The 57,287-nt window shown below is 68.4% G+C and carries 52 protein-coding genes (2 of these 52 cut by a window edge); 21 read left to right on the forward strand and 31 right to left on the reverse strand.

The features are described 5' to 3' along the window. Positions 1-622, forward strand: partial view of an MFS transporter gene (locus AB0L70_RS05755; protein WP_363680420.1) — the end only. The gene continues 752 nt to the left of window position 1, outside the view; 622 of the gene's 1,374 nt are visible here — the last part of the coding sequence; its start codon lies off the left edge, out of view; its stop codon occupies positions 620-622. Here AB0L70_RS05755 and AB0L70_RS05760 read toward each other — a convergent pair. Further along, positions 619-1,197, reverse strand: coding sequence for a TetR family transcriptional regulator (locus AB0L70_RS05760; RefSeq protein ID WP_363680421.1), 579 nt, complete (start codon positions 1,195-1,197; stop codon positions 619-621). The two genes, AB0L70_RS05755 and AB0L70_RS05760, sit on opposite strands and share 4 nt — an antisense overlap. Before the next feature lie 51 nt (positions 1,198-1,248). Here AB0L70_RS05760 and AB0L70_RS05765 point away from each other — a divergent pair, with 51 nt between their 5' ends. After that, entirely contained in the window at positions 1,249-2,043 is a 795-nt protein-coding gene (locus AB0L70_RS05765) for a class I SAM-dependent methyltransferase (protein ID WP_363680423.1), read from the forward strand. A gap of 44 nt (positions 2,044-2,087) precedes the next feature. On the opposite strand, the gene AB0L70_RS05770 is transcribed toward AB0L70_RS05765, so the two are convergent. The 4 genes from AB0L70_RS05770 to AB0L70_RS05785 are packed head-to-tail and all read right to left on the reverse strand — an operon-like array spanning position 2,088 to position 5,952. Continuing rightward, positions 2,088-2,666, reverse strand: a complete 579-nt coding sequence (locus AB0L70_RS05770; RefSeq protein WP_363680425.1) for a hypothetical protein — start codon at positions 2,664-2,666, stop codon at positions 2,088-2,090. 13 nt (positions 2,667-2,679) lie between these two features. Further along, a complete protein-coding gene (locus tag AB0L70_RS05775) occupies positions 2,680-3,909 on the reverse strand; it encodes an ABC transporter permease (protein WP_363680427.1) in 1,230 nt (409 codons plus the stop codon). Continuing rightward, positions 3,909-4,601, reverse strand: coding sequence for an ABC transporter ATP-binding protein (locus AB0L70_RS05780; RefSeq protein WP_363680429.1), 693 nt, complete (start codon positions 4,599-4,601; stop codon positions 3,909-3,911). The genes AB0L70_RS05775 and AB0L70_RS05780 overlap by 1 nt, the downstream gene beginning before the upstream one ends. After that, positions 4,591-5,952, reverse strand: coding sequence for an HlyD family efflux transporter periplasmic adaptor subunit (locus tag AB0L70_RS05785; protein WP_363680431.1), 1,362 nt, complete (start codon positions 5,950-5,952; stop codon positions 4,591-4,593). The genes AB0L70_RS05780 and AB0L70_RS05785 overlap by 11 nt, the downstream gene beginning before the upstream one ends. A 235-nt stretch (positions 5,953-6,187) precedes the next feature. Between AB0L70_RS05785 and AB0L70_RS05790 the strand changes: the two genes are divergently transcribed. From AB0L70_RS05790 to AB0L70_RS05800, 3 genes are all read left to right on the forward strand, one after another. Then, positions 6,188-6,559, forward strand: coding sequence for an RNA polymerase-binding protein RbpA (locus AB0L70_RS05790; RefSeq protein ID WP_130385606.1), 372 nt, complete (start codon positions 6,188-6,190; stop codon positions 6,557-6,559). Between the two features lie 90 nt (positions 6,560-6,649). After that, the gene (locus AB0L70_RS05795) at positions 6,650-7,222 is read left to right on the forward strand and encodes a WHG domain-containing protein (protein ID WP_363680434.1); all 573 of its coding nucleotides are present in this window, start codon (positions 6,650-6,652) and stop codon (positions 7,220-7,222) included. Continuing rightward, on the forward strand, positions 7,219-8,373 hold the full coding sequence (locus tag AB0L70_RS05800; protein WP_363680436.1) for an SGNH/GDSL hydrolase family protein: 1,155 nt from the start codon (positions 7,219-7,221) through the stop codon (positions 8,371-8,373). The genes AB0L70_RS05795 and AB0L70_RS05800 overlap by 4 nt, the downstream gene beginning before the upstream one ends. Here the strand turns inward: AB0L70_RS05800 and AB0L70_RS05805 are convergent. The 4 genes from AB0L70_RS05805 to AB0L70_RS05820 all read right to left on the reverse strand — a co-directional run bounded on the left by AB0L70_RS05805 (position 8,363) and on the right by AB0L70_RS05820 (position 14,028). Then, positions 8,363-10,561 (reverse strand): FUSC family protein, encoded by a 2,199-nt coding sequence (locus AB0L70_RS05805; RefSeq protein WP_363680438.1) that lies wholly within the window; start codon positions 10,559-10,561, stop codon positions 8,363-8,365. The genes AB0L70_RS05800 and AB0L70_RS05805 overlap by 11 nt on opposite strands. A 100-nt stretch (positions 10,562-10,661) precedes the next feature. Beyond that, positions 10,662-11,309: a response regulator transcription factor gene (locus AB0L70_RS05810; RefSeq protein WP_363680440.1), complete on the reverse strand. Its 648-nt coding sequence runs from the start codon at positions 11,307-11,309 to the stop codon at positions 10,662-10,664. Further along, positions 11,306-12,493 carry a histidine kinase gene (locus tag AB0L70_RS05815; protein WP_363680442.1) on the reverse strand — a complete coding sequence of 396 codons (1,188 nt, stop codon included), beginning with the start codon at positions 12,491-12,493 and terminating at the stop codon, positions 11,306-11,308. The genes AB0L70_RS05810 and AB0L70_RS05815 overlap by 4 nt, the downstream gene beginning before the upstream one ends. Positions 12,494-12,531: 38 nt before the next feature. Next, complete coding sequence (locus AB0L70_RS05820; RefSeq protein ID WP_363680444.1) at positions 12,532-14,028, reverse strand: alpha/beta hydrolase; 1,497 nt, start codon at positions 14,026-14,028, stop codon at positions 12,532-12,534. A 184-nt stretch (positions 14,029-14,212) separates the two neighbouring features. Here AB0L70_RS05820 and AB0L70_RS05825 point away from each other — a divergent pair, with 184 nt between their 5' ends. Next, positions 14,213-16,309: a hypothetical protein gene (locus tag AB0L70_RS05825; RefSeq protein WP_363680446.1), complete on the forward strand. Its 2,097-nt coding sequence runs from the start codon at positions 14,213-14,215 to the stop codon at positions 16,307-16,309. An 8-nt stretch (positions 16,310-16,317) separates the two neighbouring features. Here the strand turns inward: AB0L70_RS05825 and AB0L70_RS05830 are convergent, their stop codons facing one another. Together AB0L70_RS05830 and AB0L70_RS05835 are read right to left on the reverse strand one after the other, a co-directional pair. Further along, positions 16,318-16,929 carry a hypothetical protein gene (locus tag AB0L70_RS05830; protein WP_363680448.1) on the reverse strand — a complete coding sequence of 204 codons (612 nt, stop codon included), beginning with the start codon at positions 16,927-16,929 and terminating at the stop codon, positions 16,318-16,320. A gap of 3 nt (positions 16,930-16,932) precedes the next feature. Next, complete coding sequence (locus tag AB0L70_RS05835; protein ID WP_363680450.1) at positions 16,933-17,853, reverse strand: PASTA domain-containing protein; 921 nt, start codon at positions 17,851-17,853, stop codon at positions 16,933-16,935. A gap of 226 nt (positions 17,854-18,079) precedes the next feature. Between AB0L70_RS05835 and AB0L70_RS05840 the strand changes: the two genes are divergently transcribed. Next, positions 18,080-19,564, forward strand: a complete 1,485-nt coding sequence (locus AB0L70_RS05840; protein ID WP_363680452.1) for an alkaline phosphatase family protein — start codon at positions 18,080-18,082, stop codon at positions 19,562-19,564. 20 nt (positions 19,565-19,584) lie between these two features. Here the strand turns inward: AB0L70_RS05840 and AB0L70_RS05845 are convergent, their stop codons facing one another. From AB0L70_RS05845 to AB0L70_RS05875, 7 genes are all read right to left on the reverse strand, one after another. Then, complete coding sequence (locus tag AB0L70_RS05845) at positions 19,585-20,784, reverse strand: FAD-dependent monooxygenase (RefSeq protein WP_363680454.1); 1,200 nt, start codon at positions 20,782-20,784, stop codon at positions 19,585-19,587. 16 nt (positions 20,785-20,800) lie between these two features. Then, entirely contained in the window at positions 20,801-21,433 is a 633-nt protein-coding gene (locus AB0L70_RS05850) for a GNAT family protein (protein ID WP_363680455.1), read from the reverse strand. Continuing rightward, a complete protein-coding gene (locus AB0L70_RS05855) occupies positions 21,434-22,123 on the reverse strand; it encodes an SDR family oxidoreductase (RefSeq protein WP_363680456.1) in 690 nt (229 codons plus the stop codon). Continuing rightward, positions 22,120-22,971: an SDR family oxidoreductase gene (locus AB0L70_RS05860; RefSeq protein WP_363680457.1), complete on the reverse strand. Its 852-nt coding sequence runs from the start codon at positions 22,969-22,971 to the stop codon at positions 22,120-22,122. Before AB0L70_RS05860 ends, AB0L70_RS05855 begins: the two co-directional genes overlap by 4 nt. Before the next feature lie 13 nt (positions 22,972-22,984). Continuing rightward, complete coding sequence (locus AB0L70_RS05865; RefSeq protein WP_363680458.1) at positions 22,985-24,538, reverse strand: AMP-binding protein; 1,554 nt, start codon at positions 24,536-24,538, stop codon at positions 22,985-22,987. Between the two features lie 3 nt (positions 24,539-24,541). Continuing rightward, positions 24,542-25,771, reverse strand: coding sequence for a thiolase family protein (locus tag AB0L70_RS05870; RefSeq protein WP_363680460.1), 1,230 nt, complete (start codon positions 25,769-25,771; stop codon positions 24,542-24,544). A gap of 193 nt (positions 25,772-25,964) precedes the next feature. Beyond that, a complete protein-coding gene (locus AB0L70_RS05875; protein WP_363680462.1) occupies positions 25,965-29,927 on the reverse strand; it encodes a S8 family serine peptidase in 3,963 nt (1,320 codons plus the stop codon). Positions 29,928-30,062: 135 nt separating this feature from the next. Between AB0L70_RS05875 and AB0L70_RS05880 the strand changes: the two genes are divergently transcribed. The 6 genes from AB0L70_RS05880 to AB0L70_RS05905 all read left to right on the forward strand — a co-directional run bounded on the left by AB0L70_RS05880 (position 30,063) and on the right by AB0L70_RS05905 (position 37,207). Further along, positions 30,063-30,881 carry a LuxR C-terminal-related transcriptional regulator gene (locus tag AB0L70_RS05880; protein ID WP_363680464.1) on the forward strand — a complete coding sequence of 273 codons (819 nt, stop codon included), beginning with the start codon at positions 30,063-30,065 and terminating at the stop codon, positions 30,879-30,881. After that, positions 30,868-31,818: a helix-turn-helix transcriptional regulator gene (locus AB0L70_RS05885; RefSeq protein ID WP_363680466.1), complete on the forward strand. Its 951-nt coding sequence runs from the start codon at positions 30,868-30,870 to the stop codon at positions 31,816-31,818. The genes AB0L70_RS05880 and AB0L70_RS05885 overlap by 14 nt, the downstream gene beginning before the upstream one ends. Positions 31,819-31,865: 47 nt before the next feature. After that, positions 31,866-32,996, forward strand: coding sequence for a helix-turn-helix domain-containing protein (locus tag AB0L70_RS05890; protein ID WP_363680468.1), 1,131 nt, complete (start codon positions 31,866-31,868; stop codon positions 32,994-32,996). Between the two features lie 106 nt (positions 32,997-33,102). Then, positions 33,103-34,077 (forward strand): alpha/beta hydrolase, encoded by a 975-nt coding sequence (locus AB0L70_RS05895; protein ID WP_363680470.1) that lies wholly within the window; start codon positions 33,103-33,105, stop codon positions 34,075-34,077. A gap of 39 nt (positions 34,078-34,116) precedes the next feature. Then, positions 34,117-35,283 carry an ROK family transcriptional regulator gene (locus AB0L70_RS05900; RefSeq protein WP_363680472.1) on the forward strand — a complete coding sequence of 389 codons (1,167 nt, stop codon included), beginning with the start codon at positions 34,117-34,119 and terminating at the stop codon, positions 35,281-35,283. A 130-nt stretch (positions 35,284-35,413) separates the two neighbouring features. Beyond that, entirely contained in the window at positions 35,414-37,207 is a 1,794-nt protein-coding gene (locus tag AB0L70_RS05905; protein ID WP_363680474.1) for a bifunctional metallophosphatase/5'-nucleotidase, read from the forward strand. On the opposite strand, the gene AB0L70_RS05910 is transcribed toward AB0L70_RS05905, so the two are convergent. Next, positions 37,204-37,860 (reverse strand): hypothetical protein, encoded by a 657-nt coding sequence (locus AB0L70_RS05910; RefSeq protein WP_363680476.1) that lies wholly within the window; start codon positions 37,858-37,860, stop codon positions 37,204-37,206. The two genes, AB0L70_RS05905 and AB0L70_RS05910, sit on opposite strands and share 4 nt — an antisense overlap. A gap of 80 nt (positions 37,861-37,940) precedes the next feature. Between AB0L70_RS05910 and AB0L70_RS05915 the strand changes: the two genes are divergently transcribed. Further along, entirely contained in the window at positions 37,941-38,393 is a 453-nt protein-coding gene (locus AB0L70_RS05915) for a MarR family winged helix-turn-helix transcriptional regulator (RefSeq protein WP_363680478.1), read from the forward strand. On the opposite strand, the gene AB0L70_RS05920 is transcribed toward AB0L70_RS05915, so the two are convergent. Beyond that, on the reverse strand, positions 38,359-39,096 hold the full coding sequence (locus tag AB0L70_RS05920) for a DUF4386 domain-containing protein (protein WP_363680480.1): 738 nt from the start codon (positions 39,094-39,096) through the stop codon (positions 38,359-38,361). The two genes, AB0L70_RS05915 and AB0L70_RS05920, sit on opposite strands and share 35 nt — an antisense overlap. A 96-nt stretch (positions 39,097-39,192) precedes the next feature. On the opposite strand from AB0L70_RS05920, the gene AB0L70_RS05925 reads away from it, so the two are divergent. Then, positions 39,193-39,861, forward strand: a complete 669-nt coding sequence (locus AB0L70_RS05925; protein WP_363680482.1) for a TetR/AcrR family transcriptional regulator — start codon at positions 39,193-39,195, stop codon at positions 39,859-39,861. Between the two features lie 5 nt (positions 39,862-39,866). Here the strand turns inward: AB0L70_RS05925 and AB0L70_RS05930 are convergent, their stop codons facing one another. The 7 genes from AB0L70_RS05930 to AB0L70_RS05960 form a co-directional block, all read right to left on the reverse strand. Next, complete coding sequence (locus AB0L70_RS05930; RefSeq protein WP_363680484.1) at positions 39,867-40,355, reverse strand: FxsA family protein; 489 nt, start codon at positions 40,353-40,355, stop codon at positions 39,867-39,869. A 73-nt stretch (positions 40,356-40,428) separates the two neighbouring features. Next, on the reverse strand, positions 40,429-41,988 hold the full coding sequence (gene lnt / locus AB0L70_RS05935) for an apolipoprotein N-acyltransferase (RefSeq protein WP_363680486.1): 1,560 nt from the start codon (positions 41,986-41,988) through the stop codon (positions 40,429-40,431). A 583-nt stretch (positions 41,989-42,571) separates the two neighbouring features. After that, positions 42,572-42,961 (reverse strand): hotdog domain-containing protein, encoded by a 390-nt coding sequence (locus AB0L70_RS05940; RefSeq protein ID WP_363680488.1) that lies wholly within the window; start codon positions 42,959-42,961, stop codon positions 42,572-42,574. Beyond that, the gene (locus tag AB0L70_RS05945) at positions 42,962-43,714 is read right to left on the reverse strand and encodes an OAM dimerization domain-containing protein (RefSeq protein WP_363680490.1); all 753 of its coding nucleotides are present in this window, start codon (positions 43,712-43,714) and stop codon (positions 42,962-42,964) included. It abuts the gene before it with no gap. Next, positions 43,711-45,267, reverse strand: a complete 1,557-nt coding sequence (locus AB0L70_RS05950; RefSeq protein ID WP_363680492.1) for a lysine 5,6-aminomutase subunit alpha — start codon at positions 45,265-45,267, stop codon at positions 43,711-43,713. The genes AB0L70_RS05945 and AB0L70_RS05950 overlap by 4 nt, the downstream gene beginning before the upstream one ends. Before the next feature lie 32 nt (positions 45,268-45,299). Next, positions 45,300-46,883 (reverse strand): amidohydrolase, encoded by a 1,584-nt coding sequence (locus tag AB0L70_RS05955; RefSeq protein WP_363680493.1) that lies wholly within the window; start codon positions 46,881-46,883, stop codon positions 45,300-45,302. A gap of 3 nt (positions 46,884-46,886) precedes the next feature. After that, a complete protein-coding gene (locus AB0L70_RS05960) occupies positions 46,887-47,930 on the reverse strand; it encodes an L-erythro-3,5-diaminohexanoate dehydrogenase (RefSeq protein ID WP_363680495.1) in 1,044 nt (347 codons plus the stop codon). A 155-nt stretch (positions 47,931-48,085) separates the two neighbouring features. Here AB0L70_RS05960 and AB0L70_RS05965 point away from each other — a divergent pair, with 155 nt between their 5' ends. Together AB0L70_RS05965 and AB0L70_RS05970 are read left to right on the forward strand one after the other, a co-directional pair. Beyond that, positions 48,086-49,549: a lysine 2,3-aminomutase gene (locus AB0L70_RS05965; protein ID WP_363680497.1), complete on the forward strand. Its 1,464-nt coding sequence runs from the start codon at positions 48,086-48,088 to the stop codon at positions 49,547-49,549. A 178-nt stretch (positions 49,550-49,727) separates the two neighbouring features. Then, complete coding sequence (locus AB0L70_RS05970; RefSeq protein ID WP_363680499.1) at positions 49,728-50,270, forward strand: MOSC domain-containing protein; 543 nt, start codon at positions 49,728-49,730, stop codon at positions 50,268-50,270. Positions 50,271-50,335: 65 nt separating this feature from the next. Here the strand turns inward: AB0L70_RS05970 and AB0L70_RS05975 are convergent, their stop codons facing one another. After that, complete coding sequence (locus tag AB0L70_RS05975) at positions 50,336-50,818, reverse strand: HAD family hydrolase (protein ID WP_363680501.1); 483 nt, start codon at positions 50,816-50,818, stop codon at positions 50,336-50,338. A 626-nt stretch (positions 50,819-51,444) separates the two neighbouring features. Beyond that, positions 51,445-51,885, reverse strand: coding sequence for an Lrp/AsnC family transcriptional regulator (locus AB0L70_RS05980; RefSeq protein WP_363680503.1), 441 nt, complete (start codon positions 51,883-51,885; stop codon positions 51,445-51,447). A gap of 71 nt (positions 51,886-51,956) precedes the next feature. On the opposite strand from AB0L70_RS05980, the gene AB0L70_RS05985 reads away from it, so the two are divergent. From AB0L70_RS05985 to AB0L70_RS05995, 3 genes are read left to right on the forward strand one after another with little or no spacing between them, the layout of a single operon-like run. Further along, a complete protein-coding gene (locus AB0L70_RS05985; protein WP_363680910.1) occupies positions 51,957-52,877 on the forward strand; it encodes a 5'-3' exonuclease H3TH domain-containing protein in 921 nt (306 codons plus the stop codon). Beyond that, positions 52,874-54,079 (forward strand): M20 family metallopeptidase, encoded by a 1,206-nt coding sequence (locus tag AB0L70_RS05990; protein ID WP_363680505.1) that lies wholly within the window; start codon positions 52,874-52,876, stop codon positions 54,077-54,079. Before AB0L70_RS05985 ends, AB0L70_RS05990 begins: the two co-directional genes overlap by 4 nt. 49 nt (positions 54,080-54,128) lie before the next feature. Then, a complete protein-coding gene (locus AB0L70_RS05995) occupies positions 54,129-54,941 on the forward strand; it encodes an alpha/beta hydrolase (protein WP_363680507.1) in 813 nt (270 codons plus the stop codon). Here the strand turns inward: AB0L70_RS05995 and AB0L70_RS06000 are convergent. After that, positions 54,919-56,073 carry an MFS transporter gene (locus tag AB0L70_RS06000; RefSeq protein WP_363680510.1) on the reverse strand — a complete coding sequence of 385 codons (1,155 nt, stop codon included), beginning with the start codon at positions 56,071-56,073 and terminating at the stop codon, positions 54,919-54,921. The genes AB0L70_RS05995 and AB0L70_RS06000 overlap by 23 nt on opposite strands. 85 nt (positions 56,074-56,158) lie before the next feature. Between AB0L70_RS06000 and AB0L70_RS06005 the strand changes: the two genes are divergently transcribed. Then, a complete protein-coding gene (locus AB0L70_RS06005; RefSeq protein WP_363680512.1) occupies positions 56,159-56,752 on the forward strand; it encodes an ABATE domain-containing protein in 594 nt (197 codons plus the stop codon). Here the strand turns inward: AB0L70_RS06005 and AB0L70_RS06010 are convergent, their stop codons facing one another. Beyond that, positions 56,753-57,287, reverse strand: the 3' portion of a protein-coding gene (locus tag AB0L70_RS06010; RefSeq protein ID WP_363680514.1) for a response regulator transcription factor. It continues 113 nt past the right edge of the window; the window shows 535 of its 648 coding nt (coding positions 114-648); its start codon lies off the right edge, out of view; it ends in the stop codon at positions 56,753-56,755.

A 57,287-nucleotide genomic window follows, 5' to 3' on the forward strand; every position in this document is an offset into this window, starting at 1 on the left:
GGGAGCGACGCTCAAGCACCTGCGGAGCTACCGGATGACGCTGCTGTTCCTGGTCGCGTACCTGTTCTTCAACGACGGGATCCAGACGGTGATCTCGGTGTCGTCGACGTACGGCGAGAAGCAGCTCGGGTTCGAGACCCAGGTGCTGATCGCAACGATCCTGCTCGTGCAGTTCGTGGCGTTCTTCGGTGCGCTCGGGTTCGGCCGGTTCGCCCAGCGGTACGGCGCGCACCGGACGATCACCGGTGGCCTGGTGGTCTGGATGCTGATCGTGATCGCCGGGTTCCTGCTGCCCGCCCACCAGATCGTCCCGTTCCTGGCGATGGGTACGGCGATCGGCATCGTCCTCGGCGGCACCCAGGCATTGTCCCGCTCGGCCTTCAGTCAACTGATCCCGAAGGGCCGTGAGGCCGAGTACTTCTCGCTCTACCAGGCCGGCGAGCGCGGCACCTCCTGGCTCGGCACCTTGGTCTTCGGCCTGGTCCACCAGATCACCGGCTCCTACCGCCCCGCGATCGTTGCCCTCGGCCTGTTCTTCGTCATCGGCCTGATCCTGCTCTCCCGGGTAGACATGCGCCGAGGCATCACCGAAGCCGGCAACGCCCAACCCACGATCGTCTAACTCGGTACGACGGAGTCGACCACCTTCCGCACTTCGGCCGGACTCGGCTGGTGGCCGGTGCGGTCGGCGAAGAGCATGTGGGTGGTGCCGATGAGCGTGAGCGCTAGCGTGCCGATGTCCGTGCCGGCCGGGATGCGGCCATGGTCGCGCTCGGCCGACAGGTAGTCGATCACCAGGTGGCCCGCGTCGGTGAGGATCGGCACTCCGGTCGGGACTGCCTCTCGCAGACGGGCGCGCAGTCCGTCGCGCGAGATCGTCAGGCTGACGACCGCCACCGCCACCGAGCTGAACAAGTCCGTGAGCATGTCCGTCAGGTTGTCGACGACACTCCCCTGTCCGACCGACTCACGCAGTACGGCGCCCTGCGCGTCGAGCCGGCGGATCCGGTCCAGCACGAGCTCGGCCAGGAACGCGTCGAAGTCCGCGAAGTGCCGGTGCAGTACGCCCTTCGCGCAGTCGGCCTCGGTGGTGACAGCCCGGCTGGTCAGGGCGGCCGGCCCGTCCCGCAGCAGGACCCGCTCGGCCGCGTCGAACAGCTGCTCTCGCGCGTCTCGCATCGCCACGCCTGTCGGCATCTACAACCCTTCCCTTGACCCAAGTGGGCATGTGCCCATTATGGTGGGCACATGCCCACTCTACCGCCGGAACCACCTCGCGAGATTCATCAGCACCGGGAAATGGCCGAGTCGTTCGGATCGGGCGCGGAGCTCTACGACCGAGCCCGTCCGCGCTATCCGGACGCGCTGATCCAGGCGGTCGTCGCCGCCGCGCCCAGCAAGGACTTCCTCGACGTCGGCTGCGGCACCGGGATCACCTCCCGCCAGTTCCAGGCGGCCGGGTGCAAGGTGCTGGGCGTCGACGTCGACGAGCGGATGGCGGCGTACGCGCGCGGCACGGGTGTCGAGGTCGAGGTGTCGCCGTTCGAGTCCTGGGAGGCACGTGGCCGGACTTTCGATGCGGTCGTGGCCGGGATGACGTGGCACTGGATCGACCCTGCACTGGGAACCGCGAAGGCGGCCGAGGTACTACGGTCAGGCGGTGTGCTGGCCGTGTTCTGGTACGTCCTCCAGCCGCCACCCGAACTCAGCGAAGCCTTCGCCGCCGTCTACCGCGAAGTCCTCCCCGACAGCCCGGTGTCGCAGACCTCCGCGCTGAGGGCGTACGACGCATTCCTGGACCGGGCCGCCGATGGGCTGACGGGTGCCTTCGGCAACGTTCAGCGGCTGCACTTCCCGTGGAGTCGCCCGTACACGCGGGACGAGTGGCTCGATCAGATCCGGACCGGTGGCAACGCCAAGCAACTCGCGGACGCCGGCAAACTCGACGCCATCCTCGACGGGCTCGGCGCTGCGATCGACGCGGTCGGTGGCAGCTTCACCCTCGAGTCCACTGTCGCCACGCTCACCGCCACGCGGGAGTAGACGTGCGCCCGGCCGGGGTGCTGGCCGGGCGCACGGATCAAGGGTTACTTCGACGGCGTGGCGGTCGGGTTGCGGAAACCGCCGGGGAAGGCCGTGCCGCCCTGGCGGACCGTGTTGGCGGTGATGGTGCCGTTGGCGTTCTGGCCCGCGACGACGACCTGCTCGCCGGCCTTCAGGTCGGCGGCCGTGCCCTTCGAGGTGATCTCGTACGTCGTGTCGCCGGTCAGCTTGACCGTGACGTTGCCGTTCTGCGTCTTCACCACGAGCTCCTTGCCCGTCGCCGACACCACCGTCCCGATCGCGGCGCCACCGCCCGGACCACCCGGCGCCTGCCGGCCCTGACCCTGACCTTGGCCTTGCCCCTGACCGTAGCCACCGCGGAAGCCGCCGTACCCGCCGGCGCCGGTACCGCGGCCACCCTGCGCTTGCGGCGACGTGTTGTCCGAGGCGAAGGCCGCGTGCAGCCCGGCGCCGCCGGCCAGGCCGATCGCCAGTACGACGATGCCGGCCAGGATCGCCGTCGCCAGCGGCAGGTTGAGGCTCTTCTTCGGCGTCAGCGCCGCGTCGACCTCCTCGTCGGACCCGATCTGGGCGAACTCGTCGTCGGGCGTCTGGTTGCTCATACGGAAGGGCCTCTCACTCGTGTCGTAGTGCGTCGATGGGACGAAGACCGGCAGCCCGATGGGCCGGCATGCTGCCGAAGAACAGGCCGACCGCCGCGGACACGCCGAGCGCGAGTCCGATCGACGACGGCACCAGGACCGGCTGGACGCCGGCCAACTGGAAGCGGGTGACGATCAGCGCGGCCGCCACCCCGACCGCACCACCGATCAGGCTGAGCAGGGTCGCCTCGATCAGGAACTGCCCGAGGATCGTCCGCCGCCGCGCACCGAGCGCCTTGCGGATACCGATCTCGCGCGTCCGCTCGGTGACGGTGACCAGCATGATGTTGGTGACCCCGATCCCGCCGACGACCAGGCTGATCGCGGCGACCGTGGCCAGCAGCGCGGTGAAGGTCTTGGCCGTGTCCTGGCTGGTTTGCAGGATCTGCGCCGAGTTCGTGATCCGGAACGGCGATGTCTGATCGGTCGGCACCTGGTGCCGCGCCGTCAGCAACTGCGTGACCTCGGCCTGCGCGGTGTCGACCCGATCCGTGTCAGACGCCTGTACGACGATCTGATTCAGCGCGCCGTACCCGGCCTGGGTCGCGCGCAGCGTGCTGATCGGCACGATCGCGGTCGCGTTCGGATCCGAGAACCCTGTGCTGTCCTTGCTCGCCAGCACCCCACGGACGACGAAGTCGACGGCCCCGAGCTTGATCGTCTGGCCGACCGCGCTCGCGGGCCGGGTGAACAGCTCGGTCGCGGTCGTCTGGCCGAGGAGGATGACCCGCTGCGAGGTGTCGACGTCCGCCTGGGTGAACGAGTCTCCGGTCCCGACCGGTGTGTTGGTGGCCGGCAGGTACGCCGGCGTCGTACCGATCACCTGGTTGACGGTGTAGCTGGTGTCGCCGTTGGTCGCCGTACCGCTGCTCGTCATCACCGGGGCGACCGCGGCCACGTCCGGCGCGAGCCGAGCGTCGGCCAGTGCGGTGGCGTCGTCGAGGGTCAGGCTGTACTGCTGCGCCGCCGGCCCGGCCTGGCCGCGCTGGAAGCCACCGCCACCGCCGGTCGTCGAGACAGTCAGGAGGTTCGTGCCCATCGCCTCCAGCCGAGCCTGTACCGCCTTGCCCGAGCCGTTGCCGACCGCAACCAGCACGATGACCGCACCGACTCCGATCGAGACGCCGAGGACGGTCAGCAGGGAACGGAGCTTGTTCGCACTGAGGCCGCGCAGGGCGGCACCCATCAGATCGCGAGGTGACATCAGCGGGTCACCTCGTCCGCGACGATCCGGCCGTCCGCGACCTGGATCAGCCGCCGGGCCCGGGCAGCCACATCATGCTCGTGGGTGATCACCACGACCGTGCGGCCCTCGGCGTTGAGGTGGTCGAACATGCCGAGCACCTCGTCGGTCGAGTGCGCGTCGAGGTTGCCGGTCGGCTCGTCGGCGAGCAGGATCCGCGGGCCGGTCGCCAGTGCCCGGGCGATCGCGACCCGCTGTTGCTGACCGCCGGACAGCTGGTTCGGCCGATGGTTGGAGCGATCGGACAGGCCGACCAGGTCGAGCGCGCGGCCGGCCCGTTCGCGTCGTTCGGCCCGGCGAAGGTGGGCGTAGGTGAGCGGGAGTTCGACGTTCGCGAGCGCGGTGGTCCGCGGGATCAGGTTGAACGACTGGAAGATGAACCCGATCTTGCGGCCACGGACGAGCGCCTGCTGATCCTCGGTCAGCCGGGCCACGTTGCTGCCGTCCAGCCAGTACTCGCCGCGGCTCGGGACGTCCAGGCACCCCAGGATGTTCATCAGCGTCGACTTGCCGGATCCGGATGAGCCCATCACCGCGACGTACTCGCCGGCCTCGACCCGCAGGGACACACCGCGCAGCGCGTGCACCGCGGTCTCGCCGCTGCCATAGGTCTTGGTGACGCCCCGGATGTCGATCAGTGCGTCAGCGGCCACGGTTGGCCCCGCCCGGGAACTGTCCACCGCCGGTCGGGAACTGCCCCTGCCCGATCTGACCCTGACCGAACTGACCCTGCCGGCCCTGGCCGGTCTGGCCCGTGGTGCCGCCGATTGTGCCCTGGAGCAGCTCGATCTGCTCGCCCTCGGTCAGGCCGGAGGTGATCTGCGTGAAGCTGCCACCGCGAACGCCGACCTTCACCTCGCGCGTCCCGCCGCCGTCGGCCATCGTCACGGTGTACGTCGTACCGCTGGTGGCGATCGCGGTACTCGGGACGTACAGGACGTTGGCGGCCTTCGCGGTCTGGACGGTGACGTTCGCGGTCTGGCCGATGCGGGCGTTGGCCGGGAGCTTGGCCAGCGAGAAGGTGGCCGAGTACGAGACGACGCCGTTGGTGGTGGTCGGGGTCGGCGAGACGGACGCCAGTGATGCGGTGAGCGTCGTACCTGGTTCGGCGTTGAGGGTGACGGTGGCGGACTGGCCGGCCTTGATCTTGATCGCGTCGGCCTCCGCGAACGCGGCTACGACCTGGAGCGACTTGAGGTCCGAGATGTCGACGAAGCCGGAGCCTGAGGTTGTCGTCGTACTCGAGGTCGTTGACCCTGAACCTTGACCTGAGGTCGAGCCTGAACCGGTGCTCGAGTTCGACCCTGAACCTGTACTGGATCCGCCGGCGACCGAGCCGACCGTGCCGTTGACGGCGGTGATCGTGCCGGCGATCGGCGCCTTCAGAGTGGTCGCGTCGACTGCGGCCTGGGCCCCGTCGACGTCCTGGTCGGCCTGTTCCTTGTCCGCCTTCGCCCGGGCCAGACTCGCCTCAGCGTTGCTGACGGCAACTTCCGGGCTCTGGCTCTGACCTTGGTTCTGGGTCTGGGTCTGCTGCTGACCGTTCGTCGGAGTGGGTGTCGGCGAGGCGGCGGCCTCCTCGGCTGCGTCGGCCGCGTCCTCGGCGTCGCTGAGCGACTCCTCCGCCGCGGTCACCGAGTTGGCGGCGGCGATCTGGTTCTGGTCGGCGATCCGGAGCTGGCGCTCGGCCGCGGCCGGATCGACCTTCGCGATCGCGGCGCCCTTGGCCACGACCTGCCCGACCTTCACCAGGATCTGGGTGACCGTGCCGGACGTCTCGAACTGCGGTGAAGCGGTCTGGGAACTCTGCAAAGTGCCGCTCGAGCTCACGCTCGCCGTGACGTCGCCCCGGGCCACCGCCACGGTCGGGCGGGTCGCACTCGCGGCCGGCTGGTCCTTGCGGAAGAAGAGGAAGTACGCCGTGATGGCGATGGCCAGGACGATGGCCACCAAGGCCACGTTGAGCACGCTGAGGCCACGGAGCTTGTGGCGGGGTAGCACCATGGACGCAGACGCTAGGGCCGCTTGCTGAGGAACTGATCCTGGCTTCCTGGCAACTGGCTGTGAAGTTCGTACGTCGTATGTCGGACGGTTGGCGACACACCGTGATGTGTGAACGCTTGATGACAGGGCGTCACGACGGTGCTGTCAGGTGCGTACATACGGCTCGGGCATGCCAAAATGGGAATGATCCGGGCCGGCCGACCGTTGGCACGGATGACGATCTCGGAGGTTTGACATGTCTAATCGCGTACTGCGTGGTTCGGGGCTGGGTGGGGTCAGCTTCGAGGATGACCGTGGTGTTGAGTTCGCTCCCCGCCAGATGATCACGTACGACTGCCCCCGCGGCCATGTGGTCGAGGTCACGATGGCGCATGACGCCGAGGTGCCCGCAATCTGGGAGTGCCCGCACTGCGGCAGCGAGGCCGCCCGTTCGACCGGTGAGAAGCCGGAGCCGAAGCAGGAGAAGCCGGCTCGTACGCACTGGGACATGCTGCGCGAGCGCCGGAGCATCTCGGAGCTCGAGGAGCTGCTGGCCGAGCGGGTCGATCTGCTCCGCAAGGGCGAAATCGGCCCGGCGCACCTGCACCGGACCAAGCGCACGGCCTGACGTACTGGAGTGCCCTCACCGCAATGGCGCGGTGGGGGCTCTTTCATGGCCCGGCTTGCCTAAAGACTTTAGGTTTGCACATAATGAGTTATGGCAAGAGCGGGACTGACGACCGAGCGGCTGGCGCAGGCAGGCGCCGAGCTGGCCGATGAGGTCGGCTTCGACCAGGTCACCGTGTCCGCGCTGGCCCGGCGGTTCGACGTACAGGTCGCGAGTCTGTATTCGCATGTGAAGAGCTCGGCGGATCTGAAGGCCCGGATCGCGGTGGTCGCGCTGCAGGAACTGGCCGAGTTGGGGGCCGAGGCGCTCGCCGGCCGGGCTCGTCGCGATGCCCTCATCGCTCTGGCGAACGTATACCGCGACTACGCCCACGAGCATCCCGGCCGCTATGCGGCGGCCCGGTTCAACCCTGCCTCCGCGTCAGCCGACTTCCTTGCGGCCGGGGGCCGGCACGCCGAGATGACCCGGGCGATCCTGCGCGGGTACGACCTCGGTGAGCCCGCTCAGACGGATGCGATTCGGCTCCTCGGCAGCGTCTTCCACGGCTACGTCAGCCTGGAGCTCGCCGGCTCCTTCAGCCACAGCAAACCCGACAGCTCCGAGAGCTGGCCGCGCATCCTCGACGCCCTCGACACCCTCCTCAGCGACTGGACCTCATCGTGATCACCATCCCCATCACCCTCGACCTCCTGCGCGGCGCGCTCTCGATCGAGCCCACCGAGCGCGGCCTGCGACCGCACCGGCTACCCGACTGGGCGCGGCAGCAGTACGACGACGGACAGCTCGAGATGGCCGAGTCCCAGCCGTCCGGGGTACGGCTGGTCTTCCGGACCCCGGCGACGGTGATCGAGCTGGAGACCCTGCCGACCAAGCGGGATTACGTCGGCGCTCCCCCACGGCCGGAAGGCGTGTACGACGTACTCGTCGACGGCGAGCTGGTTGCGCAGGCGAGTGCACCGGGCGGCGACGTGATCACGATCGACCTGGCCACAGGCAGCTCGACAACCCAGCCCGGTGACCCGTCCACGCTCCGGTTCGCCGATCTCCCCGCCGTACCGAAAACCGTCGAGATCTGGCTGCCGCACGACGAGACCACCGAACTCGTTGCCTTGCGCACCGATGCCCCGGTCGAGGCGGTCCGCAGCGGGAAGCGGGTATGGGTCCACCACGGCAGCTCGATCAGCCATGGCTCCAACGCGTCCCACCCGACCGGCACCTGGACCGCCCTCGCCGCCGCTCAGGCCGGCGTGGAACTCGTCAACCTGGCCTTCGCCGGCAGCGCGTTCCTCCAGCCCTTCTTCGCGCGGACCATCCGCGACACGCCCGCGGATCTGATCAGCGTGAAGCTCGGCATCAACATCATCAACACCGACTCTCTCCGGCTGCGCTCCTTCACTCCGGCTGTCCACGGGTTCCTCGACACCATCCGCGACGGTCACCCGGACACGCCGCTCCTGGTCATCTCCCCCATCCTCTGCCCGATCCACGAGAACACGCCCGGCCCCACCGGCTGGGACCTCACCGCCCTGGCCGAGGGCAAGCTCGCCTTCGCCGCCACCGGCGATCCCGAAGAGGTTGCCGCCGGCAAGCTCACGCTCTCGGTGATCCGCACGGAGCTGGCCTGCATCGTCGCCCAGCGCGCCACGGACGACCCGAATCTCCACTACCTGGACGGCCGCACCTTGTACGGCGAGGCCGACAACGCCGCCCATCCCCTCCCCGACGACCTGCACCCGGCCGCGGAAACCCACGAGACGATGGCCACCCGCTTCACCGATCACGCCTTCGCGCAGAAGGGTCCGTTCAGCCAGTAGCGCCGACTGCGGCCGGGGCCAGGCTGGTTTGGAGGCGGCGTACGACCTCCAGGTGATCGATCGTCCAGAGGATCCGGATCGCGGTCGGCGATGCCTTGCCGTCGGCGTCGTACAGGTCACGGCGGACTGTCTCGATCAGGCGGGCCTTGGTCTCGTGGTCGGGCTTCAGCGGCTCGGGGACCTCGCCTTGGCCTTCGAGCGCGGTGGCGAGGGTGGTGTACCAGTCGAGCAGGCGGTCGGCCATCGTGAGCAGCGCGGACTGGGCGGCGGCCCGGTCGTCGGACGGTGGCCGGCCATCGGCGTACCGGTCCCACAGCTCGAGTACGGCGTCCGCCCCCAAGCGGACCGCGACGACGCCGGTGACGAGTGCGGTCATTTCACTCAGCGGGATCGGCTTGGGTCCGCGCTCGGCGAGGTACGTGCGGAAGGCGTCATCGAGCCGGCGGGCCGCGGCCGCTGCCCGGCGACCGTCCTGCGGGGTGGTCGGGCGGGAGCCGGGTGCGCAACAGGAGACGGCGTACCCGACCGCTCCGACGAGGTAGTTGGCGCTGTCGACGTACGCCTCCGACAGCGCCTTGCCGACGGCGGCGGACGCGCCGCGCGGCCAGAACAGCAGGCCGACGAGCACGCTCACGGCGCAGCCGATGGCGATGTCCTCGATCCGGAACAGGATGAGCGACCAACCTTCCGGCTGGGCGATGTTGAACAGGATCACCAGCGTGACGGTGAAGGCCGCCTGGCCGGTCGCGAACGAGACGGCGGCCGGGACGATGCCCGCGCCCAGCACCGCGATCGGGAGCAGGATCCACAGGACCTTGGTGTTCTCACCGATGAGGGCCAGCAGGCCGGCGCCCACGAGCGAGCCGACGACCGTGCCGCCGATCGCGCGGTAGGCGTTCTGCCCGGTGTTGAGTGCGTTGGAGCGCAGCACCGACAACGCGCCGAGGATGACCCAGAAGCCATGTTGTACGCCGGTTAGGTTCGCCACCGCGACGGCGATTGCGAGCCCGGCCGCGCCGCGAATGCTGTTGTGCAGCCAGACCGAGTGCGGCTCGAGGTGCGCGGCGGCGCGTTCCGCGGCGGTGGCGAGCGGGCGCGTGAGCGAGCCCGGCTCCCGGCCGAGCAGCCGATCCGTCCAGCCGCGCTGATCGGCGACGCGGGCGGCCTCGACGTTCTGCGCAATCAGCATGACGCCGAACGCGAGCTCCTGCGCGCGGAAGGAGACGCTGAGGCTGCCGAGGAACCCGGGCTCGCTCGACGGCAGCCGGGACACCGCGCCCTTTTCGAGCGTGCTGACCGCGTCCCGCAGTGACTCGGCCGCGATAGCCAACTGGTCCGGCGTACGCGTCGGATCCTCCAAGAGGTCCGCACAGAGATCGAGTACGGTCGCAGCCGCGAAGTGAACCGTGGACGAGTCCGGATCGCTCGCTGCGCCCCGAGCGCTGACGGGAGCCGACTCGCCGAGGATCGTGCTCAGCCAGGTGAGCTCGTCGACCAGGCGGATGAATGCCCTCGACCCGGTGGACAAGCCCGTCGGCCGATACGGCGTCGCGGTGAAGGTACGCCGCAACGCATCGGTGAGCGTCGCTGTCTCTTCGGTCCGGCGGGTGCAGACCTCGAGGGCGTCGCTCGCCTCGGCGCGGAGCTGCATCGCAGCGGCTCGGCAGACCCGAGCCGCAGGTGCCCCGAGCGGGTCGACCGCCGCTCTCGGCCACAGGAACCAGACGGCGAGAACCGCTGCGACTCCCGCAATCGCGACCCCGGCGAGCCGGTCCGGCAGCATCGACAACGGCGCGGGCGTGGCCACCGAGAGGATGAATGCCAGCAGCAACGACGTACTGGCACCCGCCAGCACCGAGCTGACCACTCCGGCGAACAGTACGGCGAAGCCGACAACAACCGTGCCCGCGATCGCCGTCCACACGGACTGACCTGCGAGCGTGCCCAGCGACACGAGTAGCAGCCACGCCAGCGCGAGCTGAACCTGAGCCCGGATCCGCTGAACCGTGCGCCCCGAGAAGTCGACGAGCAGCAGCATCGCAAACGCCCCGAACGCAGCAAACGTCCCCACCACCGGCGAACGCAGTACCTCGGCACAGAACGCGAACAACACCGGCATCACCAACGCGGTCCGGGCAGCCCGCCGGGTCGCAGCCAACCCAGGATCCCGGCCTCGCAACCACGTCACGATCCGACTGCCGAGGCTCCGCACAAACGAAGCATGCCGACAAGGTCAGCTGGATCGCAACGGATCCGGCGCTCGAGATCGCCGGCCGCGTGCTGACCGGCTAGCGCATCAGGCCGGACTCCCAGGCCCAGACGGCGATCTCGGTGCGGTTGCGGGCGGCGATCTTGCGTTGGACCGAGCCGAGGTGGGATTTCACGGTGGACAAGGAGATCATCATCTCGGTGGCCAGCTCGGCGTTCGTGCGGCCGCGGGCGACGGCCTTGATGATGTCGAGTTCGCGGTCGGTCAGCGCGGGTTCGGGGCGGCGGGGGCGGCGGCTCGGGGTGGTGAAATGGGCCAGCAGCCGGGTGGTGATCGACGGCGAGACGAGCGACTCACCGTTGGCCGCGGCGTGCACTGCCTCGACCAGCAGCCTCGGGCCGGCATCCTTCAGCAGGAACCCACAGGCGCCGGACCGGAGTGCCTCATGAACGAGCTCGTCGAGATCGAACGTCGTGACGACGAGCACCCGCAGCGGATCGGCAACACCGGGACCCGCCAGCAGCCGCGTCGCGGCCAGCCCGTCCATCAGCGGCATCCGGATGTCCATCAGCGTGACGTCCGGTCGCAGCTCCTGAGCGAGCGACACCGCACGCTTGCCGTCCTCGGCCTCCGCCACCACCTCGATGCCGGACTCCCGTTCCAGGATCAGCCGGAACCCGGTCCGCACCAGCGCCTGGTCGTCGGCGAGCAATACTCGCAGCGTCATTCCACTCGTCCCTCCTCCAGCGGCAGCGCCGCCACGACACCACCCGGCAGCGGCAGCTCAGCGCGAACCCGCCACCCGTTCTCACCGTCCTCGCCGACGGTCAGCCTTCCGTCCAACGCGGCGATCCGTTCGCTCATGCCGACCAGTCCGTAGCCGTCCGCAATGCGACGATGCCGGCCCTGTCGCAGTCCGTCGTTCCACACCTCGACCAGCAGGCAGTCGCCGGTCGGCTCCACGGCGACCGTCACGCGGCGCGCCTCCGGCGCATGCTTGCGCACGTTGGTCAGCGACTCGAGTACGACGCGGTGCACGGTCGACACCGTCTCCGGGGCAACCGCGAGGTCCGCCAGTTCGGGAGCCAATCGCAACGTGACGCCCTGATCTCCTTCCACCGCGGCCTCGATCGTCTCGACCAGGTCGCCGGCCGTCGGCGGCAGCTGCTCCTCGGGGCTCCGCAGCATCATCACCAACCGCCGTACCGCACCGAGGGCCTCGGCGCCGGCGCGTTCGATCTCTTCGAGCAACTCCCGCTCCGTGCCGTCGGCAAGCATCAACTGCGCGGCCTGGGTCCGGACGACGACGCCGGTGATGTGATGCGCCACCAGGTCGTGCAGCTCTCTGGCCAGCATCTGTCGTTCCCGGGCGCGGGCAGCGGCCAGCGCGGCTTCGCGGCGAGCAACGCCGTCGCGCAACATCAGTCCGACCGAGACGCTGCCCGCCCACAGGAACGCCCAGAGGACCGCGACGCTGAGGCTGACCGAGTCGATGCCGTACCGCAGCAGCGGAGCGACCACGACGGCCAGCCCGCCGAACACCGCGACGAGGACGGCCGGGCGCGATCGTAACCGGTGGCAGCTCGCTCCGATCAGCAGGATTAACCCAAGGGTCTCGATGTCACCGGCCAGCTTCGCGCCGGGCTTCAGCAGGAAACCGGCGAGCGTGCACAGCAAGGACAGGGTGATCGCGGCCGTTGCGAGCTGGCCGAGCCGCTGGGGGTAACGGCGCCGGAGCAGCGCGAGCGCCCCGATCACCGCGCCGACGACGAAGTACGGGATCTCGCCGGCCGGACGCGATTCGTTCAGCAGAATCCGTCGTACGAGTTGGTCGGCGTTGAGGCCGACCAGGAGGACGACCTCGGTGCTGACCAGGCCGAGGCGCAGTAGCCGGTTGGTGGCGAGGGGCACCGGGTCGTCGTCCTTTCGCTGGTCATGGATGTGCGCTGTCAGTGCGGTTCGGCGTCGGCGGAGCAGTTGTAGTCGCGCTCCGGGCGTTCGCCGGTGGTCAGGAAGGCTGTCACCGCATGGCTCGCACAGCGGTTCTTGCCCAGCGGGTAGACGCCGTGGCCGCCCTGGTCGGCCGTGACCATCGTGGCACGCCCACCGAACGCCTGCCGCAACTGCCGGGCTCCGGCCAGCGGTGTCGCCGGGTCGCGGAGATTCTGCACCATCAGGACGTTCGACGGGCCGTCGTCGGTGACGCGGACCGGCGGCTCGGTCGGGTCCGGCCAGAACGCACAGGGCTGGATGTTGGCCCCGGCCGCCCCGAACATCGGGTAGCGGATCCGGTCGACGGCGACGCCGCGCTGGTAGGTCCCGACCGACGTCGGCCAGCGCGAGTCGTTGCAGATCATGTAGTAGCGAGCCGAGATCAGGTTGTTCGGGTCCATGTCGCCGCCCACGGGCAGCGGTGGCGGCGGCTGGTTCGCGTCCAGCGCCTTCCATCCCTCGGCGAGGACCGGCAGCTGCGTCGGACCGTACAACATCCCGAAGGTGGTCAGCCGGAACACGGTGCCGTCGATCTTCGTACCGTCGGGCGCTGTCACCGGTTTCTTGTCCAGCCGTGCTGCGAGCTCGTGGTACTTCACGGTCACCTGAGCCGGCGTGCGGCCCAGGCCGTACTCGCGGTGGTTGGCCGCGGCGAACTCCGCGAAGTCCGGGAAGCGGTCCGCGAAACCCCGTCCGAACAGCCGGTCGCTCGGGTAGTCCCACCCGCCCGGCCCCATGTTGCTGTCCAGCACGATCCGGTCGCTGCGCTCCGGGAACAGGGTGGTGTAGACCGCACCGAGGTACGTCCCCCAGGAAGCACCGTCGTACGAGATCTTCGACTCGCCCAGCGCGACCCGGATCCGGTCCATGTCGCGGGCGGTGTTCGCGGCGCTGACGTGCGGGAGCATCCAGGCGGTCTTCGACGCCGCGCACTGCTTGGCGATCTGCTTCACCTCGGCCGCCCGCTTGGTCACGTCGGCGGCGTTGCGCGCGTACGGCGGGATGTTGCCGAGCAGCTGTTGTGCCGGGGTGAGGTCACACGACACCGGCGTACTCTTGCCCATTCCGCGCGGGTCCATCCCGATCACGTCATAGCTGTTGAGGACGCTTTGCGGAAGACCGGTCGCGACGAGGAAGGCCGGGTAGTTCTGGCCGGGGCTCGGGCCGCCGGGGTTGGTGAGCAGGATCCCCCGCCGCTTCTCCGGCTTCTTGCTCGGGAGCCGCGAGACGGCGATATCGATCATCCGGCCGTTCGGGGCGCGGTAGTCGAGCGGAACCTTCAGCGTGCCGCACTGCATCCCGTCCGGGATCGGCACCGGCGAGATCTCCGGCGGGCACTTGTCCCACTGGATGGAACTCGACGGTTCTTGCGACTCGGCTTGCGAGGCTGCCGGAACCAGTGCGGCCGCCAACGCGGCGACAGCAATGGTCAAGGCAGCGGCTTGACGTTTCATGGTTCCCTCCGGGAGGCGCTGTGGACGTGACGAGTCTTCGCGAACCCGCACGCCCCCACATCAACCCGGCGACCATCCCCGTATCGACCGAAAGTACGAGACCGGTTGCGGTTGCTCGCAGCAACTGGCCGGATCCTGACGCCGGACTGGCGCCCGCGCGCCGGAGCGGTCAGGGTTGATGGCTATGACGGACGACAAGCAGCGCGAGGCGACCGGATTCCAGGAGCAGGCGGCATACGACGAGACGATCGATCTACGGACCGACTTCGTCATGGTCTACGGGCTCAACGACAGCACACCGGAGCGGATCGCCCGGTGGCGGGAAGCCGGGTATCGGGTCCACCTGATGACCGGCATCTCCTGGGGCACCTATCAGGACTATCTGGACGGGCGGTGGGACGGCTCGGACCACTGGGCGGACGCGCAGGCCGCGGGTGACGGGTCGCCGATCCTGCATGGCAAGAGCACGGACATTCCGTACATGGTCCCGACGTTCAGCTTCACCGAGTACCTGGTGCAGAAGCTCCGCCCGATCATCGAACTCGGGGTCGAAGGTATCCACCTCGAGGAGCCGGAGTTCTGGGCCCGCGCGGGCTATTCAGAGTCGTTCAAGCGCGAATGGCAGGCGTTCTTCGGCGAGGAGTGGCAGCCGCCCCACAGCACCCCCGAAGCGCACTTCCGCGCCGGGCAGCTCAAGCAGCACCTGCTGTCCAGGAGTCTCGACCGGGTGACGTCCGTACTGCGCGACGAGGCCCTGAAGCTGGGCCGTCAGGTCCGCTTCTACGTCCCGACCCACAGCCTGCTGAACTACACCCAATGGCAGATCATCAGCCCCGAATCACGCCTGCGGACCCTGCCCTCGATCGACGGCGCCATCGCGCAGGTCTGGACCGGCACCTCCCGGACGCCCAACGTGTACGCCGGGAAGGTTGCCGAGCGCACCTTTGAGACGGCGTACCTGGAGTACGGGATCGCCCAGGACCTCACCCGCGGCACCGACCGGCGGATGTGGTTCCTGCACGACCCGATCGAGGATCACCCGGACCGCACCTGGGAGGACTACCTGGCCAACTACCAGCGCACGCTCGTCGCGTCCTTGCTGCACCCGGGCGTCTCGCGGTACGAGGTGGCGCCGTGGCCGAACCGGATCTTCAACCGGCCCTACCTGCGCGAGGGATCCACCGAACGGCAGCCGATCCCGCCGGACACCGCCACCAGCTACCTGATCGCGATGAACAGCCTCCGTGATCTGGACCAGCCGGAGGTCCGCTGGGCCAACGAAGGACCGCGGATCGGGGTCGTGCTCTCGGACACCGCCATGTTCCAGCGCTGGTCGCCGGGTGGCGACAGTGGACATTACGACGGTCTGCAGGATGCGCTGGCGCTCGAAGGGCGCGAGCAGCTGCACTTCTCCGATTTCTACGGTCTCGCCCTGCCACCGCTGTACGAGGGCCAGAAGGTCTGGCCGGTCCAGCTCGAGAACGTGCTCGACACTCCCGATGCACTGGACGATGTCGACGTACTCGTCCTGAGCTACGAGTTCCAGAAGCCGCTGGCCCCCGGTATCCATTACGCGCTGGCCGGCTGGGTCAACCGTGGCGGCAGTCTCCTGTACGTCGGCGACGGCGCCGACCCGTATCACGAGATCCGCTCCTGGTGGACGGGTCGCTACGACACCTGCGTCGATCACTTGGCCGAGGCACTCGGCGCCGACCCCAAGCACGACGGCATCCAGCCGATCGGCGCAGGCCGGGTCCGCTTCCTCCCGACCCGCCCTGCTGACTTCACCGAATCACCCGAGCGCGCCGCCGAACTGGTTGCGGCAATCCGCGAGCTGGCCGAGGCAGGTGGCCACAGCTGGACGCCGACCAACTGGCTCTCCGTCCAACGCGGCCCGTACCTGATCGGTGCCGTACTCGAGGAAGCCGGCGGCACACATGTTGTCGAAGGCAACTACCTCGACCTCCTCGACCCACAACTCGGCCTCGTCACGAAGCGCGAGCTGGGCCCCGGCGAGCTCACCTGGCTCCGCGACCTCAGCTACGACGACGAACCCCTCCTGGCCTCCGCCAGCCGCATCGTCGACTGGCAACAAACCGACTCCACCCTCCAGTTCACCTCCGAGGCCCCACGCGGCGTCCAGGTAACCACCGCCCTCCGCACCCCCACCGAACCCAAAGCCATCCGCCCCACCACCGTCGTCCCCCACTACAACGCCGGCATCCTCTGGCTCCACCACCCCGGCGACCCCACCGGCACCCACATCGAACTCGACTTCTGATGCGGTGGTCAGGCGGCGGCGGTCAGTGGGTGGGGTGACTGGAGATGGACGGCTAGGTTCAGGCTGATGGATTGGCGCGCTCCGACCAGGCGTACGCCGGCGAGGGTCAGGGTGGCTGTGGTGACGCATTCGCCGCCTTGGACCATCGTCAGGGTTCCGGCCTGGACCACGGCGTCGAGGGAGGCGACCTCTACGACGATTCCCAGGACGAACTTGAACGAGTGGATCAGCTCGCCGTTCACGACCAGGTCGACGCGTGGTGAGTAGGTCGACTTGATGCTGTGAGCGGTCAGGCTGACGATCTCCTCGCTGCCGTCGGCGAGCGTGCGTTCGGCGGCCTCGGTCAGCTTGGAGTGCTTCTGCCAGGCGGCGAGCAGGACATCGGCGAGATCCATCTCCAGCAGACCGTCCGCTGCGGCGGCGACCTCACGGTCGACCATGCCGGCGGCCGAACGGGACAGCCGGCGGACCCGCCGCAGAGCTGTGCGGCTGGCGTCGTGCTGGCTGATCGCCCGGACCAGCGCGTCCTCGGCTGTCTGGGACCCGGCCCCGAACAAGAGCGCCTTGGCAGTCAGCGGAGTGTGCACGGGTCGATCGTCGACAAGCGTCGTAGTGGTCATCAGTCAGCCCCCTTGAAGAATGTGGATACCTGCGTCTTTGTGCGGCTGGATCCGCACGACCAGCATCGGCGGCGCCGCGTCGGACTCCGTCAGCTGTGGATCGAGCGCCGGAGCGGGTGGGACGACGACCCGGAGGTTGTTGCGAACCCATCGCTTGTCCAGCCGCCACCGGACGACGCGATAGGTGATAGTGCCAGCCATCAGTACGCCGAGCACTACCAGAACTGCGCTCCACGGGAATGACTCGGCTGACGAGGCAGTCCCCACCGGCTGCTCGTCAGTCGGGCTGGGAGTCGGCTGCGGAGCCACGGCCGCCTGCTCGGTCGTGACCCGTACGACGTGACCGACGCCCACCATCGAACCGGCCTTCGGAGACTGGCCGTCGACAACGTCTCCGACGTCGACCGGCACCCGCAGCACCAGCCCGACCGCGGACACCTTGGCCTCGGCGTCGGTGATCTTCAACCCGACCACCCGCGGAACCCGCACCAACTGCGGCGCCACAGTCTCCGGCTTCACCGTTCCGGGAGTAACAGTTCCCGCGGTCACCACGAACAGATCGTCGTCGGTCAGCTCCGGGTTGGTCTTGCACACCGACGTGATCGAGTACTTCTGCGCCGTAGCCTCGGCCGGAACGGAGAACAGCACGTCAACCGCCCCACTCGCAGGCACGACGGCCGATCCGACCGCCGCCTCGACGCCCTCCCAGAAGATCTCGACCGCGCCACAATCGACGTACCCCTGAATGCTCGCGAACACGACGGTGCCCGGTGGCCCCTCGGACCGGTCCAGCCGAAGCCTCGCCGTACTGTCGCCAGCGGCGTGCGCGATCCCCGTCGTGGTCAGAGCAAACAGGACCACGAGCGCACACGCCACCGCCCCCACGTACCACCGGCCGCCCCCGACCGCGCGCAACCCAGCCATCGCAGTACCTTCTTCGCGCCCGCAACCGTTCTGCGGAACGGTTCCACCCGAGGTGCGGACTCATTGGTTCGGAGTCCACAGCCCTGCGCCGTGATACGTCCAACAAGCAATTGCTCGACAACCGTTCTCCCGGCGGTCATCGCAGCATCCGCGGCGAGCTACATCACGGTCCGACGGTGGCACAGCGCCGAGCGTTCGGCGCATCAGCTTCCAGAAGTGAGGACCCATGAACGACTCCTCCGACGCGCCGACCGGGATCAGCCGCCGCCGGCTGCTCGGCACCAGCGCGGCGGCCGGCCTGGCCGCCGCCTCCTCGCTCGCGCTGCCGCCCAACGTTCGTACGGCGCTGGCCTCGCCGCCCCCGAAACACGGTGGGCTGAGGGACATCAAGCACGTCGTCATGCTCATGCAGGAGAACCGCAGCTTCGACCACTACTACGGCACCCTGTCCGGCGTCCGCGGGTTCAGCGACCCGCACGCCGTCCGGCTGCCCAACGGCCGGAACGTCTTCTACCAGCCGGATCCGTCCAACCCCGACGGCTACCTGCTGCCCTACCGGCTGAACACCAAGATCACCGCCGCCCAGGCGATCCCGTCGATGAGCCACGAGTGGACGGTTCAGCACGAGGCGCTGAACGGCGGGAAGATGGACAACTGGGTGCCGGCCCATATGGCCTCCGACGGTGCCATCGACGGCCAGTACACGATGGGGTACTTCACCCGCGAGGACATCCCGTTCCAGTTCGCCCTGGCCGAGAACTTCACCATCCTGGACGGGTACCACTGCTCGGTCCTCGGCCCGACCGGCCCGAACCGGCACATGTGGATGTCGGGCACGCTCGACCCGAACGGCCTGGCCGGCGGACCCTCGCTGACCACCGGCGGACCCACGAACCAGTTCAGCTGGACCACGTACCCCGAGCGGCTGCAGCAGGCCGGCGTCAGCTGGAAGATCTACCGCCAGCCCGGCGGTCTCACCGGCTCCGCGGCGATCAGCAAGTGGAAGCAGTTCGGCAGCGCCCAGCCGGGCGACCCGATCTACGACAACGGCGTCGCCACGCAACCGCTGGGCCAGTTCGAGTACGACGCGATGAACGATCAACTGCCCACGGTCAGCTGGATCCTGCCGCCGTCCGGCTTCGACGAGCACCCGTCCGCGCTCCCGGCCGCCGGCGCCACCTTCGTCGCCGGCAAGATTGACGCGATCGCCGCCAACCCCGAGGTGTGGGCCAAGACCGTCTTCATCCTGTCGTACGACGAGAACGACGGCATGTTCGACCACGTCCTGCCGCCGACCCCGAAGCCTGGCACCCCCGACGAGTTCGTCTTCAAGACCTCCAACACCGGCGAGGTCGGCGGCGGCCTCCCCGTCGGCCTGGGTTTCCGTGTGCCATGCATCATCGTGTCGCCCTGGACCACCGGCGGCTATGTCTTCTCCGAGACCTCCGACCACACGTCACAGCTGCGCTTCCTGGAACGCATCACCGGCGTCAAGGAAACCAACATCAGCGCCTGGCGCCGCAAGACCGTCGGCGACCTGACCGGCGCGTTCCGCTTCAACGACACTCACCACGCGCCGGTCCTGCCCGACACCACCGGCCAATACAACCTGGCCCAGTACCAAGCGGCCCAACTTCCCCTGCCGACCATTCCCAGCACTCACCAGACCCCGCCCCGCCAGGAGCCCGGTCACCGTCCCCATCCCCACTGACCTCACGACCTGGGCCGGGTCTACGACTCGTAGTTCGCTACGGACATCGAGTTGTAGACCCGCGCGCTCTTCGTGGTCAGCTGGAGGAACGCGCGGCTGAGTGCGGTCGGCAGCGCGGAGACCAGGCGGGCGCCGTGGGCCAGCCCTGACACACCGAGACGGGAGGTGGGGACCAACGTCTTGGCCGCGCTCAGGGCGACCTCACGGCTCCCCCGCACGTTCTCCGCCATCGCGCGCTCATAGGCAGGGAACGCCCGCTCGTGGTCACCGTCGACCCGCGCCAATTCACCGGCGAGCACGTACGCACCGATCACAGCCAGGCTCGTACTGCCGCCGACGGCTGGTCCCGGACAATAGCCCGCGTCTCCGACCAGCGTCACCCGGCCGCGGGACCAGCTGTCCATGTGCAGCTGGGTGATCGAGTCGAAATAGAAGGCCGGCGTACGGTCGAGTTCCTCCAGCCAGCGATCCACCTCGGCATGCATCCCGGTGAATGCTGCCCGCAGCAACTCCTTCTGCCGGGGTACGTCGCGATAGTGGTACTCCAGCTCGCGCTCACTCCGGAACAGGAACAGCGCCCGCGCCTCGCCGGCGTTACGCGCCGCATAGATACCGGCTGTGCGTCCGACGCCGGTGTGGATCCGGAGCTCGCGATCCAAGCCGTACAAGTTGGGCACCGTCACGACCCCGAAGTACGGGCCGATGTGCTTGCTGAACTGTGCCTCGTCGCCGAAGACGAGCCGGCGTACGTTCGAGTGCAGCCCGTCGGCGCCGACCACCAGGTCGAAGCGGCGCGGCGGGGCGTGCTCGAACCGCACCTCGCCGTCGGGCGAGATGTCGGTGATCGAGTCGCCGAAGATGTACTCGACATCGTTCGGCGTGGCGTCGCGGTAGATCTCGCTCAGATCGTCGCGCATGATCTCGACGTGCCGGTCCGACGTACCGCTGAAGACCTTGGCCAGGTCGACGTTGACGGGCCGGGCGACGCCCTCCCGGCACAGCGTCATCCGGTCGGTGTCGGTCGCCAGCGCCTCGATCCGTGGGAGCACGCCCATCCGCTCCGAGATCTCCACGGCCGGCCGGAACAGGTCGACCGAGTGGCCGCCGGTCTTCCGCGCCGTCGGCGCACGCTCGACCACAGTCACCGCGAACCCGTGCTGAGTCAGCCAGTACGCCAGGACCGGACCGGCGACGCTGGCGCCGGAGATGAGAATCCGCATGATGATTACACCTTCTTCAAACAGTCATGAGTCGTGCGGTGAGCGCTGCCCGTCGGTCCGGCCACTCCGTGTTGAGGACGGAATACACGGCCGTGTCCCGCAGCAGTGCGTCCTCGCCCGGCATCCACGATCTCGACCAGCTGCGCAGTACGCCTTCGAAGGTTGCGCCCACCTTCTCGATCGCCGCGCGGCAACGCAGGTTGCGGGCGTCGGTCATCAGGTCGACCCGGTTCACGCCGAGCGTGCTGAAGGCGAACTCGAACAGCTGCAACTTCGCGTCGGTGTTGAACCCACGGCCCTGCGCCGACGCGGCCATCCAGGTGAACCCGATCTCCACCGCGCTATGACCACGACCGTCGGGCCACGTCCGCGGATCGCAGTACGCCGTCACCCCGACCGCGCGCCCGGATTCCCGGTCGACCACGGCGTACGGCGCCAGCTTCCCGGCAGCCGCCTTCCCGAGCTGACCATCGACGTACGCCGGAACGTCCGCAGCCACCGGCACCCGGGTGAACAGGTAGGACCGCCGGTCCTCTTCACACGCGACCGCGAGATCCCCCGCGTGCCGATGTCCGAGCGGCTCGAGCCGCACCAGCTGCCCCTCGAGCACGGGCCAGACGAACCCGGCCGAAAACGGTGCCGCGGACATTCAGTCGCCTCCCGCGCAGAGGGTCGCGCCGGCGTCGACGACCAGTTCGACACCGGTCACGAAAGCCGACGCGTCGCCCGCGAAGAACAAGGCAGCGTTCGCGACATCCTCAGGTGCGGCCCATCTGTCCGGCAGCACCGCGTTCACCCGGATCTGCTGCGGCGCGTACTCGGCCGCCGTCACTCGGGTCAGGTGGTTCAGCGCCGCCTTCGAGGCCGCGCCTGCGACGTCCGGGCCGTCGTACCGGATGGATCCGACCGACGAGACGTTGACGATCGATCCACCGGCCCGGCACATCAGCGGCACCGCGTGCTTCATGGCGAGGAAGGCACTCGTGACGTTCACCGCCATCGCGAGATCCCACTCGTCCTCCGACGTCGCGACGACATCGCCGCCACCGGTCGAGCAGAGTGCATTGCCGAGTACGTCAAGCCGGCCATGATCGACCGCGATCTGGCTGAACACGTCGGCCAGCTCCTCGTCGTACGTCGCATCCGCGGACAGCGCGATCCCAGCGCTGCCCGCTCCGATGATCAGGTCAGCCGTCTCCTCGGCCGCAGTCCGGTCGGCGTCGACGCAGACGACGTACGCCCCCTCCCGTCCGAACGTGACGGCCAGTTGCCGGCCCCAGCCCGCCGTACCTGACCCTGCTCCGGTCACCACGGCGATCTTTCCGTCGAGTCGCTTCATGCGACGTCCTCCCCAGCGGTCTGCTTCGGTTCCGACCAGCACAGCGTCATACCACCGTCGACCACGAGCTCGACGCCGGTGATGCGGCGGGACTCGGGACCGGCCAGGAACAAGGCGGCGTTCGCGACGTCCCAGGCGTCACCCATCCGGCCCATCGGTACCTGGCGCGCCCGGCGACGCCACATCTCCTCCACATCTCCGGACGCGTACGCGTCGACGACTCCTGTGTGCGCCGAGATCATCGGCGTCTTCATCAGCCCGGGTACGACGGCATTCACGCGAATCCCGTCCTCGGCGTACCGGGCCGCGGTCACCTTCGTCAGTTGGTTCAGTGCGGCCTTCGACGAGGCGTACGAGATGTAGGGGATGCCGCTGTACCGCAACGAGGTGACCGACGAGATGTTGACGATCGAACCGCCGCCGGCGGCCTGCATCATCGGGATCGCCTGTTGCATGGCCAGATAGGCGCTCTTGACGTTCACGCCGAGCACCCGTTCCCAGTCGGCCCGCGAGGTCTCGACGACGCCGCCGAGGGTACCGATGCCGACATTGTTGTCGAGGACATCGATCTGCCCGTACTCCACACCGACGCGGGTGAACACCGCGAGAACGTCGTTACGACTGGTCACGTCGGCCCGGAGTGCGATCGCCTGACCGCCTTCGGCCGTGATGATCGCGGCCGTTTCCTCGGCGGCGTCCTCGTTCACGTCGACGCAGACGACCGCGGCACCTTCTCGCGCGAACGTGACGGCGGTCGCCTTCCCGTTCCCCCATCCTTCGGCGATCGAGCCGGCCCCCATCACGACGGCAACCTTGCCGTCGAGCAGCCGCCCCTTCGTCTCATTCATAATTTCTGTCCTTTCAGATGGCTCGGTCGTGGTCGGCCCAGAACGTGGCGCGGACGTCCTTCTTCAGGACCTTCCCGTTCACGCTGCGCGGGAGCCGGTCGACGAAGACGATGTCCTTCGGCGCCCGCACCGGTCCGAGTGCCTCGCGGCAGCGGAGTTTCAACTCGTCGGCGGCCACGGAGAGACCGGGCTTGAGCTCGACCACGGCAGTGACCCGCTCACCCCAGTCGTCGTCGGGCGCACCGACGACCGCGCAGTCCTCGACGGCGGGATGGCCCCAGATGATCTGCTCGACCTCGCTCGGATACACGTTGAACCCACCGGTGATGATCAGGTCCTTCAACCGGCCGGTCAGGTACAGGTAGCCGTCCTGGTCGAGATGACCGAGGTCGCCGGTGTGCAGCCAGCCGTCCCGGATCACGTCGGCGGTTCGCTCCGGGTCCCGGTAGTAACCCTTCATGACCAGCTCGCCCCGTACGCAGATCTCCCCGGTCTCGCCCGGCGCGGTCTCCACCCCGGTCAGCGGGTCCTGCACCATGACCGACACGAGTGGGTACGGTCGCCCACAGGACGACAGCCGCGACTCGTTCAGTAGTCCCCCGGTGTCCAGATGCTCCATCGGGCGAAGGAAGCTGATCGCCGCCGGTGCCTCCATCTGCCCGTAGCCCTCGACGAACACCGGCCCGAGCCGCGCGATCCCCTGTCGCAGCTTCTCGACCGACATCGGTGCGGCGCCGTAGATCAGATAGCGCAGCGACGAGGTATCGGACTCGCGGTCCTCCAGTACGTCGAGCAGCCGGTAGATCACCGTCGGCGGCAGGAACACCTCGGTGACCCCGAAGTCCTCGATCGCCGACAAAATGTGGCCCGGCGTCGCCCGCGGTACGATCACCACAGTGCCGCCACGCGCCGTGGTCTGCAGGCTGAGAAGTCCGGCCGTGTGCGTCATCGGCGCCGCCGCCAGGTTCACGATGTCCGCGCCTTCCGGATAGGACAGCGCCAGCAACTGATGGGCGACCATCGTCGACAACGTGCGGTGCGTGTTCATCACGCCCTTCGGAGCCCCGGTCGTCCCGCCGGTCGGCGCGATGGCCACGACGTCGTCCATCGCGTACGAGATGTCCGGAGGCGCGTCGGAGAACTCGGCAACCCACGATCCGAAGTCGAAGTCCTCGGTGCCGTGGCCGAGGGCAATGAAGACCACGTGCTCGAGTCGCTTGCGGAGTACGTCGACCTGATCCGACAGCGAGGAGTCGTACAGCAGCAACTCCACGTCGAAGCGCTCTAGCAGCGCTGCGGTCTCCTGGACCGGATGGTTCGGGTTGAGCGGCACCCACGCGCCACCTGCCCGCCAGATCCCGAGCACGCAGATCCAGGCCAGCGGTGCGTTCGGTGCGAGGACAGCCACCTTGGTCTCGCGTACGACGCCTGCCCCGAGCAGGCCGTTGGCGATCCGGCACGACATCCGGCCGGCCTGGTCGTACGTCCAGGCCTCGGCGTCCGAGCGGTAGGCGACGGCTGTCGGGTCGATCCGCCAGCCACGGTCGAAGAAGTCGATGACTGCCATGGTTCAGCGGCTCCCCAGAATGATGACGGAGGCAACGGCCTCTTCGCCGAGATGGAATCCCCCGCCGTTCTCCGCAAGGGCGATCCGAGCCCCCGGGACCTGCCGCGAACCGGCCTCACCCCGTAACTGCTCGGTCAACTCGAAGACCTGTCCCAGCCCGGTCGCGGCCAGCGGATGTCCCTTGGACTCCAGCCCTCCGGACGGGTTGACGGGGATCCGGCCGCCCAGCGTCGTCTCTCCCCGCCACGCCGCCGGACCACCCTCGCCGGGAGGCACCAGTCCGAGCAGCTCGGTCTGCAGCACCTCACCGAACGCTGTCGCGTCGTGGACCTCGGCGACGTCGACGTCCTCGGGTCCGAGGCCGGCTCGTTCGTAGGCGCGCCCCGCGACCTGCCGGGTGATGTGCTGGTCGAACGACGCCGGATCGTGGTCAGCGCCACTTCCCACCATCGCCGCGAGGACCTCGATCGGCCGGTCCGAGCCGAGCCGCCGTAATCCGCTGTCGTTGCACACGACAACGGCTGCCGCGCCGTCGGTGACCGGCGCACACATCGGAACGGTGAGCGGGTGGGACAGCTTCCGGGCTCGCAGCACGTCCGCGATCGTCATCGCCGTACGGAAGTGTGCCCGCGCGTTGTCCGTCGCGTGCGCGTGGTTCTTCGCCGCCACCGCGGCGAGCTGGGCCTGCGTGGTGCCGTACAGCCGCATGTGATTGCGAGCGAGCGCTGCGTAGATGTCCATGAAGATCGATCGGCGACCCGGATCCTCGCCATCGGGCTCGCCGCCCAGCTCCTTCAAGGTGCGGACCAGAGCGGCCGGATCGGAGACGTCGTACGCCGTGTCGAACAGCTCCATCGTGCGGGTCGGATCGCCGACATGCATCTTCTCGGCGCCGACCGCGAGAGCGACATCCGCGTCGCCGGCCCGAACCTGCGTGACCGCAAGGCCGAACGCGGACGCGCCGGTGGCACACGCGTTCTCGACGTTGTGGACCGGGATCGACTCGAATCCCATCCCCCGCAGGGCGATCTGGCCCGACACCATCGCCTGGCGTTCGAGGAACCCGTGCGCCGCGGTCCCGAAGAACGCCGCGTCGACCGAGGTGACGCCGGCACCGGCGTCGGACAACGCACTGCGAACGGCCCAGCCGGCGAGGTCGTGATTCGTCAGCTCGTAATGGACACCGAACGTCGTCATGCCGACGCCGGCAACCCAGACCCGCTCTCCAGTCATAACGACTCCCGGCAACTGATGGTGTGGATGAGACTCCCCCGAGCATCCGTCGAACGCCGTACCCCTCGCTACGAACCCACCTCCAACGCCAACCCGACCGCTTCGTACGTCGCTACGAATTGAGCCCGCCGGGGCCGGCCTCCAACCTGAGAAGGCCGGCCCCGGCGGGTCTGGGGTCCCGTGGGACGGTTTGTCAGCGCAGGTCGAAAGCCCGCCGCGTGGTCTGGTCGAGCCGGTTGCCGCTCGCGTCCCACGCCTCGATCCGCAAGCTGACCGCTCCGGACGTCGCGGTCCGGCGGGGATAGACGGCGGTCGCGGTGAACCGGCCGTCCTTGCCGGGCACCAGCAGTGCCCGCTGCCAGTGGGTGCCGTCGTCGGTGCTGTACCAGAGTCTGGCCCCGGCGATCTTCGGCTGCTGCACCGCGCCAGGCGAGTGGTAGACGCGCACCTGGAAGGTGTGCGCACCGCCCGCGCGGACCGTGTTGTCCGGTGCCTGACTTGCGCCGAGGTCGTAGGCGGCGAACACGAGCGGCTCCGGCCGGCAAGGTACGGTCGACCTGCTCAGAACCGTTTCTACGCAGACGTATCCAGGTTTTTTCACGTCCTTGGTGACCGTGCCGGAGGAGAACGTCCAGGCAGCCGTAGTGTTCAGGTCGTCGATGGTCAACCGGTAGTTCGCGCTCTCCTTCGGCAGTGTGTAGCCGACGACCCCGGGCTTCGGAGCTCCGATCGGGATCTCCTTGCCGTTCGCGTACAGATGGGTGGTGTCCGGGGAGAAGCCGGAACCGTCGAACTGCTGCGCACCGTTGGCGCGGACGAACAACGGGTAGAAGTTGTCGCCCTGACGGCACAGCGCACAGACCGCGAAGACGTTCTGGGACAAGGCCGGCACGCCAGGACGTGGTACCGCGTACACGCTGTCAGGAGCGGTGACGGCGCCCGGAGTGACCACCCCGGTGCCACGCCGCTCGGTGACCCGCACCGGACGGTCGAAGACGTCGAACGACCACCAGGCCGGCAGGCTCAGGTCCTGCGGGGTCAGTTGCCGTCGGTGGATCACATCGTCGTACAGCGGTCCGACGTACTGGTGACGGGTGGTCGGCGCCTGCACCGGCGGGAGGCTGGAGATCGGCTGGATCAGCTGGGTCCGGTTGAAGACCGACTCCTCCACGATCACGTTGTTCGGTGTCGAGGCGTGCAGGTCCATGCTGACGTCGGCGAGATTTCGCTCAGTCATCCGGTAGTGCAGCGAGGCCGGCACACGCCCCTTCTCGGACGCGAACAGTTGATAGCTGTAGGCGGTGTCCTTCTGCGGAACCCCGGTCACCTTGATCTGCACCCGCTCGTGGGTCAGCCGGTCGGCGAGTGCGCGGGCCTCTCCCGGCGGCACGGACAGGTAGGGAATGCCGATGTCGGTCGACTGATCCAGGTCGGTCGGCACCGGTGACTCGGGGATGGTCGGCCCGCCCAGGCAGCTGCCCGGCTCGCCGGACGGCCAGGCCAGGATTCCTGCCGCGCCGGCGTCACGGAGGTTGTGGATCCGATCCATTCGCAGCGCGCAGACGCGGTCGTCGTCGAGCAACGCCAGCTTGCCTCGCAGGTTCTTTCCGGCGAGCTCGTCCGGCCGGCCGGTGCCGACGTCGACGACGTCGAACGCCTTGGTGCCCTGGAACGACAGGTACTTGGTGTAGAAGCCGCCGGACTCCTCGCCGACATGTGGATCGATCACCGGATGCAGGGCGATCGGATGCCTGCCCAGCATCGTCAGAGTGGCCTCCGGCTGGCCGTACGCCCTGGCACTGGTCAGCAGGAACGACCCTCTGCTGACCTTCCGGGTCGGCGTGGCGAACTGCCGCACGAACGGTGCCGAGACGACGCCGTTCGCGACCGTGATGCCGTCGAGCGTGGTTCGCTCCAGCCAGAGGCTCGAGGTGCCCTGCCCGGGCATCGGTTCGGCCGGCTTCGGCGTACTGAACGTCAGCTCCTGAGCGGTTCGTGCGTCCAGGGTGATCTTGGTGTCCCCCGTCACCGTGACCTCGGGATTCGTCAGCAGCAGGTACATCGGCCGGTAGGAAGCGTCGATTCCGTCGAGGCCCTGTACGACGCTGTAGGCCCCGGCAGGGACCCGCACCTGACTGACCCCGGGTGACACCTCCTGAAGACCGCCGTCGACTGCTCCGCCGTCGCCGGTGACGTCGAAGATGCTGGTCGACTTCGGTGGCACCGGCTTTCCGTCGAGGCCCAGGGTGCGGATCGTCAGCGTCACCTTCGGGGGCTCCCGGACGAGCCCGACCGGAGTTCTCAGCTGCACGCCGTCGGCCGTGGCTGTGACCGCACCGGAGTACCTCCCGACGGGGAGATCGGCAGCTGCGAGCGTGACGGTGGTGCCTGCCGTTCCGTGCGCCGGTACGACGATGCTCTGGGCAACTGTCAACGCGCCGGGCACGCTCTGCCCGGAGGCGGAGGTGAGGTGGGAAACAAGCTGCAGGGTCACGGCCTGGTCGCCGATATTGGTGTAACTGAGCTCTTTGCCGGCCGGCGCCTGTCCGGCGTCGACGGATCCGTAGCCGAGGTTCGCGGTGGTCGCGAACACCTGCTGGGTGTCGGCGCGGCCGATGTCCACGCGTCCCGAGCCCTGCTCGTACACCGTGAAGCCGTCGTCCTTGGCCGTGCTCATCAACGCGGCCTTGAGCTGTTCGGCCTTCCAGTCCGGGTGCCGCTCAGCGAGGATCGCGGCCGAGCCGGCCACGTGCGGCGTCGCCATCGACGTACCCGACAGGGTGGTGTAGCCGTCGCCGACCGGCGTACCGAGATTGGTACCCGCGGCGCGGGCCGCAACGATGTCTACGCCCGGTGCTGCGATGTCCGGCTTGAGCGCGGAGTCGAGGGTCGGGCCGCGACTCGAGAACTCGGCCAGTCCGTCGGACTTGTCGGTGGCCGCCACCGTGAGCGCCGATGCGGCCGCGCCCGGCGACACCACTGTCGAGACGCCAGGCCCGGTGTTGCCCGCCGCGATCACGAACAGGGTGCCGGTCGCGGCGGTCAGGTCTTCGACAGCCTGACTGAGCGGGTCATGGCCGTCACTCGGACTCTTGGTGCCGAGGCTCATGCTGACCACCTTGGCGCCGCTGGTCGCCGCCCACTGCATGCCTTCGAGGATCCAGGACTCCTGCGCGTCTCCGTTGTCGTCGAGGACCTTCCCGATCACCAGGGAAGCACCCGGCGCGACGCCCTTGTACTTCCCGCCGGATGCGGCTCCCGACCCGGCGATCGTCGACGCCACGTGGGTGCCGTGCCCGTTCCCGTCGACGGCACTGCCCCCGTCGATGAACGACTTCGACTCGGCGATCCGGCCGGCCAGGTCGGGATGGGTCGCATCCACGCCGGTGTCCAGGATCGCCACCTTCACGCCCTTGCCGTCCTGCCCGGCCTGCCAGGCGGTGGGCGCGCCGATCAGGGGCACGCTCACGTCCAGGTCCGCTTGGACCTTCTGGTCCAGCCAGATCTTGGTCACTCCCGCGGACAATGCCGAGGTGCCACCCGGCGCTGCGGTCGTGCCCCGTACCCCGGACCAGAACTTCCCGGCCTGAGCCTTGGGGACCTCGAGCGCCGAGCCGTGGATGCTGTGGAGATCGCGGGTCGGCGTACTGGCCGGCAGCGCGTCAGCGGCTGACCGGATCGCGGCCGCCGGACGGTTCGCCGGGTACTGGACGATCAACGGAACCTGCTTGACCGCGTCGTCCGCATAACCGTTCTCGGCCAGGTACTTGACGTCGAAGAGCCGCCGGTCCAGCGTTCCGGCCCGTACGGCGGGAGCCGCATCGGTCGGGATGACGAAGACCCCGTCGGGTCCGGCCTGGGTCGCGAACGAAACCGGGGGCCCCTCGCCACGACGTGCGGCCTCGACGGCGAGTCCGTAGTGGCCACCCGACCCGGTCAGCTTGACCCGGTCTCCGGTGATCAGGGTGACGGTGTGCGAGCCGGATGTCAGGCCCGTCAGCTCGACCAGCTCGCCGGCTGCTTTGGCCGGCGTACTGACTGATCGGGTGCTCGCACCGGCAGGGGTGGAGGCGGTGGGTGTCAGGCCGGCCGCCATCACGAGGACGGCAAGGATCGCCGCCGACCTTCGTGGTGGTGGCCAAGGCGTTCTTCTCATGCGGTGCTCCAGGAGGCGGAGGGAGGGACGGATGTCCTCCTGACAATCGCATCGCCTCGATCGTCAGAGAACGAATCCGGTCGCCGGATTCACGCCATTGGCAACTAATCGGTGGTACCTGAGGAAGGAACGCGGATGACGATCGATCCCGTCCTGCAAGCGCTCGGACTCACCACGGACGCGCAGGAACGGTCCCTGGACGTTGCGCGGCAACGGATCCGGCAACTGACGATTCGGTACCGCCAGACGGCCGGCCCCGTCGATCCGCCGGGGCCGGTCGAGATCGTGCGCGGCCGAGCGGCGATCCAGGCCCGGTTCCGGGAGCTGTACCGCACCGCCCGGACCGAGATGCGTGGGATCGACGCTCCGCCGTACCTCGCGGACCCGATGGTCGACAACGACGAGGAGCTGACGCTGCTCGGCCAAGGGCTGCGGTACCGGGTCCTGTACGACCGGCGCGCCGTGGGCCTGCCCGGCCGTACGCCCGGGATCGAACGCGGAATTGTCGTCGGTGAGGAAGCACGGGTCACCGACGTGTCGTTCAAACTCCTGCTCGGTGAGGCCGCCGCGATGGTGCCGCTGCACAGCGATCCGGTGGACCTGGACGCCTGGCTGGTGATCCATGACCCTGTCCTGGTCGCGGCGTTGTCCGGGCTGTTCGAGCTGTACTGGGAGCGCGGTGTGCCGTTGCACATCAGGCAGGAATCGCCTGGGCGTGCGGATCAGGACGACGCGCCCAGCGAGACCGACCGGACCCTGCTGTCCCTCCTGACCGCCGGGCATACCGACCGTACGATCGCGGACAGCCTCGGTCTGCACGAGCGCACCGTCCACCGTCGGATCCGGGCGATGATGCGCCGCCTCGACGCACCAACGAGATTCCAGGCCGGCTATCAGGCCGTTCGCCGCGGCTGGCTCACCGAGTCGGGGGGCAGTGCGGATGCGGCCCGCTGACGATGCGGCCCGGGAGCTCGAGGTGCTCGGCCTCAGCCGGGCAGAGGCCGACGCTTACGAGTTGCTCGTCGATCGGCTGCCGTCCACCGTTGGCCAGCTTTCGGACGACTGGGTTGAACCGGCGGACCTGCGCTCGACCCTGGATGATCTCGGCGCGAAGGGCTTGGTCCGGCGGTCAGGTTCCGGCGATCCGACGTACGCCGCGGTTCCGCCGGAGACCGCGCTGCGCAACCTGCTCCTGCTCGCCGAGCAGCGACTGTGCACTGCCCGGCAGTCCATCGACCGTGTCCTCGCCGTGTACCGGGATCAACTCGCGCGCACCGGATCGGACTCCATCGTCGAGGTCGTCACCGACGGTCCCGCGATCCGGCAACGGCTGCAGTCCCTGCGGTACGGCGCCTGGAGCGAGATCCGGTGCTTGGGGGACTCTCTGCCGCCCGTCGCCGCGGAGACACCGAAGCGTCGCATCATCTACCACGGCACCGAGATCGATGCCCAGGGCAACTTCGAGCAGGTCCGCCTGCTCCCCGCGCTGCCGGTGAACCTGATGATGTACGACGACCGTCTCGCGATCCTCCCGTTGCGACACGAGGAGGGCATCGTCGTCGTCCATCCCTCGACGTTGCTCGACGCCCTCGGTGACCTCTTCGAGCAGCTCTGGCAGCGTGCGGTCGCCGTCGAGGTCCCGGCGTCCGGCATCCGCCGTACGCCGGGACGCCAGGGCGGCGTCGACGACGAGCGCCTGATCGCCCTCCTGCTCGCCGGGCTGACCGATCAGGCCATCGCCAGGCAACTCGGCGTGAGCCAGCGCACCGCGCACCGCAGGATCGGCTCGCTGATCGACCGTCTGGGCGTGGAGACCCGCTTCCAGGCCGGCGTACGCGCCGCACTGCGCGTGCGCAACCCAGACAGGCCCGGGTTGTGGACCGCGACCTGAGCCTGGTTCGGATGCCGTCGTACGGCGGATTGGGGCAAGATGAGGGCATGGTTGACGGGGTCCCGGGGCGAGTGGTCGGGCTGGTGTCCGTGCTGGAGGATGACGACGGGGTCGTCGAGCCGATCCTCGAGCGGGTGCGTAGTGAGATCCCGAGCTACGACGCGGTCGAGCGGGAGCAGATCGTGGCCAGCATCCGGCGGATCCGGGCCCGGGTGTGCCGCACTCTCGCGATCGGCGAGGTGCCACCGGCCGACGAGCTGTGGGAGGCCGAGCGAGCGACCGTCGAGCGACTCGAGGTCGGCGTACCCATCGAAGACATTCTGTCGGGCTTCCGGATCACGATCTGGACCATCCAGCGCCGGCTGGTCGAGCTCGCGACCGAGCACGGCGTCGCCGGATCCGACGTCGTCGCCCTGACCTCGCTCGTCTGGAAGCTGAGCGACCTCTTCTCGGCGCGGGCGGCGGCCGACTACCACCAACTCGGGCTGGCGCACGCGGTGGCTGATCAACGCCGGCGCGACGAGTGGCTCGCCGGTGCGCTCGGTGGCGAGCTCGACACGACGCAACTGGAACGCGGCTACACCGTCTACCGCCTCCGCCGGGACACGGCGTACCGGGCGTTCTGCACTGCGCCGACTGACGAGCAGACCATCGAGCTGACCCAACGGCTGCTGTCCGAGCGGTACGGCGACGACGTCCTGATGGCGCCGTCGCACGACTGTCTGGTGGGGCTGATCGCGGACCTTCCGAAGCCGGTGCCGGATCAGCTTGTCGCGGTCGGTCCTGCGGTGCCGGTGGACCGACTTGCCGCGTCGTACCAGACCGCTCAGCACGTCCTGGCCGCCGCGGCACTGCACCACCGTGACGGCGTCCACACCGTCGAGACGCTTGGCTGGCGCCTGGCCGTCCCGACCCGGGGTGACCTGGGTGAGCTCCTCCGAGCGCGCTACCTCGAGCCGCTGCACGCCACGGGACCGTTCGGTGAGCAGGTGGTCGAGGCGCTGCGCAGCTACCTCGCACATGAGCGGAGCATCCCGCTCACCGCCTCGGCGTTGCACGTCCACGTCAACACGCTGCGGTACCGGCTGTCGCGCTTCGAGGAACTGACCGGGCGCTCGCTGCAGGACACCGACACGATCGTGGAGCTCGCGCTCGCACTCGCACTGTCTGCCTCGTAGCTGGCTACCAACCGGCGGCCGCGGCGTTGGACCTGCGTTCGTAGCGAGCGCGGCCCGGGGTGACGGATGCTCGTGGAGTCTCACCATCCCCACCTTTGGAGGAACCATGGCCGCGGTCATCGACAGGCCGCCGCTCGGCATCCGAGTCATGCATGCCCTGGGCAAGGAACCCGACTGGGAAACGATCACGCCCGAGCAGCTCGCCGACCTCCGGACCGCCGAGAACCGCAAGCGGAAGTCCAAGCTGGCCCGGCTGATCACCGGCTTCCCCGACCGCGGCGCCGGCATCGAATGGCGCGAGCTGACGCTTCCCGGCCGCACATTGCCCGTACGGGTGTACCGGCCGGCCCGCGAGAAAGGCAGCGCGCTGCCCCTGGTCATCCACATTCACGGCGGCGGATTCGTCGGTACGGCGGCCCAGAGCGACTGGGTCAACAGCCACCTCGCCGCCCAACTGCCGGCAGTCGTGGTCTCCGTCGAACACCGGCTGCTCGCGCACGACGTACCGATCACCGCTGCGGTCGACGACGGCTGGGATGTCCTCCAGACTGTCGTCGAGAACGCCGCGGACTGGGGAATCGACACCGCCCGGGTCGCGGTGTTCGGCGAAAGCACCGGCGGGCTGGTCGCCGCGCTGGCCGCGGTCCGGGCGCGAGAGTCCGGCCTGGAGCTCCACGCCCAGGTCCTCGTCAACGCCTGCCTCGACCTCACACCCGCATTGCACGACCTGCCCTCGATGACCAAGTACGGCGACAGTCCGACGCTCACGACGACACAGATGGAGCTGTTCTGCCGCCTCGCCGTACCCGACGGCACGGACCCTCGTGGCGTGTCTCCCTTGCAGGCCGACGACCTCAGCCGGCTGGCACCGGCGCTGATGATCGTGCCGACCTTCGACCCCGTCTCCGACCAGGCCCGTCAGTACGCGAAGCGGCTGCGGGACGCCGGTACGCCGGCCTTGCTGACCGAGTACCAAGGCGCAACGCACGCGTTCCTGAGCATGCCGTCCGTTGTCCCGCAGGCCAAGCCGGCCCGGGCCGAGATCCTCGAGTTCCTGAGCAGCCGCCTCGCCGGCAACTGAAGGGACCCCCGACTAACCTGGCGACTAAGCTGGCCGATCATGGTGTCGACGATGTCGGAGGCCGGCGATCAGTCCCGGCTGCGCCAGCTCAACGAACGGGCTGTGCTTGCCGCCGTGCGGTCAGCCGGCGAGCTGCGCGTCGCCGAGATCGTCGAGCACAGTGGACTCGGACGCACCGCCGTCGAAGAAGTCCTGTCCAGCCTGGTGACCCGCCGCTGGCTGGCGGAGAGCGAGCCCGCCATCCGCGGCCGCGGCCGGCCGGCGCGTAGCTATCGGTTCCGTGCCGAGGCGGGGTACGTCGTCGGTCTGGACATCGGCGCCTACTCCGTGCGCGGTGTGCTGTCCGACCTCGGCGGCCAGATTCACGCGAGCGCCCGGCTGACCGTCACCCCGGAAACACCGCGGCGCGATCGACTGACGATCGCCGATCAAGTCGTTGCTGACTGCCTCCGTGACGCGGGACTCGCCGCGAGCCGTCTCTGGGCCGTCGGCGCAGGCACCACCGGACTGGTAGGTGCGGACGGCATCGTCGTGCGGGCCAACGCGATCCCCGACTGGGCCGGCGTCGACCTGACCGAGCACTTCACCCGGGGATCCGCGCGGCTCGCCGTTGCGGACAACGACAGTCAACTCGCCGCCCTGGCCGAGCAACGCCGCGGCGCGGCAGCAGACGTGGCAGACATGGTGCTGCTGCACGCAGGCCGTCGTACCGGACTGGCGTTGGTACTCGACGGGCGACTGCGGCGAGGCGCACAAGGTGCCGCCGCGGACATGTCGGCGCTCCGGACCGTCGCGTGGGAGGCCGCTATCAAGTATCTGCATGATGCGGCTCCCCCGGAGGTTCCCATCGCCGACAGGGCCGAGCGTACGTTCGCCGCGGCCCGGGAACGCGATCGGGCCGCGCAGACCGCCGTACGACGGTATGCACGCGCCATGGCGGTTGCCGCCGCAACCGCGATCGCCATCGTCGACCCTCGGCTACTCGTGCTCGGCGGGACGTTCTCGCAGGCGGCCGACGTACTGATGGAGCCGCTCGCCGCCGAGCTGGCCCGACTCTGTCCGCGCGTTCCCGAACTGCGCGCCTCGTCCCTCGGCGACGTCTGCGTCGCCATCGGCGCGGCTTGCCTCGCGCTGGATGCGGTGGACGAGCGGCTGCTCACACCCACCCGCGGATCGCTTCCGGTGCTCACAGCCCGCAGCATCTGAACTCGCCGGCGCCGTTCGCCTGCTGATCGATCTTTGTTCAGCAGGCGATTGACGGATGTCCGTACCGGCGGCTAATAATGTCGGGAAGAGGCAATAATGCGCGCCCCCTCCCTCAGGAAGTAGGTCTGCAGTGAACAGACGGATCCGCCGCCGGACGTTCCTCACCGCCACCGGAGCAGTCGCGACCGCCGCCGCCGTCGGCGACATCGCGTACGCCACGCCTGCCGCCCTCGACAATGCCTCCGGGTACGTCGACGTTCAGCTGCTCAACATCACCGACCTGCACGGATACCTGCAGCCGACGACGCCGAGCCAGGGCAGCGTGATCACCGGCGCCGGCGGGGTCCAGGTGACCGTCGGCGGCGTCGGGTACATGGCGACGCACCTGAAGCGACTGCGCGAGGGGCACCGGAACTCGATCTTCTTCTCCTCCGGCGACAACTTCTCCGGCTGGCCGTTCGAGGTCGATGCCCACGCCAACGAACCGACCGTCGAGGCGCTGAACGCGATGGGGCTGCAGTTCAGCACCGTCGGCAACCACGAACTCGACCAGTCCGTCGGCTTCCTGATCGATCACATGGAGCACGGCAAGCCGTACCCGGTCAGCGGCCGCGACGACAATTTCGTCGACTCCACCGGGCACCGCTTCCGTGGCGCGAACTTCCGCTTCTACACGGCGAACATCGTGCACGCGCAGTCCGGCCGGACCATCCTGCCGCCGTACAACATCGAGTGGGTCGACGTCGGCCACGGCCGGAAGTTGCCGATCGCCTTCATCCACCTGACCCTGGTCGGCACCGAGGTGGGATCCACGTCGTACCAGCCTGGCCTGCGGTCGGTGTCGGACCTCGAGCAGGCCAACAAACTGGCCGCCCAGCTGAAGAAGCGCGGTATCAACGCGATCGTCATCAACATCCACGACGGCGGTGTCGCCGGCAACGACTACAACGCCGGCACGAACCCGTCCGGGCCGGTCTTCCAGCTCGCCGCGAACGCGTCTCCGGACATCGCCGCGATCGTCACCGGCCACTGGCACTGCCGGTTCAACATGATGGTGCCGGACCCGAACGGCGTACCGCGGCCGGTGGTCGAGGCCGGCAACCACGGTTCGCTGATCAACGAGATCAACCTGAAGCTCGACCCGCACACCGGAGCGGTCATCCGCGAGCTCACCACCTCCACCAACCACGCCAACACCCGCGACGTCCCGGTCGACGAGGAACTCCAGGACATCGCGGACTACTGGAGTGCGCAAGGCAAGAAGCGGTACGCCACACCGCTGGCCCGGATCACCGGCGACTTCACCCGTACGCCGAACGCGTCCGGCGAGAGCACGATGGGCAACCTGGCCGCCGACTTCGCCTACTGGGACGCCAACCAGCACCGCGACGGCCGCGCCGACCTCGCCCTCATCTCGGTCAAGCCGGTCTCCGGCTCGAACGCGCTGACCGGTGACCTGCTGTTTGCCAAGGGCACCGACCCCGCCGATGCCGACGGCACCGTTCTCTTCGGCGAAGCCTGGAACGCCTTCGGCTACGGCAACCCGGTGCTGACCGTGACCCTGCCTGGCACGCAGTTGCACGCCGCCCTCGAGGCGCAGTGGGTCCCACAGGCCAACGGTACCGAGAAGTTCGCGCCGTTCGCGGTGTCACACAACGTCAGCTACAGCTACGACACGAGCAAGCCGATCGGTCAGAGGGTCGATCCTGCCGCTGTCCGGATCAACGGCAAGCCGCTCGATCTCAACCGGAAGTACCGCGTCGCAGCGCTGGCCTACACCTTGATCGGCGGAGACGGGACCCAGGTCTTCACCGGCTTCACCGACCCGGTCCGCAACGACCGTGACCACGAAGGCTTCATCGCGTACCTCCGCGCCAACCCTGTCCTCACACCCGCGCCACTCGGCCGCGCCCGCCCGGTCTAGTGGTGTGTCGCGACGGCTCGGACCGGCGGGAGCGCGGGCGGTTGGGCGCCGGTTGGAACCAGGCGCCGCACTGCATCGGGCATCGCGCCAACCGTGAAGGCGTGGACGGCCGGCCCAACGGCGACGGTCACGAACGACGCTACGGCTGGGACTTCGGCGGGAAGCTCGAAGGTGTACTCCCCTGCCTCGAAGTTGGCGTCGACCACGCGCCTTGAGGTGCTCTTCGGTTCGGGTGGCGTGAAGGAGGTACCCCACCAAGCCTCCACGACCACCCGGACCGGTTCCCGCACGGTGAGCTGGACCGTCCGATTCTCCGCGTCATAGGTGACACCGTCGGCTCGGCCTGTCGAGGTCGCACCCTCAACCTGAGCGGCGATGAGGCCTGCGATTCCAGCGAGCCCCTGCACGAAGGTGACCTGGTCGTTGCCCTTGGCGATCTCGTCTCTGAGGTACTGCTTGGTGTCCGCCGGAACCATCCCTCCGAACACCACGACATCGAGGCCGGTGGTGTCGTACGCCGTCAGCACTTCGTCGAACTGGTTGGTCGCATCGGCCTGGAAGCCCTTGCTTCGCAGGATGTCGGCCGCGTCGAGGATCACCTGCGGGCTTCTGCCGATGACCAGAACCCGTCCGCCGGCGGTTGGTCCGTCCATGGAGGTCTCCTAGGAGTCTTAGTGTTGGTACGACCAACATAGCGAGTGTTGGCCGTACCAACAACTGCTATCGTCTCCACATGCCGACAGCGCACCCTCCGAGCCGCACTCCCGAGCGGGTGAAGGATCGTCCGACCTGGCTCATCAGCCGGACCTTCGCCCGCTCGTCCGGACTCCTCGCCGCCGGGTTCGAGGCGCACGGCAGCGGGCTTCGCAGCTACCACTACCGGCTGCTGGCCGCGCTGGAGGAATTCGGACCCGCCAGCCAGGCCGACCTGGGCCGCGGGACCGGAATCGATCGCAGCGACGTGACCGCGGCGCTGTCCGAGCTCGAGTCACGTCGGCTCGTCGTGCGGTCCGTCGACCCCGACCACAAGCGCCGCAACGTCGTGACCATCACCCCGGCGGGCGTCGAACAACTCCTGGAACTCGACGGCGTTCTCGACGGGATCCAGGAGCAGGTGCTCGAACCGCTGACCAGCGCGCAGCGCCGTCAGTTCATCGCATTGATGGTGAAACTGCTCGCGGGGTGAACCCCTTGATCAGCAGCCAGATCGCCAGCGTCACCTCGAAGATCCCGCCGGGGATGAGGAGGACCAGGCTGATCGGAGCGCCGAAGATCTCGGCGCCGGCGCCGACAAAGTGCAGCGCGTAGCCGGCAATGCCCCAGGCTGCCAGCCACTTGGGGACCAGGCCGGTGCGGTACAGCAGTGCGCACAGGAACAGGGCTCCGAACGCAAGGGACAGCTGGCCGATCTGATACGCCATCTCGTTCGCGTCGACCGCGATCGATCCGAATGCTTGGGCAACGGTGGAGTCCAGCCGCCCGCTGTCGGCCTGATCGGCGAGCGGGATGATCAAGAGCAGCGTTAGTACGCCGACAGTCATCATCGCCATCTCGAACACCATCGTGGCCAGGTAGGCCACCGCAGTGCGTTTGCCGTGGGGCTCGAGGATCGGGAAGAAGAAGACGGCCTTGCCGATGTCGACCGCGGTGGTCGCGATCATCAGGAAGGCGCCGAGGGCGAGCGTGGTCTCCTTCGCGCCGACGCCGGCCAGGAAGTCCGGCGTACCGACGACCGAGTTCATCAGGATCGAGCCTGCGCCGTAGATCAGGAACCCGGCCAGGAACAGCGCGCCGATCAGTCGGGACGCCCACATCCGGGAGCCTGTCCGGGTTTCGATGAGTACGACGCCGCGGTCGCCCGAGAGCGGTGGTAGTGCGGTTGTGGCCATGGTGGTGCCTCTCACTCGTGTCGCGCTGTCGTACTTAGTACGAGACGCTACAGTACAAAGTACGAAAGCACTACGGGTGCGGAACTGAGGAGTGAGATGCCTGACAGCTCGGCCCTGCGTGACGAACGCCCGCGGCTGAACCGGGACCGCGTCCTGGAGGGCGCCGTGGCGGTGGCCGACGCGGGCGGCATCGACGGCCTGACGATCCGTTCGCTGTCCAAGCACCTGGGCGTGAAGCCGATGTCGGTCTACTACTACGTCGCCAACAAGGACGAGATCCTCGACGGCATCGTCGACCTCGTCTTCAGCCAGATCGACCTGCCGTCCCCCGGCGGCGACTGGCGCGCCGAGATCACCCGTCGAGCCGACTCGGCCCGCCAGGTACTGCGTACCCACCCCTGGGCCATCGGCCTGATGGAGTCACGCACCAGCCCGGGCCCGGCAACGCTGCGACACCACGACGCGGTCATCGCGACCCTCCGCGCCGGCGGCTTCTCCCCCGCCCTGACAGCCCACGCCTACGCCCTACTGGACAGCTACACCTACGGCTTCGCCCTCCAAGAAGCCGGCCTCCCCTTCGACGGCGAAGACACGGTAGGCGACGTAGCCGAGCCGATCATGGAACGCTTCTCCACCGGCGAATACCCCCACCTGGTAAAGATGGCCACCGACTACTACCTCCAGCCGGGCTACAACTTCGGCAACGAATTCGAATGGGGCCTCACCCTCATCCTCGACGCCCTGGCCACGCGCGCAACGCGCTGACGGCTCTACTTCTTCTCGGGTTCGGGGTCTATTACTTCGCCTTGGATTACGTCGTTTGACGTGGTGGGTGGGCGGGTGGGGGTGGTGGCGCCGGGGATGAACGTGGTGGGGTTGATGTTGCCCAGTTGGGTGGAGAGGCGGCGGCCGAAGAAGGCGGTCATGGCTCGGCGGGCCAGCGGTCGGGTGAAGGGCAGGACGAAGAAGAAGCCGAAGATGTCGGTGACGAAGCCTGGGGTCAGCAGGAGGGTGCCGCCGATCAGGACCAGGGCGCCGTCGGCCAGTTCGCGGCCGGGCATCTTGCCGGTGTCGAGGGCGGTGCGCAGCGCGTTCCACGCCCGGCGGCCTTCACGTTTGATCAGCCAGGCACCCAGTGCGCTCTCCACGATCAGCAGCGCGACCGTTGGCCAGCCGCCGATCACCTGGCCGATCTGGATGATCACGAAGATCTCCACGATCGGCACCACCAAGAGCGCGAGCGCGATGAACCACGGCATGTCCTACCCCTTCCGACCTGAAACACCAGCCTACGGAACGGGTGGGAGCGGCAAACCCTGAATCGACCCTGACTCAGACCGGAACCTTCTCACGGCTGGGAGCCGCGGCCGGTGGGTTCTGAGGATCGTTCGTACGGCGCCGCTTGACGAGCGCCAGCGCGATGCCGAGCAGACCCAACCCCGTCAGGATCCACTGCGGCCAACCGCCGATCGTCGTGGCCAGCGTGTGCCCGTCCCGGACCGGCACCGTCGCGACGTACACATCAGGAACGAACTGCCCCGACTTGTGCTCGACCGTCCCGTCCGGCCGGATCACCCCGGAGATCCCACTCGTCGACGCGATCAACACAGTCCGGCCGGTTTCGATCGCGCGCATCCGGGTGATCGCGAACTGCTGCTCCGGCTGGCCCGTCCCGCCGTACGTGGCGTTGTTGGTCTGCACGATGAGGACCTGCGAGTTGCCCTTCATCAGGTCCGAGATCACGTTGTCGTAGGCGAGCTCGAAGCAGATGATGTCGCCGTACGTCACGCCGCCGATCGGCATCACGCCGGGGACCTTGCCGGGCGCGGTCTGCCGGCCGATCATCTCCAGCCGCTTGATGTACGGCAGCAGCTGGTCGCGGAACGGGATGTACTCACCGAACGGCACCGGATGCCGCTTCGCATACCGCTGACCCGGCCCACTGACGGGATCCCAGACGATCCCGGTGGTCTGCCGCTCGTTCGGCCCCGGCCCCTCGGTGACGGCACCGACCAGGATCGGTACGCCGACAGCCTGCACGGCCGCCTCGATATCGGCCCGCGTCTCCGCGTCCTTGTACGGGTCGATGTCGGTCGAGTTCTCCGGCCAGATCACCACGTCCGGCTTCATCTCGGTGCCGTTCTTGACCCGCTGCTCGAGCTCGAGGGTCGCGTTCATGTGGTTCTTGGTGACTGTACGCGCGCGGCCGAGGAACTCCAGGCCCTTGCCCGGCACGTTCCCCTGCACCATCGCGGCCTTCACGGTCTTGCCGTCGCCCTCGATCGACAGGTTGATCAGCGAGCTGCCGAACACGATCGCCACGCCGGCGACCAGCGCGACCGCCCGGAGCCGAAGGCGGCTGGCCGGCCGCAGTACGGCGTACAGCAGAACGCCGACGAACGCGATCACGAAGCTCAGCCCCGGGATCCCCACGAAGGCGGCCAGCTTGCCCAGCGACGACGCGGAGAACGCCCACGCGAGCTTGCCCCACGGGAACCCGCCGAACGGTACGGACGCTGTCGCGAACTCGGTCGCGACCCACAGACACGGGATCCACAGCATCCACAGCTTCAGCTTGAGCACCTGCGTCGCGAACAACCCGAAGACCGCGTAGAACAGCCCCTCGAGGATCGCCAGTGCGACCGCGGCATCGCCACCGATCACCGTGATCCACGGGATCAGGACCGCGTAGTACGTGATCCCGAAGCCCGCACCGATCAGGAACCCGCCCTTGGCCGACGCCCCGTTGAGCGCGGCCAGGAACAGCGGTACGGCGAGAACCGCGAGCCAGGGGTGGTTGTGTGGCGCGAATGCCAGACCCAGTGCCGCACCGGCGGCCACGGCCACCGCAACCCTCGGCAGGAGCCGCCCCAGAGCCTTCAAACGGTCCACGCGGTAAACCCCTTGTCCTCACTCCCCGGCGGACGCCGGTCGCACGACCGTACAACGTCCCGGACACGCAAATGTATCCGGTCAGTAGCCATTGGGCACCGAATGCGGAACGTGAAGGAGTTCCAACAGAGCGCGAGGAAGTGAAGAACCCTCAGAAACGGTCACTGTCCGTAGATCACTAAATAGAGGAAAGAGGCTCGGCGCTCCTTCGGACCAACCGCCGATCCGCTGGCTGCGAACCGCCCGGCTGTTGTCTACTGGGCGCCGAACCTCTTCCACCTCTGCCCCGCGGGGGGCTAACCACCGGCGATCTCAGCCCCCGTCGACTCAAGCCTGGCACTGGCCTGGTCAGCGTCGCGGGATCATCCGGTGGCCGAACTTCGTGTGACCGTTGATCAAACGGGATATGACGACTCCCAAAACGATGCTCGCTGACGGCGACGGTGTCAACCTTTCCAGCGGCTCCTTGAGACGTTGTAACACGATCGTCTGCACTATAAGGAAAAACGAGGAAACCTCAGCCGGGTCACATTACAGAGCGGTATCGGCACTCCACGTAATCGTTACCCAGGGCAACTATCCGTCACCCGACCGGTACAACGACCGTCCCTTTCGCGCGTGTGATCACAAGCGGCTCGGCGAGCACCTCGGCGGCCGACTCCGACTGGTCCGGCCGGCCCCGGCAGACGACGTACGCGCTGAATTCGAGGTCACGGCTCCGGTTACCGACCCGGGTGATCGTTGCCTTCACCTCGACAACGTCACCGGCCCGCAACGGCTGCAGGAACTGCACGTCCGAGTACGACGCGAACAGGCCCTCGTCGCCGTCGGCCTGAATGCACACCTCGGTTGCCACGTCACCGAACAATGCGAGCACATAGGCACCGTCGACCAGGTTCCCGGCGTAGTGCGCGTGGCTGTACGGCACATACCGCCGATGCGTCGCGGTCAAGCCGATAGTTGCCTTTGACACCTATGCGCTCCTCTTCACTGGCACTCGCTTCGTCACGAGCGCATCGACCAGATAGCTGGCCACCTCGCCCGGTGTCGTACCGCGGCCGAACACCCGGTCAACGCCGAGTTCACCCGCCATCTGCTCGGTGAAACGGGGGCCACCGGCAACCAATACGGGCCGCGCGTCCTCGGAGTACGCCTCCCGGAACGCGGCCGACATCTCCTTGGTGTTCAGTACGTGCGCCTCCCGCTGCGTCACCACCTGCGAGACCAGGATCGCGTCCGCCTTCTCCAGCTTGGCCCGGCGAACAAGCTCCGGCACGGCGACCTGGGCCCCGAGGTTCACCACCTTCAGCTCCCGGTAGTACTCCAGGCCCTTCTCCCCCGCGAACCCCTTGATATTCATGATCGCGTCGATACCGACCGTGTGCGCATCGGTGCCGATACACGCGCCCACCACGGTCAGCCGGCGTCGCAGTCCCTTGCGGATGGCAAGGTTCGCGTCCTTCGGCGACAACAGCGGGTAGTCCCGCTCGATCACCTCGACCTTCGACGTGTCGACCAGGTGGTTCACCGGACCGTAGACGACGAAGAAGGTGAAATCCGGGCCCATCGGCCTGGCGTGCACGACCAGCGCCGGGTCCATCCCCATCTTGTTGGCCAACTGGATCGCGGCACCTTCGGCCCGCTTGTCGTGCGGAATCGGCAGCGTGAAGGACATCTGCACCATGCCGTCACCGGTGGTGTCGCCGTACGGCCGGATGATGCTCACTGGTCCTCCTCCAACAGCTCGATCGCCGGGTTGTAGTACGCCGACGACCTGCGCGCGACCCCCTCCAGGCCGCGGCCGGCGTCCTGCGGTCGTTTCATCAGGCCGAAGGTGCCGTCGCCGATCGCGTTCAGCAGGCCGTCGTCGACGATCTCCTCCAGCAGCTCCACCGACTCCCCCAGCACCTGCCGGGCGCGCTGGGCGATGAAGCCGTCCGGCGCCGGATGGAAGTCCTCATGAAGGTTGCCTGCGGCACCCAACACGTAGCGGACGTTCTGCAGGGCCAGGTCACGGTCGGAGATCCAGGGCGTCACGACCGCCTCGGTCATCATGCCGACCAGCAGGATGCCCTGACCGGTCATCGCACCGACCAGGTTGAAGAAGCCGTCCAGCAGGTACCCGCGGAACACGTCCCCGGTCATGTGCCGGGTCGGCGGCATCCACTTCAGCGGTGCATCCGGGAACAGCTGCCGCGCCAGCATCGCGTGCGCGAGTTCCAGCCGGAAGGAGTCGGGGATCTCCGGCGTGATCTCGAACGCGTGCCCAAGCCCGAGCTGCCAGTCCTCCAGCCCGGCCTCCTTGGCGAAGAACTCGTTCAGCAGCTGCGACACCGTCACCGTGTGGGCCGCCTCGACCGCGTCGGCCGTGGTCAGGTAGTTGTCCTCGCCGGTGTTGATGATGATCCCGGCGCGGGCGTGGATCTGCCGACTGAACCGCTGGTCGACGAACGTCCGGATCGGGTTGATGTCGCGGAACAGGATCCCGTACATCGAGTCGTTCAGCATCATGTCGAGGCGCTGCAGACCGGCCAGGGTCGCAATCTCCGGCATGCAGAGCCCGGAGGCGTAGTTGGTCAGTCGGATGTAGCGGCCGAGTTCACGCGACGACTCGTCCAGCGCGGCGCGCATCAGCCGGAAGTTCTCCTGGGTCGCGTAGGTCCCCGCGAAGCCTTCGCGGGTTGCGCCCTCGGGGACGTAGTCGAGCAGGGACTGCCCGGTCGACCGGATCACCGCGATGATGTCGGCACCGGCGCGGGCCGCCGCCTGGGCCTGCGGGATGTCCTCGTAGATGTCGCCGGTGGCAACGATCAGGTAGATCCACGGCCGCTGCTCGGGGTCACCGTGCCGCTTGATCAGCCGGTCCCGCTCCCGCCGCCGCCCGTCGATCCGCTTCATCCCCGCAGCCGCCGCCCTCCGCGCCGCGGTCCGGGCCCGGACGGCGTCCCGTCCCTCCGGCAGCCGGAACGTCACCGACCCAGAGGCCGCCTTCTGCGCCAGTACGGCGAGGTCCTCCGCCTCACCACGGACGAGCGCGTCCCACACCGGCAGTGCGAACCCGTGCTCCAGTCCGACATCCGCGCGTACCGTGTCGGCGAGCCGGTTCACCCACGGGATCCCCTCGGTGTCCGCGCCGGTCAGGCCGGCCAGCCGCAGCACCGCGCGCTCGACCGACACCGTCGTGTGCTGCTTGGCCAGGTTGACGATCGGCCGGCCGGCCTTCCGGGCCAGGCTGCGCGCCTTCCGGACGGTGACCGGGTCCAGATCGAGCTTCTTCACTGCGCGAGTCCCTGCATGGGTCCCTGAATGTGTCACTGCGACCATCCCTCGGCTTCATAGATCACACGGCCCCCGACGACCGTCCGCACACAAAGAGGCGTGCCCTGGCTCAGGTCCGGCAGCACCGGCACCCCGGCGCGCGGGTCCGTCGACCAGGCGGCGACGCGCTGGTCCGGCGTCTGGACGACGAGGTCCGCATCGCTCTCCCAGACCACGTACGTCGCAGCCGTCGAAGGCGCGAGTACTCCGGCATCGTCGATCCCGACCGCCCGCCAACCACCCCGGGTGTGCGCCTGGAACGCCGCCCGCACGGTGATCCGCTCCGCCGGCTCGTGATGGAACGCGGCCGCCCGCACGGCCTCCCAACCACCCAGCTCCGTAACTGGTGAGTCTGACCCGAACGCCAGTACGACGCCTGCCCGGGCCAGCGAACCGAACGGGTTCATGCCCTGCCAACGATCGCCCACACGCTCGGCATACATCCCGTCCGGCCCGCCCCACAGCGCGTCGAACATCGGCTGCACGCTGGCGACGACACCGCAGCGCGCCAGGATCGCGATCGTTGCCTCGTCGACCATTTCGACGTGCTCGAGTCGGTGGCGCGCGGCAACCAACGCCTGGACGCCGACCTTCTCGGCGGCTAGCTCGAAACCGCGTGCGATGTTGTCGAGCGCCTGGTCGCCGATGCAGTGGAATCCGGCCTGGACGTTCCGCTCCGTGCACGCGATCACGTGCTCGGCGATCTCCTCGGGCGTGAGGTACGCGTGACCGCGGTGGTCCGCGCGATCGGCGTACGCCTCCCGCAGCGCCGCCGTCCGCGACCCGAGCGCGCCATCGGCGTTGAGGTCACCGGCCAGGCCGGCAAGCCCATAAGTGCCGATGTGCTCGAAGACTCCGGGCTCACCCCAGTACAGCGTTGCCGACAGCCCGAGCTCGTCCGCAACCTCCCGGACCAACGGAAGCTCCCACAACGGGCCAATATGCGGAGCCGCCATCTCGTGGAAGGCGCCGATCCCCTTGGACGCCATCGCCCGCAGCGCAGCCATCACGTCCTGCCGACGCTGATCCGGTCCGATCAGCTCGCTCAGAGCGTCACGTACGGCGTGATGCGCGTCCCGCTCGACTCTGCCGCTCGGGTCGTAGCCGTCACCGACAGCGGCCGGGACGAGCGCCGACGAGATCACGCCGGAGTGACCGTCGATGCGAGAGAGATAGACCCGGCGACCACCAGCGGCCCGGTCCAGCTCCGCAGCCGTCGGCGGGCGACCCTCGGGCCACTTGGTCTCGTCCCACCCCGCGCCGTCGATCACCGCGTCCGCCGGGAGGTTCGCAGCGAAGGCGGCGAGCCGATCGAGGGCTTCGGTCAGCGAAGTCGTGCCGGCGAGGTCGAGGCCGGTGAGGAGGGCGCCGGTCTGCGCGGTGTGGACGTGGGCGTCGACGAAGGCCGGCGTGACCAGCTTCCCGTCGAGATCGATCACCTCGTCGGCACCATCGGCGTACGACGAAGCACCGGTGTCGTCGCCGAGCCACGTCACCACGCCGTCGTCGAAGGCGATCGCGGTGGCGTGGGGGTCGACGGGTGAGTAGACGGAACCGTTCGTCAGAAGTGTGCGCACGGACTAATCCTCCGCCAGCCTGCTCTCGAACAGGCCCCGGACACCCGGCTCGCCCCGCAACAGCTCCAGCGCGTAGTCCGCGTGCCCCGGCACATACCCGTTCCCGACCAGCATCGTCACGTCCGCGGCAAGCCCCTCCGCGCCCAGCGCCGCGGCCGAGAACGACGTCGCCATCGAGAAGAAGATCACCGTGCCACCGGCGGCAGTCGCGAGTACGGCGCCATGCTCACACCCCGGTACGTCGACACACACAACGGTGATGTCCGCCGGTCCCCCGGCCTCCTCCACCGCCTTTGCCAACGCGACCGGATCACGTGCGTCAGCCAGAGCGACCGTGTCGGCGATTCCAGCACCCGTCAGCGTCTCCAACTCGTGCAGCACCGGCACGATTCCGATCGTGCGGGCCGCGCCGGCAGCACGTGCAGCGGCCAGGGACAGCGACCCGGATTTACCTGCGCCGCCAATTACTGACACGACAGGTTTTATGCCTTTGTCGACATACTGGCGGACCACGCGAGCCGTCAGGGCGGGTGCGCCACAGACGTCCATGACCGCCAGCGAGAGCTCCGGCTTCAGGTCGTCCGGGAGCTTCGCAACGATCGACCGGGCGAAGAGGATCGCGTGTCCCTGCGCCGGGACCTGCTCGCTCTTGCCGTCCCAGCTCGCGAGTTCGTCGGTGAGCTGCAGCGGCGTCAGCGTGAGCGAGACCAGCGTCGCCACTCGGTCGCCAGGTGCGAGACCGAGGGGCGACGCCGGGCCGACCTCGTCGACCACGCCGACGAGCATCCCGCCAGAGCCGGTGACCGGGTTCTGCATCTTGCCCCGGGCTTCGACGATCTCCAGGACCGCGCGACGGATCGCCGTACCGTCGCCGCCGTGGGTTTCCGCTAACTGTCGGTAGGACGCCGCGTCCAGATTCAGCCGCTCGACCGCGATCCGGACCTCGTCCGGCCAGATCTCGGCCCGCGCGTCCAGGCGCTCCGCAGCCTGCGGCAACACGCCGGACGGCGCGAGTACGCGATGCAGTCCTACCGGGCTCGATGACACTGGTCCTCCTCTGTGCTGCCAGGCGTGCGGTCAGGCAAAATACTACTGAAACCGGGGTCTTGACGAGAATTCTTGCGGCGTACTGTTGGATCTAAGGGAAGTTCTATCGCTATCCTCACACTAGACCGCATCGTCGCCGAAGCCCCGGAGGACCCGTGACCGACCTCATCAGCCCGGAACTGGCTGTCTCAGAGCCGAGTGACGGCCAGCCGTACGCCTACCGGCGGACCGAGTTGGTGGAGCCCGACTGGACCCGTCTGCCCGGGTGGAAGGACGTCACGGCCGAGGAGTGGCGGTCGGTGCAGTGGCAGCGGTCACACTGCGTGAAGAACGTCAAGCAACTGCGCGACGTGATGGGCGACCTGCTCGAGGACCGGCTGTACGACGACCTCACCCGGGACCAGGCCGAGCGCGCGACGATGTCGATGCTGCTCCCGCCGCAGATGCTCAACACGATCGTCCCGCAGGGCGCGGAGGACTACACGGACGCGTTCTACAAGGACCCGGTTCGCCGGTACATGCTGCCCGTGTTCAGCGACCGTCGTGGCGACTGGCCGTCGCATCCGCACGCGACGCGCGACTCGCTGCACGAGCACGAGATGTGGGCCACGGAGGGGTTGACCCACCGATACCCGACCAAGGTCCTCGCGGAGATCCTGCCGACGTGCCCGCAGTACTGCGGCCACTGCACGCGAATGGACCTGGTCGGGAACTCGACCCCCGTGATCGACAAGCTCAAGTTCGTCGCGAAGCCGCAGACCCGCCTCGACGACATGCTCGAGTACCTGCGCCGCAACCCGGGCGTCCGGGACGTGGTCGTGTCGGGTGGCGACGTGGCGAACATGCCGTGGCCGCGACTCGAGACCTTCCTGACCAACCTGCTGGAGATCGAGAACATCCGCGACATCCGGCTGGCGACGAAGGCCCTGATGGGCATGCCGCAGCACTGGCTGTCCGACGACGTACGCGCTGGTGTCGAGCGGGTGGCGCAGCTCGGCCGGAAGCGTGGCGTGATGATCGCGATGCACACCCACGTGAACGCAGCCCAGTCGGTGACGCCATTGGTGGCCGAGGCAACGAAGGCGATGTTCGAGGCCGGCCTGCGCGACGTCCGCAACCAGGGTGTGCTGATGCGCGGCGTGAACGACTCCGTGCCCCAGTTGCTCGACCTCTGCTTCGCGCTGCTCGACGGCGCGACGATCACGCCGTACTACTTCTACATGTGCGACATGATCCCGTTCTCCGAGCACTGGCGGGTCTCGGTTCGCGATGCTCAGCATCTGCAGCACGGGATCCTCGGGTACCTCCCGGGCTTCGCGACCCCGCGCATCGTCTGCGACGTTCCGTACGTCGGCAAGCGGTGGGTGCACCAGTTGTCGGAGTACGACGAGGTCCGCGGCATCTCGTACTGGAAGAAGAACTACCGCACCGGGATCGAGCAGCAGGACCCGGAGGCGCTGAACCGGACGTACGAGTACTTCGACCCGATCGACACGTTGCCGGTCGAGGGCCAGGAGTGGTGGAAGCAGCACGCACCCACCTCCCTCGCCGAGGCCGAGACCCGCGCGGCCGCATCCCGCACCGCCGCCGAGGCGCAGAGCCTCCTCCAGATCAACTGACCCCGCCCAGTCAGCCTTCGGTGCCACCAATGCAGGGGGTGGCACCGGAGGCGCTCCCCTTACCATCCGCGGCGTCGCCCGTGTTTTGGCGAGGGTGGGGAGGATTGTCGACCAGATCGGGTGGGAAATCCTCCCCAATCCGGTCGCGCGCCCGGTGGGGGTGGGCGAGAATCAAGGGGTGAGCGGAATCGTCGTGGGGGTCAGCCGGGACTCGAAGCATCGCTTCAGCAAGGCGGCGGTGGATGCGATCCGGGTGATCGAGGGTTATGGGGTCGAGGGTGACGCGCATGCCGGGCAGACGATCCAGCACCTGCATCCGATGCGCCTCGACCCCACCCGGCCGAACCTGCGCCAGGTCCACCTGATCCAGTTCGAGCTGTACGACGAACTCGGCGACCTCGGGTACGACGTGAGTCCCGGGCAACTCGGCGAGAACGTGACGACCCGTGGTGTCGACCTACTCGCACTCCCCCGGCGCACCCGGCTCCAGCTCGGCCCCGATGTGGTCCTGGAGGTAACAGGTCTCCGAAGCCCGTGCCGCCAGATCAACAACTTCCGCCCCGGCCTCCTCAAGGAGGTCATCCACACCGACGAAGACGGCACCGTCGTACGCAAAACCGGGGTCATGTCGATCGTGGTTGTCGGCGGCATCATCCACCCGGATGACCCCATCACGGTGGTCCTCCCGGACGGAGACCACGAGCCGCTCGAGGTGGTGTAGCCGAGCCCTCGACCTGCCGCGGCCGGGGGCAGCCTGGCGGTGCCGTTTCAGGCTGCGGTGCCGTTTCAGGCTGGGGTGCCGATGAGGCTTGGGAGCTCGGCGAAGGTTCTGACTGTGGGACCTGGCCAGGCCGGGTGGCTGTTGGCGTGTTCGAGGGTGCGGATCGCGTGCATGCCGAGTGAGGCCGCCGCAGCGAGTTCGTTGTCGCGCCCGTCGCCGATGTAGACGCACTCGGCCGGCGAAACACCCAGCGCCGTACACGCGGTCAGATAGATCGCAGGCTCAGGCTTGGCCGACCCAATCTCCGCAGAGAACGCAGTGAAATCGAAGTGCGGCGCCAACGAACTCTCAGCCCACTGCACCTGCGTCTCAGCCGTAACGTTGCTGACCAACCCGATCCGCCACCCTGACGCCCGAAGCCGAGCCAGCGCCCCGATCGTCGTAGCCGGCGCCGCATTCAACAGCTGCCGCGCAAGCCCCCGCCGCAAATTCGTTGCCTCAAGCACCTGCTCGTCACTCGGATCCCCACCGACCCGCTCCGCAATCACCCGCAAAGTACTAGGCAGATCCCCGTAAGCCCCGGTAAACCGCTCGTACGCCGAAGCATCAAACGCCCGCCCAAAGGCACCAGGATCAACCCCCAACACCCCCGCCATCACCTCATTGAGCACCCCACGCTCAACATCCCCACCAGGCACCAAAGTACTGAACAAGTCACTCAACAGAACCCGTCGCACCCCAGAAACCCTACGTCACCCCACCCCCGAGAACCTCCACCCCGCCCCATGGCTCCGCTCCAGCCGAGAGACGCACACGCCCCCTGTCGTCATCTCTCTTCGCGTGACTCAACTCCTCGCCCGATCACCTCAGCGCGCGACAACGCCCACGCCACCACCATGCGCCCCCACCTACTACTCCACCGCGTGACCCAGTTCTCTCGCCGATCACCTGGGCGCGTAACAACGGTCTGCGCCACCGCCGAAGGCGGTCAAAGGAACTGTCGCCGCGAAGCGGTGTCCTTTACGCGTCCGCACCCATCTCCCGGCCCCCCGCGCTTGTCCATCCCCGCGTGATCACGGGTGCTCCGCCGAGCACCTAGGCGCGTAGAACCACCCGCGTCCCAAAGAACTGTCGCCGCGCAGCGGTGTCCTTGACCCTTCACCCGCCGAGCTGGTCAGAGCGCCGGTGGGCGGCGTTCGTACGGGGTGCTGAGGACGATGGTGGTCGTCGTGGAGACGTTCGCGCGGGCCCGGATCACCGCGAGCAGGTTCTCGAGCGCACCAGGCGAGGCGACGCGAACGACGAGGATGTAGCTCGAGTCCCCAGCCACCGAATAGCACGACTCGATCTCACGCACCTCGCGGAGCCGCTCGGGCGAGTCGTCCGGCTGGGAAGGGTCGATCGGGCGGATCGAGATGAGGGCGGTGAGTGGGAGGTCCAGAGCCGTGTGGTCGACGGTGGCGGCGTACCCCTGGATGATGCCGCGTTGTTCGAGCCGCTTCACCCGCTGGTGCACCGCCGACGTGGACAGGCCGGTGGCCTTGCCGAGGTCGGTGAAGCTCATTCTGCCGTCGGTCGCGAGCAGCCCGACGATCTTGCGGTCCAGGTCCTCCATTCCGGTGACCCTACTGCCGAGACCGCTCGGCATGAAAGCATCACCTCATGGTTGAGACACCGCAGCGGTTGATGCTGCTCGACACCGCATCGCTCTACTTCCGCGCCTTCTTCGGCGTACCCGACACGATGAAGGCTGCGGACGGTACGCCGACCAACGCGATCCGCGGGTTGCTCGACTTCATCTCCCGCCTGGCGGACAACCACCGGCCGACCCACCTGGTCGCCTGCTGGGACGACAACTGGCGCCCGTCCTGGCGGGTCGCGCTGATCCCGTCGTACAAGGCGCAGCGGGTCGAGTTCGTGTCCGCGAAGGGTGAGCAGGTCGAGGACGTCCCGGACCGCCTCGAGGTCCAGGTCCCGTACATCCGCGCCTGCCTGGAGGCCCTCGGCATCGCCATCGTCGGCGCGCCCGACCACGAGGCCGACGACGTGATCGGCACGCTCTCGCACCAGGCGACCATGCCGGTCGATGTGGTCACCGGCGACCGTGACCTGTTCCAGCTGATCGACGACAGCCGCGGCATCCGGATCGTCTACACCGCCGCCCGCGGCGTCGGCCGCGCCGAGGTGTACGACGAGAAGGCCCTGCTCGCCAAGTACGAGATCCCCGCGCAGCGGTACGCCGACTTCGCCACCCTCCGCGGTGACGCCTCCGACGGCCTCCCCGGCGTGAAGGGCATCGGCGAGAAGACAGCCGCCTCACTGGTCACGGCGTACGGCGATCTCGACGCCATCCGCGCCGCCGCCGCCGATCCCAGTACGCCGATGTCCGCCTCGGTGAAGCGGAAGATCATCGAGGCGAGCGACTATCTCGACGTCGCCCCGAAGGTCGTCGCGGTCGCCAAGGACGCACCGGTCAACGACTTCGACGCGACCATTCCGCGCGAGGTCAAGGACCCCGAGCGGTGGCTCGATCTGGTCGAACTGCTCGAGCTCGGCGGCAGTGCCCAACGCGTCATGAACTCGCTCAAGCTCGGACCGACCGCATGAGCGCCACCCGCGAGCTCGCCGAGCGGTTCCGGGACGAGATCGTCACCCTCCGCCGCGCGCTGCACCAGGTGCCCGAGTTCGATCTCGACCTGCCCAAGACCCAGCAGTTGATCCTCGACGCGCTCGAAGGTCTGCCGCTGGAGATCAGCCTCGGCAAGGAGCTGTCCTCGGTCACCGCCGTACTGCGCGGCGGTGCCGGCCCGGGTCCCGTCGTACTGCTGCGGGGCGACATGGACGCGCTGCCGGTGACCGAGCGGACCGACGTACCGTACGCGTCCCAGCACCTCGGGATGATGCATGCCTGCGGCCACGATCTGCATGTCGCCGGTCTGGTCGGCGCGGCCAAGATCCTGTCCGCGCTGCAGGCCGAGCTGGCCGGGGACATCGTGTTCATGTTCCAGCCCGGCGAGGAGACCAGCGGTGGCGCGCCGATCATGATCCGCGAGGGTGTGCTCGACGCAGCCGGCCGGCGGGCGGATGCGGCGTACGGCCTGCACGTCGGTTCGGCCGGTCAGCCGCGCGGGATGTGGAGCAGCAAGCCGGGTTCGTTCATGGCCTCGGCCGACCAGTTACACGTGCGCGTGATCGGCGCCGGCACGCACGGATCGACTCCCTTCCGCGGCAAGGACCCGATTCCGGTCATCTGCGAGATGGTCGGTGCCTTGCAGACCATGGTGACGCGGCAGTTCGACGTGTTCGACCCGGTCGTCCTCACGGTCGGGCGGATCGCGGGTGGGACGAAGGAGAACATCATCCCGGACGACGCGTTCTTCGACGCGACGGTCCGATCGTTCTCCGCCGAGGCCCGGGCGAAGATGCAGCAGGTGTCGACCCAACTGGTCGAGGCGCTGGCGACCGCACACGGCCTGACCGCGGAGGTCGAGTACATCGTCGGCTACCCGGTGACGGTCAACAACGCGGACGAGTACGAGTTCGCCCGGGCCACGATCGTCGACCTCTTCGGTCCCGACCGTTTCCGCGAGCGCCGCAACCCGCGCTGCGGTGCCGAGGACATGTCGTACGTGCTCGAGGAGGTCCCCGGCGTTTACCTCAACCTGAGCGCCTGCCGGAAGGCCGACCCGAACGCGGCCGCCGACAACCACTCCCCGTTGGCCGACTTCGACGACTCCGTCCTCCCCGACGGCGCCGCCCTGCTGGCCGAACTCGCCGTACGTCGCCTCAAGCGCGGCAGCGACGGATAGGGAGAATTCCCGATTCCACCCACGGCCGCGCGACGCCGAAACTACAGGCATGTCTGATCACACGAAGGATTTCGTCGACGTCCCCGGTGGCTACCTCTACTACGAGCAGTACGGCGAAGGTCCGGACGTCGTACTGCTCAACGGAGGCTTCGCCGACCTGCGGATGTGGGATCCCACCGTCGAGTGGTTGGCCGAGCGAGCCCGGGTCACCACCTGGGACTACCGCGACACCGGGCTGTCGGCACCGGCATACGGTCCGTACAGCGAGATCGACGACCTGGCCGCGGTGCTCGACGCCGCTCAGGTCTCCCAGGCTCTCCTGCTCGGCGTGTCCGAAGGTGGCCGGCGGGCTCTGGGGTTCGCGCACCGCCATCCGGAACGTGTCACGCGGGTGGCCGCGGTCGCGGGCTCGTTCGGCGAGTTCCCCGATCCGACGCCCGAGGAGGCCGGCGCCCGTGAGGTGATGTGGAGCCACTTCGCCAACTGCGAGGCTGTCCTCGCGGCGGACGGTATCCCGGCAGTCGCGGCGCTCGACGTCGACGCGTGGTGTCCGGCCGCCCCCGAGAACGATCGGCGCCGGCTGATCGGGCTGCAGATCGCGAACTCCCGGGTTCGGCTGATGGAGGAGTACCACGGTCTCGAACTCGACCCGCCGGTGAAGACCCGGTTCGCCGAGCTCGAGCTGCCGATCTCCGTGCTGATCGGCGAGCGGGACTTCCTCGGTTCGCAACTGTGGGCGTACCGGCTCGTCGCGCAGGCGCCGAAAGCGGACCTCACGGTCGTCCCGGCCGCCGACCACATGCCGATGTACTCGGCCCCGGACGAGTTCCGCGAGTTCGTCATCCGGTTGCTGCCGGTGTGACGCGTTCCCGACGGTAGGCGAGGCCGGTGAGGGCGAGGCCGACGAGAGTCGTGCCGGCGGCGACCAGGTAGATCGCGGCGACGCCCGGGCCGGAGATGATGCGGCCGCCCGTCCAGCCGGCGAAGGCGGCCGCGAGTTGGTACGCCGATGCGTTCACCGCGATCGCCAACGTCGGCGCTGCGGCAGCCGAGGTGAGTACGCGAGCCTGCATCCCCGGGATCACGGAGAAGCCGACCGCACCAGCCGCGAAGACCAGCAGCCCGGTGAGCACGGGAGTCGGACTGACCCACAGGGCAAGGAGCAGTACGACGAGCAGCACCAGCGCGCCGAGTTGCGACGGAAGGAGGGCCCGGTCCGCCAGGCGTCCGCCGACCAGGTTGCCGATCGTTGCGCCGACGCCGTACACGAGCAGCATCGGCGCGACAGCGGACGCGGAGAAGGAGCCCGGACCGGTCAGCAGTGGGGCGAGGTAGGTGAACACCATCAGCAGACCGATGTTGGCGACCGCGGTGGTGGCGATCGCGAGCAGCAGGTTCCGATCGCGGAAGACCGTGAACTCCCGCAACGCCCGGCCCCGCGTCCCGGGCTGATCGGCGGGCACCGATCTGGTGACCAGCAAGAGACCGATGGCGCAGCAGACCGTGATCGCGGCGAAGGTCGCCCGCCAGCCGAAGGCTTCACCGACCCAGGTCCCGAGCGGCGCGCCGAGGATCATCGCCAGGTTCATGCCGAAGGCAAGCTTCGCGACGGTCGAACCCTTCTTGTCCGGTGGCGCGGCGGATACCGCGATCACGATCGCGTTCGCGAAGAACGTCGAGGTGACCAGCGCCGTCACGACCCGGGCCGCGAAGAGGACGCCGTACCCGGGAGCGACGGTCGACAGCAGGTTGCCCGCCACAGCGACGGCGAGCAGACCGAGGACCAGCGGTTTGCGCGGCCGACCCGCAGTGATTGCCGTCAGCAACGGCCCGCCGACGATCATGCCCAGCGCGTACGCCGTGACCAGCAGCCCGGCCGCCGGAATCGACACGTCCAGGTCGCCGGCCACCGCGGGCAGGATGCCGGCCAGCACGAACTCGCCGGTGGTGATGCCGAACACGCAGACCATCAGCGCGAGCAGTGGACCCCTCATGATCACCTCACGGATAGATGGATGATTATCCGTGAGGAACGGTAGACGATTCTCATGGATAATCGCAACCCGTACCATGAGAACCATGACCGAGCTCCCGGCCGCCCCACTGCCGCCCGCACCCGGCGCGGAGACCTATCTCGCCCTCGACTTCGTCAACACGGCGATCGCCTTGCCGGGCGGCCAGTACGTCGACCTGCTCGGTGCTCCCGAGGCGGTGAACGCCTGGCTGACCAACCACGACCTTGCGCCCGTCGGTGCTGGAATTCAGGAGATGTGCGCCACCCAGCTCCGCGCCCTGCGCGAGCACCTGCGGGCACTGTTCGCGGCCCGGGTCGAAGGGCTGCCCGCACTACCGTCGGCGCTGGACGCGGTCAACGCCGCGCTCACGCGGGTCCCGACGACCGCCCTGTTGCTCTGGGACGAGCACGACGGCCCCTACCGCGCAGCACTGTGTCCCCCGAACGAGATCCTCGACCGCGCCCTGGCCACCATCGCGACCAACGCCGCGGACCTGCTCACTGGTCCGGATGCCGAGTTCCTCACCGCCTGCGAGTCGACGCCGTGCAACCGCTACCTGCTCCGCCACGGCCGGCGCCACTGGTGTTCCACCCGCTGCGGCGACCGTGTCCGCGCCGCCCGCGCCTATGCCCGGCGTACCCAGTCGAAGGCCGGCTGATCAGCGGCCGAGGCCGGCGTCGCGGGCCCGGATGATGGCCTCGGCCCGGTCGGCGACGTGAAGCTTGGTGAAGATGTTGGAGACGTTGTTGCGGACAGTCTTCGGGGAGAGGAACAGCTCGGTGGCGATCTGAGGGTTCGAGCGGCCGGCCGCGACCAGGGCGAGGATCTCGTGCTCGCGCTCGGTGAGCTGCGGGAACGGCCCGCTGGTCGCAACCGGGGTGGCGGCAAAGAACTCGGCGACCCGGCGCGCGATCGCCGGTCCGAAGATCGCCTCGCCCTGCGCGACGGCGGTGATCGCGCGGACGATCTCCGCCTGATTCGCGCCCTTCAGCAAATACCCACGCGCACCTGCCCGCATCGCGGCGAAGAGCGTCTGGTCCTCCTCGGCCATCGTGAGTACGACGACCCCGATGTGCGGACTGTCCGCGGTGATCGCGCGCGTCGCCTCGATCCCGTCCAGCCGCGGCATCTGTACATCCATCACCACGACATCCGGCTGCAGCTCCCGCGCACCGTCCACGGCCTCCACACCG

The organism is Kribbella sp. NPDC051952, from assembly GCF_040680855.1.
Taxonomy (GTDB): domain Bacteria; phylum Actinomycetota; class Actinomycetes; order Propionibacteriales; family Kribbellaceae; genus Kribbella.

Coding starts and splice junctions, on each gene's coding strand:
- AB0L70_RS05760 (WP_363680421.1), bottom strand. CDS start 1,197: ATGCCGACAGGCGTGGCGATGCGAGACGCGCGAGAGCAGCTGTTCGAC.
- AB0L70_RS05765 (WP_363680423.1), top strand. CDS start 1,249: ATGCCCACTCTACCGCCGGAACCACCTCGCGAGATTCATCAGCACCGG.
- AB0L70_RS05770 (WP_363680425.1), bottom strand. CDS start 2,666: ATGAGCAACCAGACGCCCGACGACGAGTTCGCCCAGATCGGGTCCGAC.
- AB0L70_RS05775 (WP_363680427.1), bottom strand. CDS start 3,909: ATGTCACCTCGCGATCTGATGGGTGCCGCCCTGCGCGGCCTCAGTGCG.
- AB0L70_RS05785 (WP_363680431.1), bottom strand. CDS start 5,952: ATGGTGCTACCCCGCCACAAGCTCCGTGGCCTCAGCGTGCTCAACGTG.
- AB0L70_RS05790 (WP_130385606.1), top strand. CDS start 6,188: ATGTCTAATCGCGTACTGCGTGGTTCGGGGCTGGGTGGGGTCAGCTTC.
- AB0L70_RS05795 (WP_363680434.1), top strand. CDS start 6,650: ATGGCAAGAGCGGGACTGACGACCGAGCGGCTGGCGCAGGCAGGCGCC.
- AB0L70_RS05810 (WP_363680440.1), bottom strand. CDS start 11,309: ATGACGCTGCGAGTATTGCTCGCCGACGACCAGGCGCTGGTGCGGACC.
- AB0L70_RS05820 (WP_363680444.1), bottom strand. CDS start 14,028: ATGAAACGTCAAGCCGCTGCCTTGACCATTGCTGTCGCCGCGTTGGCG.
- AB0L70_RS05825 (WP_363680446.1), top strand. CDS start 14,213: ATGACGGACGACAAGCAGCGCGAGGCGACCGGATTCCAGGAGCAGGCG.
- AB0L70_RS05830 (WP_363680448.1), bottom strand. CDS start 16,929: ATGACCACTACGACGCTTGTCGACGATCGACCCGTGCACACTCCGCTG.
- AB0L70_RS05835 (WP_363680450.1), bottom strand. CDS start 17,853: ATGGCTGGGTTGCGCGCGGTCGGGGGCGGCCGGTGGTACGTGGGGGCG.
- AB0L70_RS05840 (WP_363680452.1), top strand. CDS start 18,080: ATGAACGACTCCTCCGACGCGCCGACCGGGATCAGCCGCCGCCGGCTG.
- AB0L70_RS05845 (WP_363680454.1), bottom strand. CDS start 20,784: ATGCGGATTCTCATCTCCGGCGCCAGCGTCGCCGGTCCGGTCCTGGCG.
- AB0L70_RS05850 (WP_363680455.1), bottom strand. CDS start 21,433: ATGTCCGCGGCACCGTTTTCGGCCGGGTTCGTCTGGCCCGTGCTCGAG.
- AB0L70_RS05855 (WP_363680456.1), bottom strand. CDS start 22,123: ATGAAGCGACTCGACGGAAAGATCGCCGTGGTGACCGGAGCAGGGTCA.
- AB0L70_RS05860 (WP_363680457.1), bottom strand. CDS start 22,971: ATGAATGAGACGAAGGGGCGGCTGCTCGACGGCAAGGTTGCCGTCGTG.
- AB0L70_RS05865 (WP_363680458.1), bottom strand. CDS start 24,538: ATGGCAGTCATCGACTTCTTCGACCGTGGCTGGCGGATCGACCCGACA.
- AB0L70_RS05870 (WP_363680460.1), bottom strand. CDS start 25,771: ATGACTGGAGAGCGGGTCTGGGTTGCCGGCGTCGGCATGACGACGTTC.
- AB0L70_RS05875 (WP_363680462.1), bottom strand. CDS start 29,927: ATGAGAAGAACGCCTTGGCCACCACCACGAAGGTCGGCGGCGATCCTT.
- AB0L70_RS05880 (WP_363680464.1), top strand. CDS start 30,063: ATGACGATCGATCCCGTCCTGCAAGCGCTCGGACTCACCACGGACGCG.
- AB0L70_RS05885 (WP_363680466.1), top strand. CDS start 30,868: ATGCGGCCCGCTGACGATGCGGCCCGGGAGCTCGAGGTGCTCGGCCTC.
- AB0L70_RS05890 (WP_363680468.1), top strand. CDS start 31,866: ATGGTTGACGGGGTCCCGGGGCGAGTGGTCGGGCTGGTGTCCGTGCTG.
- AB0L70_RS05895 (WP_363680470.1), top strand. CDS start 33,103: ATGGCCGCGGTCATCGACAGGCCGCCGCTCGGCATCCGAGTCATGCAT.
- AB0L70_RS05900 (WP_363680472.1), top strand. CDS start 34,117: ATGGTGTCGACGATGTCGGAGGCCGGCGATCAGTCCCGGCTGCGCCAG.
- AB0L70_RS05910 (WP_363680476.1), bottom strand. CDS start 37,860: ATGGACGGACCAACCGCCGGCGGACGGGTTCTGGTCATCGGCAGAAGC.
- AB0L70_RS05915 (WP_363680478.1), top strand. CDS start 37,941: ATGCCGACAGCGCACCCTCCGAGCCGCACTCCCGAGCGGGTGAAGGAT.
- AB0L70_RS05920 (WP_363680480.1), bottom strand. CDS start 39,096: ATGGCCACAACCGCACTACCACCGCTCTCGGGCGACCGCGGCGTCGTA.
- AB0L70_RS05925 (WP_363680482.1), top strand. CDS start 39,193: ATGCCTGACAGCTCGGCCCTGCGTGACGAACGCCCGCGGCTGAACCGG.
- AB0L70_RS05930 (WP_363680484.1), bottom strand. CDS start 40,355: ATGCCGTGGTTCATCGCGCTCGCGCTCTTGGTGGTGCCGATCGTGGAG.
- AB0L70_RS05980 (WP_363680503.1), bottom strand. CDS start 51,885: ATGGAGGACCTGGACCGCAAGATCGTCGGGCTGCTCGCGACCGACGGC.
- AB0L70_RS05985 (WP_363680910.1), top strand. CDS start 51,957: ATGCTGCTCGACACCGCATCGCTCTACTTCCGCGCCTTCTTCGGCGTA.
- AB0L70_RS05990 (WP_363680505.1), top strand. CDS start 52,874: ATGAGCGCCACCCGCGAGCTCGCCGAGCGGTTCCGGGACGAGATCGTC.
- AB0L70_RS05995 (WP_363680507.1), top strand. CDS start 54,129: ATGTCTGATCACACGAAGGATTTCGTCGACGTCCCCGGTGGCTACCTC.
- AB0L70_RS06000 (WP_363680510.1), bottom strand. CDS start 56,073: ATGAGGGGTCCACTGCTCGCGCTGATGGTCTGCGTGTTCGGCATCACC.
- AB0L70_RS06005 (WP_363680512.1), top strand. CDS start 56,159: ATGACCGAGCTCCCGGCCGCCCCACTGCCGCCCGCACCCGGCGCGGAG.